56 protein-coding genes and 1 tRNA gene (2 of these 57 cut by a window edge) are annotated in these 55,493 nt (G+C 68.6%); 25 read left to right on the top strand and 32 right to left on the bottom strand.

Features of this window, described 5'->3' with window-relative positions; genetic code table 11:
* Nucleotides 1–872: the 5' portion of a recombinase family protein gene (locus tag BWI15_RS39885; protein ID WP_237771641.1), read on the bottom strand. 145 nt of this gene lie to the left of the window's left edge; 872 of the gene's 1,017 nt are visible here — the first part of the coding sequence; its start codon is at nucleotides 870–872; its stop codon lies off the left edge, out of view.
* Between the two features lie 587 nt (nucleotides 873–1,459).
* Here BWI15_RS39885 and BWI15_RS31025 point away from each other — a divergent pair.
* Together BWI15_RS31025 and BWI15_RS31015 are read left to right on the top strand one after the other, a co-directional pair.
* Entirely contained in the window at nucleotides 1,460–2,413 is a 954-nt protein-coding gene (locus BWI15_RS31025; protein ID WP_168197404.1) for an NACHT domain-containing protein, read from the top strand.
* 1,044 nt (nucleotides 2,414–3,457) lie between these two features.
* Nucleotides 3,458–3,715, top strand: coding sequence for a histone-like nucleoid-structuring protein Lsr2 (locus BWI15_RS31015; RefSeq protein WP_237771536.1), 258 nt, complete (start codon nucleotides 3,458–3,460; stop codon nucleotides 3,713–3,715).
* A 368-nt stretch (nucleotides 3,716–4,083) separates the two neighbouring features.
* Here BWI15_RS31015 and BWI15_RS31010 read toward each other — a convergent pair whose 3' ends face one another.
* From BWI15_RS31010 to BWI15_RS30990, 5 genes are all read right to left on the bottom strand, one after another.
* Complete coding sequence (locus tag BWI15_RS31010; RefSeq protein WP_077018075.1) at nucleotides 4,084–4,449, bottom strand: hypothetical protein; 366 nt, start codon at nucleotides 4,447–4,449, stop codon at nucleotides 4,084–4,086.
* Nucleotides 4,450–4,479: 30 nt separating this feature from the next.
* Nucleotides 4,480–5,916, bottom strand: a complete 1,437-nt coding sequence (locus BWI15_RS31005) for a sugar transferase (RefSeq protein WP_237771535.1) — start codon at nucleotides 5,914–5,916, stop codon at nucleotides 4,480–4,482.
* Between the two features lie 328 nt (nucleotides 5,917–6,244).
* On the bottom strand, nucleotides 6,245–7,003 hold the full coding sequence (locus BWI15_RS39065; protein ID WP_143466013.1) for a hypothetical protein: 759 nt from the start codon (nucleotides 7,001–7,003) through the stop codon (nucleotides 6,245–6,247).
* Nucleotides 7,004–7,268: 265 nt separating this feature from the next.
* Entirely contained in the window at nucleotides 7,269–8,438 is a 1,170-nt protein-coding gene (locus BWI15_RS30995; RefSeq protein WP_077018073.1) for a hypothetical protein, read from the bottom strand.
* Nucleotides 8,439–9,742: 1,304 nt separating this feature from the next.
* Nucleotides 9,743–10,153: a DUF4259 domain-containing protein gene (locus BWI15_RS30990; RefSeq protein ID WP_077018072.1), complete on the bottom strand. Its 411-nt coding sequence runs from the start codon at nucleotides 10,151–10,153 to the stop codon at nucleotides 9,743–9,745.
* A 98-nt stretch (nucleotides 10,154–10,251) separates the two neighbouring features.
* Between BWI15_RS30990 and BWI15_RS39060 the strand changes: the two genes are divergently transcribed.
* The 3 genes from BWI15_RS39060 to BWI15_RS30980 all read left to right on the top strand — a co-directional run bounded on the left by BWI15_RS39060 (nucleotide 10,252) and on the right by BWI15_RS30980 (nucleotide 14,636).
* The gene (locus BWI15_RS39060) at nucleotides 10,252–10,638 is read left to right on the top strand and encodes a hypothetical protein (protein ID WP_143466011.1); all 387 of its coding nucleotides are present in this window, start codon (nucleotides 10,252–10,254) and stop codon (nucleotides 10,636–10,638) included.
* Nucleotides 10,639–11,636: 998 nt separating this feature from the next.
* Nucleotides 11,637–12,314, top strand: coding sequence for a hypothetical protein (locus BWI15_RS39055; RefSeq protein ID WP_143466009.1), 678 nt, complete (start codon nucleotides 11,637–11,639; stop codon nucleotides 12,312–12,314).
* Nucleotides 12,315–13,145: 831 nt separating this feature from the next.
* The gene (locus tag BWI15_RS30980; RefSeq protein ID WP_168197403.1) at nucleotides 13,146–14,636 is read left to right on the top strand and encodes a tetratricopeptide repeat protein; all 1,491 of its coding nucleotides are present in this window, start codon (nucleotides 13,146–13,148) and stop codon (nucleotides 14,634–14,636) included.
* A 215-nt stretch (nucleotides 14,637–14,851) separates the two neighbouring features.
* On the opposite strand, the gene BWI15_RS39050 is transcribed toward BWI15_RS30980, so the two are convergent.
* The 4 genes from BWI15_RS39050 to BWI15_RS40640 all read right to left on the bottom strand — a co-directional run bounded on the left by BWI15_RS39050 (nucleotide 14,852) and on the right by BWI15_RS40640 (nucleotide 16,416).
* Complete coding sequence (locus BWI15_RS39050) at nucleotides 14,852–15,391, bottom strand: hypothetical protein (protein ID WP_143466007.1); 540 nt, start codon at nucleotides 15,389–15,391, stop codon at nucleotides 14,852–14,854.
* A 154-nt stretch (nucleotides 15,392–15,545) separates the two neighbouring features.
* Nucleotides 15,546–16,013 (bottom strand): GNAT family N-acetyltransferase, encoded by a 468-nt coding sequence (locus tag BWI15_RS39045; protein ID WP_143466005.1) that lies wholly within the window; start codon nucleotides 16,011–16,013, stop codon nucleotides 15,546–15,548.
* 49 nt (nucleotides 16,014–16,062) lie between these two features.
* Complete coding sequence (locus BWI15_RS40645) at nucleotides 16,063–16,278, bottom strand: hypothetical protein (RefSeq protein ID WP_077018068.1); 216 nt, start codon at nucleotides 16,276–16,278, stop codon at nucleotides 16,063–16,065.
* 3 nt (nucleotides 16,279–16,281) lie between these two features.
* Nucleotides 16,282–16,416 carry a hypothetical protein gene (locus BWI15_RS40640; RefSeq protein WP_330359543.1) on the bottom strand — a complete coding sequence of 45 codons (135 nt, stop codon included), beginning with the start codon at nucleotides 16,414–16,416 and terminating at the stop codon, nucleotides 16,282–16,284.
* Between the two features lie 73 nt (nucleotides 16,417–16,489).
* Here BWI15_RS40640 and BWI15_RS30960 point away from each other — a divergent pair, with 73 nt between their 5' ends.
* Nucleotides 16,490–16,879 carry a hypothetical protein gene (locus BWI15_RS30960; RefSeq protein WP_237771534.1) on the top strand — a complete coding sequence of 130 codons (390 nt, stop codon included), beginning with the start codon at nucleotides 16,490–16,492 and terminating at the stop codon, nucleotides 16,877–16,879.
* Nucleotides 16,880–16,964: 85 nt separating this feature from the next.
* On the opposite strand, the gene BWI15_RS30955 is transcribed toward BWI15_RS30960, so the two are convergent.
* Nucleotides 16,965–17,040, bottom strand: a tRNA-Arg gene (locus tag BWI15_RS30955).
* A 117-nt stretch (nucleotides 17,041–17,157) separates the two neighbouring features.
* On the opposite strand from BWI15_RS30955, the gene BWI15_RS30950 reads away from it, so the two are divergent.
* The 6 genes from BWI15_RS30950 (at nucleotide 17,158) to BWI15_RS30925 (ending at nucleotide 22,097) form a co-directional block, all read left to right on the top strand.
* On the top strand, nucleotides 17,158–17,712 hold the full coding sequence (locus BWI15_RS30950) for a hypothetical protein (protein WP_077018065.1): 555 nt from the start codon (nucleotides 17,158–17,160) through the stop codon (nucleotides 17,710–17,712).
* 105 nt (nucleotides 17,713–17,817) lie between these two features.
* Complete coding sequence (locus BWI15_RS30945) at nucleotides 17,818–18,414, top strand: hypothetical protein (protein WP_237771533.1); 597 nt, start codon at nucleotides 17,818–17,820, stop codon at nucleotides 18,412–18,414.
* Nucleotides 18,411–19,685 carry a hypothetical protein gene (locus BWI15_RS30940; RefSeq protein WP_077018064.1) on the top strand — a complete coding sequence of 425 codons (1,275 nt, stop codon included), beginning with the start codon at nucleotides 18,411–18,413 and terminating at the stop codon, nucleotides 19,683–19,685. Before BWI15_RS30945 ends, BWI15_RS30940 begins: the two co-directional genes overlap by 4 nt.
* Before the next feature lie 136 nt (nucleotides 19,686–19,821).
* Nucleotides 19,822–20,826, top strand: a complete 1,005-nt coding sequence (gene fgd / locus BWI15_RS30935; RefSeq protein WP_077018063.1) for a glucose-6-phosphate dehydrogenase (coenzyme-F420) — start codon at nucleotides 19,822–19,824, stop codon at nucleotides 20,824–20,826.
* Nucleotides 20,827–20,868: 42 nt separating this feature from the next.
* On the top strand, nucleotides 20,869–21,756 hold the full coding sequence (locus BWI15_RS30930; protein ID WP_077018062.1) for a DUF72 domain-containing protein: 888 nt from the start codon (nucleotides 20,869–20,871) through the stop codon (nucleotides 21,754–21,756).
* A 137-nt stretch (nucleotides 21,757–21,893) separates the two neighbouring features.
* The gene (locus tag BWI15_RS30925) at nucleotides 21,894–22,097 is read left to right on the top strand and encodes a hypothetical protein (RefSeq protein WP_143466001.1); all 204 of its coding nucleotides are present in this window, start codon (nucleotides 21,894–21,896) and stop codon (nucleotides 22,095–22,097) included.
* A gap of 1 nt (nucleotide 22,098) precedes the next feature.
* Here BWI15_RS30925 and BWI15_RS30920 read toward each other — a convergent pair whose 3' ends face one another.
* On the bottom strand, nucleotides 22,099–22,473 hold the full coding sequence (locus BWI15_RS30920; protein WP_077018060.1) for a hypothetical protein: 375 nt from the start codon (nucleotides 22,471–22,473) through the stop codon (nucleotides 22,099–22,101).
* A gap of 81 nt (nucleotides 22,474–22,554) precedes the next feature.
* Here BWI15_RS30920 and BWI15_RS30915 point away from each other — a divergent pair, with 81 nt between their 5' ends.
* Nucleotides 22,555–22,950, top strand: coding sequence for a hypothetical protein (locus BWI15_RS30915; RefSeq protein WP_143465999.1), 396 nt, complete (start codon nucleotides 22,555–22,557; stop codon nucleotides 22,948–22,950).
* 3 nt (nucleotides 22,951–22,953) lie between these two features.
* On the opposite strand, the gene BWI15_RS30910 is transcribed toward BWI15_RS30915, so the two are convergent.
* The gene (locus BWI15_RS30910) at nucleotides 22,954–23,493 is read right to left on the bottom strand and encodes a GNAT family N-acetyltransferase (RefSeq protein ID WP_077018058.1); all 540 of its coding nucleotides are present in this window, start codon (nucleotides 23,491–23,493) and stop codon (nucleotides 22,954–22,956) included.
* 307 nt (nucleotides 23,494–23,800) lie between these two features.
* Here BWI15_RS30910 and BWI15_RS30905 point away from each other — a divergent pair, with 307 nt between their 5' ends.
* Both BWI15_RS30905 and BWI15_RS30900 read left to right on the top strand, forming a co-directional pair.
* On the top strand, nucleotides 23,801–24,568 hold the full coding sequence (locus BWI15_RS30905; protein WP_077018057.1) for an SDR family NAD(P)-dependent oxidoreductase: 768 nt from the start codon (nucleotides 23,801–23,803) through the stop codon (nucleotides 24,566–24,568).
* Nucleotides 24,565–24,849 carry a hypothetical protein gene (locus BWI15_RS30900; protein WP_077018056.1) on the top strand — a complete coding sequence of 95 codons (285 nt, stop codon included), beginning with the start codon at nucleotides 24,565–24,567 and terminating at the stop codon, nucleotides 24,847–24,849. The genes BWI15_RS30905 and BWI15_RS30900 overlap by 4 nt, the downstream gene beginning before the upstream one ends.
* Here BWI15_RS30900 and BWI15_RS40510 read toward each other — a convergent pair.
* The 4 genes from BWI15_RS40510 to BWI15_RS30880 form a co-directional block, all read right to left on the bottom strand.
* Nucleotides 24,834–25,775 (bottom strand): FkbM family methyltransferase, encoded by a 942-nt coding sequence (locus BWI15_RS40510; protein WP_077018055.1) that lies wholly within the window; start codon nucleotides 25,773–25,775, stop codon nucleotides 24,834–24,836. The two genes, BWI15_RS30900 and BWI15_RS40510, sit on opposite strands and share 16 nt — an antisense overlap.
* A 33-nt stretch (nucleotides 25,776–25,808) precedes the next feature.
* Nucleotides 25,809–26,195 (bottom strand): YciI family protein, encoded by a 387-nt coding sequence (locus tag BWI15_RS30890; protein WP_077018054.1) that lies wholly within the window; start codon nucleotides 26,193–26,195, stop codon nucleotides 25,809–25,811.
* Nucleotides 26,196–26,273: 78 nt separating this feature from the next.
* Complete coding sequence (locus BWI15_RS30885; protein WP_077018053.1) at nucleotides 26,274–26,888, bottom strand: FMN reductase; 615 nt, start codon at nucleotides 26,886–26,888, stop codon at nucleotides 26,274–26,276.
* Entirely contained in the window at nucleotides 26,885–28,018 is a 1,134-nt protein-coding gene (locus BWI15_RS30880) for an LLM class flavin-dependent oxidoreductase (protein WP_077018052.1), read from the bottom strand. Before BWI15_RS30880 ends, BWI15_RS30885 begins: the two co-directional genes overlap by 4 nt.
* Before the next feature lie 160 nt (nucleotides 28,019–28,178).
* On the opposite strand from BWI15_RS30880, the gene BWI15_RS30875 reads away from it, so the two are divergent.
* On the top strand, nucleotides 28,179–29,831 hold the full coding sequence (locus BWI15_RS30875) for a glycosyl hydrolase family 28-related protein (protein ID WP_077018051.1): 1,653 nt from the start codon (nucleotides 28,179–28,181) through the stop codon (nucleotides 29,829–29,831).
* A gap of 52 nt (nucleotides 29,832–29,883) precedes the next feature.
* On the opposite strand, the gene BWI15_RS30870 is transcribed toward BWI15_RS30875, so the two are convergent.
* The 3 genes from BWI15_RS30870 to BWI15_RS30860 all read right to left on the bottom strand — a co-directional run bounded on the left by BWI15_RS30870 (nucleotide 29,884) and on the right by BWI15_RS30860 (nucleotide 32,860).
* Nucleotides 29,884–30,228: a tetratricopeptide repeat protein gene (locus BWI15_RS30870; protein ID WP_077018050.1), complete on the bottom strand. Its 345-nt coding sequence runs from the start codon at nucleotides 30,226–30,228 to the stop codon at nucleotides 29,884–29,886.
* Nucleotides 30,229–30,291: 63 nt separating this feature from the next.
* Nucleotides 30,292–31,164 carry an aldo/keto reductase gene (locus BWI15_RS30865; RefSeq protein WP_077018049.1) on the bottom strand — a complete coding sequence of 291 codons (873 nt, stop codon included), beginning with the start codon at nucleotides 31,162–31,164 and terminating at the stop codon, nucleotides 30,292–30,294.
* Between the two features lie 115 nt (nucleotides 31,165–31,279).
* Nucleotides 31,280–32,860, bottom strand: coding sequence for an alkaline phosphatase D family protein (locus BWI15_RS30860; protein WP_077018048.1), 1,581 nt, complete (start codon nucleotides 32,858–32,860; stop codon nucleotides 31,280–31,282).
* 155 nt (nucleotides 32,861–33,015) lie between these two features.
* Here BWI15_RS30860 and BWI15_RS30855 point away from each other — a divergent pair, with 155 nt between their 5' ends.
* Entirely contained in the window at nucleotides 33,016–33,498 is a 483-nt protein-coding gene (locus tag BWI15_RS30855; protein ID WP_077018047.1) for a GNAT family N-acetyltransferase, read from the top strand.
* A gap of 3 nt (nucleotides 33,499–33,501) precedes the next feature.
* Here the strand turns inward: BWI15_RS30855 and BWI15_RS30850 are convergent, their stop codons facing one another.
* The 5 genes from BWI15_RS30850 to BWI15_RS30830 form a co-directional block, all read right to left on the bottom strand.
* Nucleotides 33,502–34,911: a diguanylate cyclase domain-containing protein gene (locus BWI15_RS30850; protein WP_237771532.1), complete on the bottom strand. Its 1,410-nt coding sequence runs from the start codon at nucleotides 34,909–34,911 to the stop codon at nucleotides 33,502–33,504.
* 216 nt (nucleotides 34,912–35,127) lie between these two features.
* Entirely contained in the window at nucleotides 35,128–35,886 is a 759-nt protein-coding gene (locus BWI15_RS30845; protein WP_077018046.1) for a sugar phosphate isomerase/epimerase family protein, read from the bottom strand.
* A 29-nt stretch (nucleotides 35,887–35,915) separates the two neighbouring features.
* Entirely contained in the window at nucleotides 35,916–36,731 is an 816-nt protein-coding gene (locus BWI15_RS30840) for a sugar phosphate isomerase/epimerase family protein (RefSeq protein WP_077018045.1), read from the bottom strand.
* Complete coding sequence (locus BWI15_RS30835) at nucleotides 36,728–38,020, bottom strand: dihydrodipicolinate synthase family protein (protein WP_083751115.1); 1,293 nt, start codon at nucleotides 38,018–38,020, stop codon at nucleotides 36,728–36,730. Before BWI15_RS30835 ends, BWI15_RS30840 begins: the two co-directional genes overlap by 4 nt.
* On the bottom strand, nucleotides 38,017–39,180 hold the full coding sequence (locus BWI15_RS30830; RefSeq protein ID WP_083751114.1) for a Gfo/Idh/MocA family protein: 1,164 nt from the start codon (nucleotides 39,178–39,180) through the stop codon (nucleotides 38,017–38,019). Before BWI15_RS30830 ends, BWI15_RS30835 begins: the two co-directional genes overlap by 4 nt.
* A gap of 1,665 nt (nucleotides 39,181–40,845) precedes the next feature.
* Here BWI15_RS30830 and BWI15_RS30825 point away from each other — a divergent pair.
* Complete coding sequence (locus BWI15_RS30825) at nucleotides 40,846–42,414, top strand: threonine/serine ThrE exporter family protein (protein ID WP_237771531.1); 1,569 nt, start codon at nucleotides 40,846–40,848, stop codon at nucleotides 42,412–42,414.
* A gap of 52 nt (nucleotides 42,415–42,466) precedes the next feature.
* On the opposite strand, the gene BWI15_RS30820 is transcribed toward BWI15_RS30825, so the two are convergent.
* Together BWI15_RS30820 and BWI15_RS30815 are read right to left on the bottom strand one after the other, a co-directional pair.
* Entirely contained in the window at nucleotides 42,467–43,993 is a 1,527-nt protein-coding gene (locus BWI15_RS30820) for a DUF4185 domain-containing protein (RefSeq protein ID WP_077018044.1), read from the bottom strand.
* Nucleotides 43,994–44,102: 109 nt separating this feature from the next.
* Nucleotides 44,103–45,353 carry a glycosyltransferase gene (locus tag BWI15_RS30815; protein ID WP_077018043.1) on the bottom strand — a complete coding sequence of 417 codons (1,251 nt, stop codon included), beginning with the start codon at nucleotides 45,351–45,353 and terminating at the stop codon, nucleotides 44,103–44,105.
* 287 nt (nucleotides 45,354–45,640) lie between these two features.
* Between BWI15_RS30815 and BWI15_RS30810 the strand changes: the two genes are divergently transcribed.
* Together BWI15_RS30810 and BWI15_RS30805 are read left to right on the top strand one after the other, a co-directional pair.
* On the top strand, nucleotides 45,641–46,849 hold the full coding sequence (locus BWI15_RS30810; RefSeq protein ID WP_077018042.1) for a 3,4-dihydroxy-2-butanone-4-phosphate synthase: 1,209 nt from the start codon (nucleotides 45,641–45,643) through the stop codon (nucleotides 46,847–46,849).
* Nucleotides 46,849–47,556: a class I SAM-dependent methyltransferase gene (locus tag BWI15_RS30805; protein ID WP_077018041.1), complete on the top strand. Its 708-nt coding sequence runs from the start codon at nucleotides 46,849–46,851 to the stop codon at nucleotides 47,554–47,556. Before BWI15_RS30810 ends, BWI15_RS30805 begins: the two co-directional genes overlap by 1 nt.
* Here BWI15_RS30805 and BWI15_RS30800 read toward each other — a convergent pair.
* On the bottom strand, nucleotides 47,539–48,201 hold the full coding sequence (locus BWI15_RS30800; RefSeq protein ID WP_202817772.1) for a hemerythrin domain-containing protein: 663 nt from the start codon (nucleotides 48,199–48,201) through the stop codon (nucleotides 47,539–47,541). The genes BWI15_RS30805 and BWI15_RS30800 overlap by 18 nt on opposite strands.
* A gap of 59 nt (nucleotides 48,202–48,260) precedes the next feature.
* Here BWI15_RS30800 and BWI15_RS30795 point away from each other — a divergent pair, with 59 nt between their 5' ends.
* The 4 genes from BWI15_RS30795 (at nucleotide 48,261) to BWI15_RS30780 (ending at nucleotide 51,177) form a co-directional block, all read left to right on the top strand.
* Complete coding sequence (locus tag BWI15_RS30795) at nucleotides 48,261–48,878, top strand: TetR/AcrR family transcriptional regulator (protein ID WP_077018039.1); 618 nt, start codon at nucleotides 48,261–48,263, stop codon at nucleotides 48,876–48,878.
* 86 nt (nucleotides 48,879–48,964) lie between these two features.
* On the top strand, nucleotides 48,965–49,372 hold the full coding sequence (locus tag BWI15_RS30790) for a cyclic nucleotide-binding domain-containing protein (protein WP_077018038.1): 408 nt from the start codon (nucleotides 48,965–48,967) through the stop codon (nucleotides 49,370–49,372).
* Entirely contained in the window at nucleotides 49,350–50,417 is a 1,068-nt protein-coding gene (locus BWI15_RS30785) for an adenylate/guanylate cyclase domain-containing protein (protein ID WP_077018037.1), read from the top strand. Before BWI15_RS30790 ends, BWI15_RS30785 begins: the two co-directional genes overlap by 23 nt.
* A gap of 34 nt (nucleotides 50,418–50,451) precedes the next feature.
* Nucleotides 50,452–51,177, top strand: coding sequence for a GNAT family N-acetyltransferase (locus BWI15_RS30780; RefSeq protein ID WP_077018036.1), 726 nt, complete (start codon nucleotides 50,452–50,454; stop codon nucleotides 51,175–51,177).
* A 10-nt stretch (nucleotides 51,178–51,187) separates the two neighbouring features.
* Here BWI15_RS30780 and BWI15_RS30775 read toward each other — a convergent pair whose 3' ends face one another.
* Nucleotides 51,188–52,456 carry a DUF1700 domain-containing protein gene (locus tag BWI15_RS30775; protein ID WP_077018035.1) on the bottom strand — a complete coding sequence of 423 codons (1,269 nt, stop codon included), beginning with the start codon at nucleotides 52,454–52,456 and terminating at the stop codon, nucleotides 51,188–51,190.
* Nucleotides 52,453–52,785 (bottom strand): PadR family transcriptional regulator, encoded by a 333-nt coding sequence (locus tag BWI15_RS30770; RefSeq protein WP_077018034.1) that lies wholly within the window; start codon nucleotides 52,783–52,785, stop codon nucleotides 52,453–52,455. Before BWI15_RS30770 ends, BWI15_RS30775 begins: the two co-directional genes overlap by 4 nt.
* A gap of 180 nt (nucleotides 52,786–52,965) precedes the next feature.
* On the opposite strand from BWI15_RS30770, the gene BWI15_RS30765 reads away from it, so the two are divergent.
* Nucleotides 52,966–53,886, top strand: a complete 921-nt coding sequence (locus tag BWI15_RS30765) for a helix-turn-helix domain-containing protein (RefSeq protein WP_077018033.1) — start codon at nucleotides 52,966–52,968, stop codon at nucleotides 53,884–53,886.
* A gap of 13 nt (nucleotides 53,887–53,899) precedes the next feature.
* On the opposite strand, the gene BWI15_RS30760 is transcribed toward BWI15_RS30765, so the two are convergent.
* Nucleotides 53,900–54,451: a hypothetical protein gene (locus BWI15_RS30760; protein WP_077018032.1), complete on the bottom strand. Its 552-nt coding sequence runs from the start codon at nucleotides 54,449–54,451 to the stop codon at nucleotides 53,900–53,902.
* A gap of 27 nt (nucleotides 54,452–54,478) precedes the next feature.
* Nucleotides 54,479–55,493, bottom strand: the 3' end of a protein-coding gene (locus tag BWI15_RS30755) for a glycoside hydrolase family 95 protein (RefSeq protein ID WP_143465995.1). 1,307 nt of this gene lie beyond the right edge of the window; 1,015 of the gene's 2,322 nt are visible here — the last part of the coding sequence; its start codon lies beyond the right edge, outside the window; it ends in the stop codon at nucleotides 54,479–54,481.

Genomic DNA, 55,493 nt, shown 5'->3' with positions numbered 1-55,493 from the left:
GTGCTGATGTCGACGTGGCCGGCCAGTTCGGCGCTGGTCATCACGCTGTCGCCGCCGCAGGGGCACATGACCATGTCGGCACCGTGCGGTTGGCAGTGATCGCAGTGCCAGTGCTCAATAATTTCGCCCGGCCGGTCGGGGTCAGGAAGGAGCCAGACGGTTCCGAGTGCGTCGCGGAGCAACCGGTGGTCGCGCTGACTGTTCGGCCGGTGGCCGCAGCCGGGACAGGACGACGTCGTCGGCGGTGCGGGCATCGGCAGCGGGGCACAGCCCACTTGCTTCTCGCCGGGCTCAGCGGTACTCAGCTCCAGTTGGGCCTCGTGCTCTGTGACGACGCGGTGAACGACGGCCAGGCTGACGCCGACGCCCTTGGAGATGGTCCGGAGCGATTCGCGTTCGGCCCGGCGCGCGAGGATCGCTCGGCGCTTGTCGGCTTCGACCACGGTGGGCCGGCCACCGACGCGGCCGCGGGCCCGGGCGGAGTCGAGACCGTTCTTGGTCTTCCTGGCGATGTCGCGACGCCGGTCTTCGGCCAGCGCGAGGGCCAGATCGAGAATCAGGGACCGCTCGACGTGCTCGCCAGCAGCGATGCCCTCGAGCACCTTGACTGCCACGCCGCGCTGGAACAGATCGTTGAGCACGATCAGTCCCTCGAGCAGGTTGCGACCGAGCCGGTCAACCTCCTGCACGGTCAGCATGTCGCCCTCGCGCAGGTAGCCCAACGCCTCGGTCAGCTCGGGCCGGTCCTCGGTGCGCAACGTGCCCGACAGCTTCTCCTCGAAAACCTTCACGCAGATCGGGTCGAGCGCATCGTGCTGCCGGGCGGTCTCCTGAGCTCTGGTGCTGACGCGAACCAGTCCGACGAGAGCCATGCACACTCCTTGCGTTCGGCAAACGTGTTCGTTTAGCGGTTCGGACGCTAGCTGTTTCCGAACGGGTTTCCGAACACCATCGCCAGCGTGGCGCGTCCGAGCCGGGCCAGGCCGCGAGCGGTGTTCGGGAATCGATCGTTTACCGAACACGTGTGCGCTCCTAAGTCCCCCTCCCCATAACGAACTTGCCCCAACTCTTCGCGGCGGTGTACTCGCGCATCGGCGATTCGACATGATGGGCCAGGTGAGGGGATTTCGGTATGTCGCAATAGGAGTTGCTGTCGCGCTCGCGGTGACGACGGTATGGGCAGTTCGCCAGATAGACTTCGGCGATGTCGATCCACTGAGCGCAGCGATTGGCTCGGTCGGAGTGCTGCTTGGGATCGTGACGCTGATCATCGAGAAGCCGTGGCAGCAAGTGGACACCGGCATACTTACCGAGCGACAACGCGGTCCGCGTTACCGAGGACCGAGCTCGTGCGCAGTTACTGGGAGGGCCGAGGCACACCATTGATGTGCAGTTTAACTTCCGCCCGGCGCCCGCTCGTGAGGCCAGAGGAGCATCGCGCCGCGGTCGTCTTAGCGACGTGGCTGACTATTACAAGCGACTTCGCCCTCGTCGACTTGTGATTACAGGTGCGCCGGGTGCAGGCAAGACCGTACTGGCGGTCGAGTTGATCATGGCTTTGCTGGAAGACCGGGCGCTAGGAGATCCAGTGCCGGTACGAATTTCGGCGTCGTCACTGGACCTTGACGAAGACATCTCGGGACCGGGCGCCGCCACAGAGCGGGTGGAGATGTGGCTGGTTGCCCATGTGATGAAGGTTCACCGGTTCTCGCAGCGAGCGGCACGGGCATTGGTTTCCGCGGGTCAAGTGGTACCGGTAGTGGACGGACTCGACGAGCTGGACGCTACCGATCAGCCGGGCTACGCATCTCGCGCCGGGCAGGCCCTGCGAATATTGAATGGCTACCAGCGATACCGCAGCAAAGCGGAGCTGATGGTGACCTGCCGGACCGAGCATTACCAGGCCCTAACCAATGACCTCACCTGGGTCGAGGGCTCCGCCCGGGTGGAAATTCGTCAAGTGAGCGACGCGCAGGCCAGCAAGTTCATCATGGACGCGACCATAGACCGCGAGCGGTGGAAAACCGTCTTGGACACCATCTCAAGCGCGTCCGGCGGCCCGCTCGCGCTCGCACTCAGCACGCCATGGCGCCTGACCCTAGCGGTCACCGTCTATGAACAACGCGGCAATGCCGGTTTCCTGCGAGATCCAGACCAATTGACTGCGGACGAATTGGGCACCCCGGACGCAATTCGTGATCACCTACTAAGTCTATTTATTCCGGCAGTGCTATATAACTCAGGCGGGCCATACGACCCGGGGCGAACGCATCGCTGGCTTGCGACACTCGCCGGCCACTTGAACCAAAACGCCAGTACAGGCCGTCGCTTTGGATCCCGGAGACTTTCAAGCACCGACATCATATGCATGAGTTGTGGCCAATTGCTGGTGACCGAAGACCGCGAATCGTGATACCTGCTCTAGTCACTGCGATTTATCTCGCGGCTTTTGTCGTTAGCTTGACTCGCATACCCTCGTCTCTTCTGACATACATAATGCTCGGCTGCGCAGCGACTTGTGTTGGCTTCCTGGCCTACGGCTCATACGCGATGCGTTGGGTGCACCCGTTATGGTCGAGCACCAGCTCATTGCGACTCAGTCGCACAAATGCACTTGTAATAGCTCTGGTCATCGCGATGATGACTGCGGCTGAGTATTCATACACCGCCAGATACAACAGCAGACTTGCGATTGTAGGTGTACTAATCGGGATGGTTTTTGCGATATCCGTGCTCCTAGTCGGGTCCGATATGAACTACTGGATGTCGGGTCCACGATCGATAATCCGTCGCGACCTCGCCGTATCGCTCGCGATGGGGATGATCTGCGGTGTCGCTTTAGGGGCATATGCTGGATAGAGTACGGGGTTGTCGCCGGACTCCAAGTGGGAGTTTTGATGAGTCTTGCATGCCTTTATCCCGCGATAATCAGTGGGCGCTACTTTTCACTACTGCTGTGCACCCGCGTTGGCAGAAATCGGCTGTCCTGGTCGCTCGCCCACTTCCTCGACGCCTGCTACCGCGCCGGGCTTGTTCGCGTAGCCGGCACGGGGTATCAGTTTCGACACCGGGAACTGCAGGACTACCTCGCCAACCATGATCGACCCTAGTGAGGTCCGTTTGAGCGAAGAAGGCTGAACGCTGACACGGCGTCGGACCAGCAAGGCGTCGCAGTACGGTTCAAGCTGCGCTCGGCTCTTGCGGGGTGACCAACCCGATGTTGGTGAACCCGGCCTGACCGGCTGTGGCAGTTCAGCGGCCGGCCACAACCTTTCTTGGAAGGGTTCGTCGTCCGCGGCGGCGCGGGATCGGTGTCGGTTCACGTGCGCAGCGCTTCGGTGCACCATGCTGTGCAAAGTTCACCGCTCACCAGGAGGCGACCAGTGGTTCAGAAAGTGGAAGTTCTGCTCACGGACGATCTGGACGGCGGCGATCTCCCTGCTGGCAAGGGGAGACTGTGACCTTTGCGCTCGACGGCAACTCGTACGAGATCGATCTCCGCAACAAGAACGCCATCGCGCTCCGCAGGGTCCTGGCGGTCTACATCGAGGCGGGGCGGCCGATCACGAACAGGCGGGGCAAGAAGGTCACGCAGACGACAGTCGGCGCTGACGCGCGCACGGTGAAGGAGTGGGCCCGTGCCAACGGCTACCAGGTCAAGGATCGGGGTCGAGTCCCGGCCGATATCAGGAAGGCCTTCGACGCGGTCAACTAGTTGGCTCGTGGCGACGGTGATCGCGTCGGCCGGCTCGCTCCGGGGCGTCCAGGGTCATCGCGTCATAGCCCGACTCGTGCGCCGGCAGGTGGAAGCCCATGCCGCGAGCGGTCTCGATGCAAGTCCGCGATCGAGCCCTCAGTCACGGGCTGCGGCCTCTCGGGCCAGGCCTCGCAGAAGAAGACCAGACCAAGGAACTTGCGCGGCGAAACACGATCGTTCGACACTCCATCGCGCTGGTGACTGGGGGCCGATGCGTAGCCACGCCATGTGTCGAGAACGATCGTTTAGCGAACGCGCCGCGCCACAACCTGGTCTCTCCCGAGAGGGACGCCGATTGTCAGGTTTGCTGCCTGCGCTGTACTGGACTAATCAGGCAGAAGGTCATCGTCGGTCACGATGAGCCAATCGGGATGACGTTCTCGGAGGGCAGCCTCTATAGCCGCCAGGTCTGCGAACGCATAGGGCGGAGCGAAGACCCAGCGTGTCCATCGCCTCCGCGGGATGTCGCGCTTGACTGGATGGTTCGCAGTGGTGACCCCACCCCAGGTTTCAATCCTGTTCCTCCGGCAGACGCTGTTGACGAAATCGATCAGCTCGTTCAGCTCTTCGTGCTGCTCGTGCGTTAGCCCGTGCATGACAATCATGCGGCGGCGGCCGGCGGCGGCATGTTCGGCTTCGTCGATCACGGCTTGCTCGGCGAGTTCACGTACGAGTCTGTCGTACTCGCGCACAGGCTCAACTCCTCGTGCTTGAGGGAGTCATCAGTAAGCGCCGGTGCCCGAGAAGACAGCTCGGAACGTTTTCAACAGGATCAGGAGATCGAGTTGGAGCGACCAGTTGTCCACGTACCGCAGGTCGAGCAATACCGATTCATCCCAGGACAGGTCGTACCGTCCGCTCACTTGCCACAGTCCAGTAAGACCTGGCTTTACTAGCAGACGCCGTGCGTCGTTGCTGGTGTAATGGGTGACTTCTGTAGGCAGCGCGGGCCTCGGTCCGACGAGTGACATCTCGCCACGGAGGACGTTCAAGAGCTGTGGCAGATCATCGAGCGAGTACCGCCGTAGGGATTTGCCAACTCTGGTGACGCGCGGATCGTCGCGGAGCTTGAACAGCACCCCGCTGCCATCGCTTACTGGAGCCAAGTCGATCAGCCGGCGATCCGGGTCAAGCACCATGGTCCGGAACTTGAGCATCTTGAACTGTTCACCGTTGCGGCCCACGCGGGGTTGCCGGAACAGCACCGGCCCAGAGCTGGTGAGCTTGACCATCACCGCGATCACAAGCAAGAGAGGTGAAAGGCCGAGCAGAAGCAGGAACCCGATCACACGATCGAACGTGCCCTTGATTAGGTACGGCCCGGCACTAACAGACGGCCGTTCCACGTGCAGCAGCAAGAGCCCGTCGACCGGGCGGACCGAGATCCGCGAGCCAGACACCTCGGTGATGCCAGGCGAGACGATCAGCTCGACACCTCGCTGCTCCAGCGCCCAGGACAATCGGCGCAACAACTCGCCGGATAAGTCTGGGTCGGCAGCGATCGCGACCACATCGACTGAGTACAGGTCGACTGCCGCCAAGATGTCAGGCTCGTCCATGCGCTCGGACGCCGCGGCCCCGGGCAGAGCCTCACCGCCCGGCCGACACACCGCAACCACGAGGTACCCGTCCGCGGGACGGTTTTCGAGGTGCTGACGCAACGTTTCCGCCTGGCGGTCGCGGCCGACGACCAAGACACGGCGCATATTGCGGCCGCGGTACCGGCCGCGTGCGAGTTGCCGACTCGTCCTGTACTGCAGTACCAGCGAGAGCCCGATCGTGCTCGCGAGTGCGACGATCACAGGCCAACGAGGCAGAAAGAGCTCCCCTGCAAATGAGGCAATGCCAGCGAGCCCGAAGATGGACAGTCCGCTCCGCAAGATCGATCCGAACCTCCGCGAGCCGAACTCAAGGTTCCGGTCGGAGTATCCCCGCAACGCCCCTACAGATCCCAGCCAAGCCCCCGGCAGCAGCAGGCTCCAGATTCCTGACATGAGAAACTCGCCGGACGCATTGAGGTGCATCACCAAACCGACTGCAGCGCCCACGAGACCCGCGAATAGATCGTTCACGATGATTCGTTGACGAAGGACCGTCAGCCAGCGGGCTTCCGTCGAGCGCTTCGACCGAGGGACGACCGCGGGGATGTGGTCTGGCACGACCCAAAGAGGACCTCGCCGACCCGAGAACTGTGTGTTGCCTCGATCAGGATCATGGATGTGATCGGACTCATCGTCAGGGCCAAGCCGGGTAGCAAGGCTGACGCCACCGATTGCCCGACGTGTCTCACGGACGGCATACCTGGCAGCTTCCAGCGCCTCCTCAACCGCCTCTTCTTTCGCCGCCTCTTGAGCCCGGCTTGGTGCCGTTACATCGCGGAGCTTCCGAAGCAGTCGAGGTGACGCTCCGTAACGAGCGACGCGGTCGGTGAACTCTGGGGATACCGTGGTGGGCCGCACGCCTGGCTGCCTGCTGCTGAGGCGACGCTCAGCGTTCATGTGCACTCCACCATCCTCGAGGCGGGGGGCCGATCTGTTCCAATGCGCTCGCTAACTCTCCCAGTATGCGCCGTGTTCCTTCACTCTCAAGGTCTGGAAGCTTGAGCGCTCCACTGATCAAAACACAGCCATATGGTTCACCGTCAGCGCCGGCGAATGTTGGGTTTGCGATCATGCCTTCGGGCGGAGCGGTGTGCGATTGCAACTGCCCCCAGCTCATGTTGAATCGCTCGTGAGCCGGGCGTGTCTCCCAAGCGGCGCGCTTGTTGAAGGTCGCCTCGCGAACGAACTCGGCCCACTCTATGGCGATGGCCTCCTGAGTCTCGAATGCTGTTCCGACGAGCCCTATCCCTGGCTTGATCGAGTGGTGTGACTCTTCTACGTCTGCTCCAGCCATCATCGCTTTCACTGGTGCGAGACGTCGGCGGTGTAGCCAGCTGCGCTGGCGGTAGTACCTGATCGCGACTTGATCCCAGGACACTCCGAAGAGAGTCATCATGCTGCCGGCGGCGCCGCTGAGCGCTGACCGGAGATCCTTGTCGTACTCGCGGATCTGATGTGCCCTCAGGTAGAGATCCACCTCTTTGGCGGTGTCGACCAGGACGAGTAGTGCGAGGACCGACACGCTGGTCCATAGCGTTCCGCTGTGATGGTTCCAGAAGTCCTTCGGCAAGTTCAGTTGCGCGAGCGCGATGACTGCGCCCGATGCTGCCAGGAGCAGCGAACGCAGGATCCGGAGAGCAATCACGCTGTGATTGTTGCGTCACCGGGTCCCGGTGAGAAGCCTTCGTTTGGCACCGTCGCGTCACAGTTGGGAATGGACGTCGACAGATGGGCGCAGCTCCAGGATCAGGTCGATGGAAACAGCCTTGAGCTGCCGGCGCGAGCGGTCGTGAGATTTGCGCGAACGGATAGGGCAGCTCGGGTCTGCGGGCTCGATGCCCGTGGGTCCGACTCCCGCGCGGAGCGCAGCGCAGGGGCGCGGCCTGTGTTGGCCGCGCTCCCGGAAACGGTCAGATCGCGGCGGCGAGTTCCATCGCTCGGATGCCTTGGGCTTCGATGTTAGCGGCGACGTCGGCGTCGGCGATGACTTGCGCGTAGGCGGTGACGGCCTGGAGGACTCCGCCGGCGGTGCGCTGGCCGCCGCTGATGAAGTGGTCGAGTACACCGTCAATGTGGGTCTCGGAGAAGGTGAGTTTCTTGCCGACGGTCCGGACCACGTCGGCGGCGCCGTCGAGCGGCTTGCCTGCGATCTGCTCCAGCTTGGTGATCTGGCGGGTGACGTAGCCGACGTCGAGGAAGGTGCGCAGGGCGTCGCGGGTGCGGGACCGGATGAGGTTGATCTCTTGCTCGCGGGTCTCGTCGGACCATTGGATGAGGCCTTCGTCCATGCGGCTGCCGACGTGCACGGCGCGGCGTACGTCCTTGGTGATGGTCATCCCGTTGTCGCAGACCTGGACCACCAGTTGCGGGGTGAGGGTGAACGCTCCGGCTCCGACCTCGCTGTTGGAGATGACGAATCCGGCGAACACGGTGGGGTTGTCGTCGCCGCTGGCACCGCTGAACGGAGACCGGTAGCCCTTGAGCAGGGTGGGGGCGTAGGCCTTGATCTCTTCGGCCTGGATCCGCACGTACATGCGGGACTCGGTCAGGTCGCAGCCGCGGATGTCGACCGGGACGCCTGCGGCGCGGACGCCGTCGAGGGTCGCGGTCAGCGCGTCGAGGTTGTCGATCAGCTTGAACTTGTCCGACAGCAGCGCGCGGCCCAGACCGGGCCCGTGGTCGCCTCGGAAGGTCCGCACGAGGAACGACCGGTCGTCGCCGGGTACACCCGCGTGGTTGCCGTGCAGCCAGCCGTTGACGTTGGCGTCGAACAGGTCGGGGCGGTCGCGGTGGGTCTTCTTCAGGTAGCCGACCGGTACGCCGAGCTTGGCGGGGAGTCCGTCGATCATGACGGAGGTGGGTCGGTAGCTGCCGTCGACCTGGGTGACGCCGTGCTCGGTGAGCTTGGCTTCGGCCCCGTTGATGACGACCAGGCCGTTGTCGGCGCGGATCTGCTGGGCCGGCGCGACGAAGTCGACCTTCTCGGCCTGCTGGGTCTTGAGCATCTGGGCCAGGGCGCTCAGGTCCTGGTTGCGCAGGTTGGTCCCGCCGGCGGCGTTGAAGGTGTTTTCGATGGTCATGACAGGACTCCTGTTCCTGCCAGGTGACGGGGCCGTCAGCCTTGGTTTGGCCGACTGTTTTCCGCCCCCTCCTGGCGCGGGAATCACCACCCGTAAAGCGGCCGGGGTGCAGCGCTGAAACCACGAAGTGGCCGCCGTCAGGTGGGCGTTGCGTCCCGGACGTGTCGGGTGATGATGGAGAGCCAGGAGGGGAGGAAACGACGTTCTTGGCAGCGCCGACGAAGTCGGCTCCTTCGTGCGGCTCCTGGGCCGGCTGGATCATGTCGGTCAGCTCAGCGCGCCCGCCCAGTTGAGGAACAGTGCGGCCAGCCGTGGCCGGCGGGCTCGATGCCCGAGGCCACGAACCACGGCTCGCGCCGCGGCCCGGCCGATTCTGTCGCTGCCCGGCCGGGCACTCGGGGCGAAGGTGTCTATCGATCGTGGACGTAGTGGGTCTCGTGGGCGCTTGTCCGACACCGAATGGGAACAACCATCGGATGATGCCCGCGCGATCGCCGATGCGCTGGTCGACCGGGTCGCTCGATCCGTCTGCGCCCGGGCGCCAAGACCGAGTTCGTCGAGGGTCCCGGAAAGCGGGCGTTGATGATACGCAACGGAAAGGTCGGCGCCGATTTCACCTGCAGTTGCGCTTCAAAGGGTGGCGGCGGTTGCGACTTGACGATCACCGCCACCAGTCTGGCTGTGAGCGAGGGTCATGTCCGCGTTGTGCGCTGGTCATCACTTTCCCCGGGCTGCAACAGCTCGCGCCCACATAGAGCTGCTCTCACCGATCGCAACAGTTCGACGAACTCAGCGAGGCTCACCGAGCTGGGCGGTCCGACTTGACGCCAGCCCCTACCGAAGATCCGATTGGCTGCACGAGCGGGAATGGCGAGTGCAGCACCCCGGCCTCCATCTTCCGCTCGGCAGCGTGGTCGCGGTCATCGCCGGCCAGCCCGACTGGCGGCCTTGGGGTGTCGTCCAGCGACCCACCGGTCGGATGGTGGATCCCACTATGGGCGGCGGGGTCGATCCGTCGTTCCGCAACGCCATCCCCGAGGTTCTGCCGTACACCGAGCTTCCCCTACTCCGGGCGACCGTTCAGAAGTGGTAGTGGGACGTCCGGCCCGGAACAGTCGTGCAGCGACCAATTGACGCGATCTGACGGGCGTCCGCCCCAGCTTCGAACGCGTACACCAGCGATCGCTCTGCTGGCGACCGCTTCGTCATCATGGCGGTGTCCGCCGATCGACCTGGTGTCGCCGGGTGTTTAATACCGGGGAGTCGCAGCTGGCGAGCCGGCCACCTCCGGCCGCAATCCAGCCTTAGCCCCTGCTCCGTAGCCGTTCCCGCAGATCGTCGATCGCCTTCAACCAAGTCAAATCGCCTGCCTCAGCCCACAGCTCGGCCAGCTCGGATTCGTCCGCGACCACCCGGTCGACCGCCCCGATCGCGACCGGGATCAACTTCACCAGCCCGGCGCGACCAGACGCCCACGCGAGCGCTCGCTCGTTATAGGGATTCGAATCGGTTGGGACTCCGGCTGCGGCTGCCACGACCTCAGCCGCAGCCAGGGCCTCCGCCCCCCGGGGGGCCTCCAAGTACTCGGCACCGGCCGGCCCCACCGCACGCTCCAGCGCATCAGCAACCAACTGCTCCTGATCGGCGTCGACCAGTTCTCCGGCCCAGTCGGCTGCATCGTCGTTTCCGAACACTGTTGCGTCCCAAGCACCCATGCCCGACACCGTACGACAGCCGGGATGTAACTCCCGATCGCCGCCAATTTCAGCGCCTATGGCATGGAGTCCGGGCGTTTGAAGCTCTAACCTGCCGCATGGCGAACGCGTGGGGCTGGAACCCAGATTCCTTTGAGGCGATCGGAACGGTCGCCGCCTTCGCAGTTGGCTTCGTGGCGCTGGCGGTCACGCTCAACCAGCAGCGCAGACTCCAAGATGAGCACCAGCTACGTCACGCACGCCTGGTCGACGTTCAACTCGTACAGACCGAGCCGCGGCAAACCTCGTCGCACCTCCGCGACACGATCATCATCACCAACGCCGGCGCGCTCCCAATCCACATGCTCAAACCCGTGATCGGCGGCGTCTGGATCCACCCCCGACACCTCGGAAGGACCTGTTCGGGCCAGGAGTCGCGGCTGCCGGTTCAAACACGCAGCAGGCACTGCCCTTTCTGTCGTGGCTGTGGCGGTCTACATCGATGACTGAGCTCGGCTGGGGCAGCTTGGCACCAGGGCAACAGACGACGGTGTCGATGCTTCTCGACGTTTCCTCGATGCGCTGGCGGAGGGACCACCTCAGAGTGACGTTCACAGACTCGGATGGTCGATGTTGGACCAAGCGTCTTGATGGCACGCTGCGAGGCGGAACCATGATCTTCGGACCCCGCCGATAAGCTGTCTTATGCCGCCGGTCGGGGGCCGGGCCGGATACGCAGCAGCCGCGGATCAGCTGGCGTACCGAACCGGCGCGCCCTGCGCGTTCTGCCAAGGTAGATCTGGGCCACGGCGTACGTTCCGCAGCCAGGGCAGGTCGTGAGCGTTTCGTGTTTTGTGCTGGCGCACGGCAGATGGTGCGGCAGCGGCGGAAGCAGCGCAGAACCGGCAGCCGGTGAGCAGCTAGGCAGATCATCTCGACGACGTCGGTCGACGAGTCGTCGAGGTCGATTTCGTCGCCCTGGATGCGCGGGCTGAGCGTGTCGCACGCTCGGCAGCGGTATTCCGGCGGCATCGGTGCCTTTGGTTCCGAGACAGGCGTGGGGGACGCTGGTTTGCTGGATCTCATCGGTTGGATCGCGGCCTGAGCGTTGCGGCCCGCCTTGGAGGTGAGCGCGGGTGAGGATCGGTGCTGTGACGAGTCGGAAGGCAGCGCGCCGAAGGCGCAGGAGCAAGGCGGTAATCCGGTCGGCAAGGTCGGGTGTGAGGTCTGCGGCCGGATGACCAAGCGGCTGCTCGGGGTCTGCGCGTCCGTCGCGGATCCCGAGCACGGTACGTCGTCGACGCGGACGACCGCGCTGGCCTACTGCCCCGTTCACGACTTCGGATGGAGGACGCGGGTTTACTGGCGCCAACCTAACGACCGACCTGGGACGGACCACACAGCCGGCGAGTTCGCAGATTCGTGCGGCACCATTTCCACCATCAGACATGATCAGCAACATGAGCTTGGCTGTCGGTAACCCTCCGGGATCTACCCTCGAGTGGTGAGTTTCAGTGCGTTCTCCAATCACGTGCGTAACCCGGCGCTGCCGTACCAGCGTCGGGTTACTGCGATGCGGTCCTGTGTGCAGCTCTATCGGCCGATCGGCTTCAATGCAACGCTCAGCTTTCTTGAGGAGCTGGCTGGACCGTTCCAACGAGACGAACAAGCGCTGTTACGTGCCCATGGGCAGCTCGCGACCAGCCGCGCCCTGTGGCACGAGCACCTCGGCAGCTACGCCAGCCAGCGCCGTACGGCGAAACGTCTCGGGTACCGGAAGCCCCGGAAGACTGAAGTGAACCCAAATCAGGGTCCATCGATCTGGTACGGCGCTCCACAGCAGGCTGCGCTGCATGCACTGAGTTACTGGCGCCGTGGCCGACTTCCTGAGCTGCTCCTCTGGAAGGACCCGGGCGCGCAGGAGATTGACTCAGCTGTGTCAGCCTGCCTGACGTCTGGCGGCGCGTTCTCCCGCCGACAGCTTCAACAGCTAGAAGCTGCCGTCCAGCAGATCGAGAGCCGCATCAAAGACGATCTTTACGCTCGGGACACCGCGGCGTACCTCCGCGGAAGGGATCTTCTCCACCTCGCTGCCCTTGTCTCGACAGCCTCCATGAACCAGAACGACTGGTACGGCCGGGCGGATGCCGGGATCGCTGAAGAGCAGGAGTTCTTGCATTAGATGCAACTCCCGTGAGTTGGTCGCGGATAACAGATCTTATGACGTGAGGTCTTCCACCGGTCGTGGAGCACCGTCAGGCCGCATACACGCTCGGTGCACCAAAGCTGAGATGGGCGAGACAGCAAGGCCGGCCATCGCTGTGGTACCCAGGCCGGCCTGGCTGTCGTTTTCGTCCTAGCTCCGTACCTCGGTGCACCTTGTGAACGCGGGGGGCTGCGCGGTCCGGCAACCAGGTGCGACCACAGGACTTACCAGGTCTGAGGGCAACAGCCCCCACTGGGAGCTGAGCCAAAGCCCTCCGGCTCCGAGGCTGAGCCACACCATCCCTCCAAGTGCTTGCCTAACCTTCCGGCCGTCAGGCTTCCACTTCCCCGAAATCGTGACATCGAACTTGACGTTAGGCATTTGCACTCCTGGGGTTCCTCGCCGAGCGGATGAATGAATGCTTCAACCCTGCTCGTGTCGAGAGGCGACAAGAGCCTCTGCGACGGATCCCTGCAACCCACTGACAACACTCAGCTAGCGCGCCGACGATCGCCACCACCCAGCGACTACGCGGCTGATCACAATTGCTCCACGTTGGACAGGAACTGACAGTTCTAGGGCTTCCTCCGGGCAGGCGCTCGCGGCCCCTATCGAGGGGCTTACGTGTGGGCGCGCAGGCTGCGATACTGCGGAATCCGACGAGATCTGACAGCAACTGACAGGGTGCCAGTGACACAGCGCGTACAAATGCCGCCGGAAGATGTGCTCCGCGAAGGACCGAAGCGGGCCCTAGTACTCGCCCTCCACGAGCTGTACGCCGCTGCCGGGTACCCCACGCTCCGCACTATGGAAAAAGGGATCAGAGACGACAAAGAAGTAACTGGCACCCTGAGCTACGACACCATCCACGGTGTCTTGCGAGGGCAGCGCGTCCCTAGATGGGACAACTTCCAAGCACTGGTTCATTACCTCGCCGCCGCGCAAGTCGACCGTCGGAAAGACGTTGAGGGCGCGAAGGAACGGCTCCATCAACTCTGGCTTCCGGCATTCACCCCCTCAGAAGACCTCCAGCTATCTGGCGACCCTCTGCCCCTCCAGAACCGCGAAGAGGAGTCCGAAGGCACGGAAGAGCATGGCGCCGAGCTGCATAGCGATCCCGACCTGCGGGCCGCGCACCGCTGGTATACGCAGCAGATCGAGGCGGGCGACACCGAGGCCTTAGTCCAGCTGGGCACATTGCTGGAATGCCGGCTGAATCCACCGAGCATCGAGGCCGCCCGTCGCTTGTACCTACGTGCAGCCGAGGCCGGATCCCTCGACGCCATGAACAGGCTCGCCGACCTCGTCACCCGCAAAGTCGAACCGCCCGAGCCGACCGACGCCGCGCTCTGGTATGAACGCGCGGCAGACGCCGGATCCCTCGCCGCCATGATCAAGCTCGCCGATCTCCTCGAAAACGGTTTGCCGCCCGTCGATACTGCCGCTGCTGAGATCTGGCTAGAGAAGGCCGCCAAGGCAGGGAACACGGAAGCTATGCGCCTCCTCGGCGAGCACATCCACAAGTACGATCCAGCACGCAAAGACGAGGCAAGGCAATGGTCTGAGCAGGCAGCGCTCGCGGGAAGTCCAGCTGCGATGAGGAGCTTTGGGCTTCTGCTACGGCACCAAACCCCGCCTGACTACCCGGGCTCACGGTGGTGGCTTGAGAGGTCCGCTGCGGCGGGAGATTCCGTAGGAATGATCCAGCTTGCTCTCATCCTGGATCCTGGAGCGGAGCGCAATCTCTATGACCGGTTCAAGGGTTGGAACGAGCCCGAGGACAGCGATGGGTCCCGAGCCTGGCTCGAGCTAGCTGCCGGCGCCGGCAACTCTGATGCGATGCTTCTTCTCGCCCGACGTCTTCTCCGCCGGAGGCCTATCGGCCGACGCCACATCGGCGCTGCGACGATGTGGCTTCAGATGGCTGCCACCAACGGTCGCCACGACGCGATGTTCGAGCTGGCCCATTTACTGGAAGTTCAGGGCGACGCCTTTGAAGCCAAGCGCTGGTACGACGAGTACTTCGCGTCCACGAACAGATCCTGGGACCGAGAGGAGCTCACCAAATTCTTGGGTCGGAACCCTCAGATCCACGGGGCGAGAGAGAGTCTCCAGGCGGCCGCTGAGGACGGAGATGCCTTAGCGATGAGGGAGCTGTCCGTTCACCTGAAATGGCGGTCTCCCAGAGACGAGGCCGAGGCGTTGAAGTGGCACCATACAGCGCTCAGGACCGGTCCGCCTGGCCTGGTGTACTGGCTCAGATGGTGGGGTTGGTTCGAGCCGAGGGCACCCCGATAGCAGCCACTGCTCGCGGAGTGCCAGGCAATTGGCCGCGCCCGATAACCGTCGTTATGTAAGGTACAACTACCCATAACGCTACTTAACACGCCGTGAGTCTGAGCTCAGCGGCCCGCGAGCTTGCAGCGTCGGCGTGCGAATCGGTGGCCGGCGCCAACCGATCGTCCGTCCGATGACAAAAAGGATCCTCGCGGGCCCGGCCGGGGGTCTGCCAGTCAAAGAACGGAGAGAACTTCCGCATGGTCAAGCCGCCAACTCGGAGAGGCATGGATAGCAGCGGCCACCGTGACCACTTGTTCAAGCTTGTTTTCAACGAGTGCCCGACTACGGGTCACGACCCCGCCGATCGGTTCGCCAAGGGCGGTCGAAAGCAGGCTCAGATTCTCGCTCTCCATCAAGCCGTCGGTGAGTCCGGTGCCTAGCCGCCACACGGCGATATCGCCGTCGAACCCCCTGCGGAGGTGGTGACCAAGCAGGGCGTCCTCAGCCGCCATCCCTGCAGCGAGCACCTCGAGCGCCCGAGCAGGGCTTTCTGGAACCCACTCTCGTACCGCACGTCCCATGTCGAGACCGCCGGCAAGGGTTCCTCCAAAAGCCGGATCAGGCTCGCCGAGTACACGGGCGACAGACACCGAATCGAATGAGATCCCGTGGTGGGCTGCGATGACGGCGTGGCCCGCCTCGTGAACGAACGCGTGGAGCGCGAGTCCGTGGCGCGCACAGGCATGGTCTGGGTTGGCTGGCGGCAATCGCATCAGTTCGAAGCACCCCTCAGGTCCGACCAGCCGATGGTCCCGTCGCCCGCTGGGGCACCGCGATGGCCCCAGGCCTCGGGCCAGGCAGTCCACTTTCCAGACGAGTGCCCCGCCCGTTCCAGCAAGTCGGTCAGTCGGCCGTGTAGTACGCCGTTCAAATCCGTCCGGCTTTCGTGGATCGCGGAGGAAGGCGCTGCCCGCTTCGAGCCCGGGCGAGCAGCGCCTGACCGACTTCCTCTGCCTTCTCCTCACTCAGTACCTCGTCGGCCGCGGCGGTCTCCCGCTGACCGCTGCCCCGGCGACGTCTATGCGGCGATTGAGGCAGCGGCGGGATCCCGTGGCGCTCCGCGAAGCGCCGGCCGGCCAAGCTCAGGACACTGGTGTGGCTCAGTCCAGGGAACAACTCCTTCAGGTGGTTCACCAGCAGGGTGGCTGGTCCTTTGGTGCAGCGGCACTCCCGGACGACGTAGATCATCTCGAGGGTGGCCGGCCGAGGATCGTCAAGATTTGTCCAAGGCGGGTGCACCTCCGCGGCGCCGGCAATCAGTCCATTTCGTTCCGCTGCAAAGATCAAGCTATCCATCGTCGAGACCACCTCGACGATGTTCCAGTCATCACTCATAGCTCACCTCGGCATTGCCGCGTAGACGGTCGGTTCCGGCTGTCGGAGGTTATCGAGCATCCGTCTCACGGCCGCTCGACCGCTCCCCTCGAGGCGGCTGGGGGTTGCTCATGGCGAGCAATTCGGCGCTCTCGATCGCTTCCGGCTCGAGTTCGGCGTGCGGGTGCGTCTCGATGTACTGGCGAGTCTCGACGTACAGCCGCTGGATGTACTGCTCGAGCTTGTCGCGTTCGACGCGCCATTGGCCGCGGCCGCCGATCTTCACGCCTTAGAGGTCGCCTCGACGAACCAGGGCGTAGATCTGGTTCTCTCTGAACTTGAGCTCCTCAGCGACCTCGGCCAGGGTCAGGAAGCGGCCCCTTCTCGGTGCGTCCGGGTCGGGCTGCGGGGTGGTGTCGGTCATCGTTCCGTTCCGAGTTCGCGGGCGGGTCCGTCGGTGCCGCGGCTCTTGCGGGCCCCGGGGGTGGTTGCCGGTGGTGACGGCGGCTTCGGCCGGGTGGGCGTTGCTGACGTCGGTCAGCATCTTGGACTCGATGCCTTCGGGGTCGGCGACGGCCAGTTCGAGCGCGGATTGGGTGGCTCGGCGCCGGTCGCCGGTTGTCCTGCAGCTCGGCCAGTCGCAGGTCGCGCTCGAGGTGCTGGACGCTGGCTCTCACGACGCCGAGGGCCTCGTCACGCAACTCTTCGACGATTCGGTTGTGCCGGGCTCCGGCAGCCTGCCACGAGATCGCCGCGACGCGCTCGTCGACCTGGCGGCGCAACAGCTCGTCGCGCGCGGCAGCTTCACTTGGCGCCGTTCCTCTTCGGCCTGGTCGACGCCGTCCGCGACCGCGACCAGATCCCGGCCAGCCTCGGCTCAGCGCTAACGCCGTGTCAGCAGAACTGTTGGCAAGTCAGGCGCCGGGAATGACAAAACCCCAGGTCATCCACCTGGTGACCTGGGGTTTTGCTTGGCGCGCTCGGAGGGATTCGAACCCCCAACCTTCTGATCCGTAGTCAGATGCTCTATCCGTTGAGCTACGAGCGCGGGCAACGACGAGTAACGATACATGGAGTCGGGCTCGGGGTGGTAATCGGGTGGAGGCAGGCGGTGGGCGGCGCGGGAGCGGGGTTGGGTCGAGGGGCGGGCACTACATTTCCGGGCATGGACATCGGTGATCTGCTCGGTGGGCGGGACCTGAACGACGTGAAGAAGGCCGTCGGGTTCGTGCTGGAGAACTCCGACGACTTCGAGAAGGTGCTGAAGCTGGTCAAGGACCTGCCGGACGACGCGCTGGAGTTCATCGGCAAGCTGCCGCAGCTGCTGACGACGATCGGTGGTGGGCTGGCCGAGGCCGGGGAGCAGGCGGCGAAGGCGGCTGGGGCGCTGGTCGGGGACGACGGCGAGGGTGGCGCGCGGAAGGCGCTGGCCGGGAGTGCGACCACGATGCACGCGGCCAAGGATCGACTGAAGGACGCGGCGGGGATGCTGTTGGGGCTGGCCGGCGAGCTGGACAAGATTCCGGGCATCGGCGACGCGGCGGCGAAGCGGCTGAACGACGGCAGCGGGCAGGTCAGCGGGGTGGCGACCGAGGTCGAGAGCCTGGCGGGCAACCTGCAGGATCTGTCCGGCATCCTGGCGTCGGTCGGCGAGGCGCTGTCCGGGCTGGGCAGCAAGCTGAGCGAGTCGGGCGGCACGGTCAAGACGCTGCTCGGCTGAGAAGCCGAAGAACACTCCGAAATCGATGGGAACCGGACCGTGACCGCGGTCGTCTAAGACGCGTTGTCGGGCGGCGGAAACGTGATCGGTAAGGGAGAGCTCCGCGTGGCTGGGGTCTGGGGCAGGGCTGGTGGAGTGGTGCGCGGGACGCTGATCGCGTCCGCGATCGCGCTGGTCGCGGGACTCGGGATCGGGTTCGCGGCCGGTGAGCCGGTGCGGGCCGACGACGTCGTTCCGGCGCGCAAGCTGCCGGCCGATCTGTGCGAGCGGCTCGGGGACATCTCCGCGATGCTGCCGGAGAACGCGTCGCCGGTGTTCGCGCAGACCGGGACCGGTGAGGTGCGCTGCCGTGCGCTCGCCGAGGAGTCGAGCCAGAAGACATACACCGCCGCGGCCGTCTCCGTCCGCATCACCCCGTACGGCGGGAAGATCGCCGGCGAGGGCGAGCCGCCGTTCCGGCCGGACCAGGTGGCGCGCAAGGCGTTCGACCGGGAGAAGGGCGCGCTCGTGCGCGACCGCCCGTACCCGACCAGGATCGACCGCCAGGGCCGGACCGGCGGGGAGGACTGGAAGATCTCGGTGGTCGTGCTGCGCGACGACCTCGTCGTCCAGGTGGACTACGAGGCGCATCCGGTGACGCGGGAGAAGGCCGAGGGCGCCGCGCTGGTGCTGGCGGACCGGGCGATCTGGGAGGCGAAGTGAACAGCGCACCGGTCATCTCCGGGTACGAACTGGGGCAGCGGCTGCTGGAGCATCCGCTCGCCGAGATCTGGCGTGGGCGGTCGTTCACCGGGATGGAGGTCGTCGTGCTCGTGCTGAGCGAGGCCGGCGCCGCCGATCCCGCCGTCCGCGAACGCCTCGGCGAAGCCAGTCGCACCGCCGCGCTCGGTCCCGGCCGCGAGGAGGTCCCACTCTGGGCGGCGAACCTGACCGCCACCAGGCCGTACGCCGTGACCCAGCTCGTCCCGGGCCAGTCCGGCGCCGAGCGCCTGATCGACCCGCTGGACGGCCTGCTCGGCAACGACCAGGAATCGCTGGCCGCGGTCCGCAACCAGCTGGCCCAGTACGGCGCCGCGCCGATTCCCGTCGACGGGCAGGCGCCTGGGGCAGCCGGTACGCCGGGGCAGCCGGGTGCGCCGATCGCCGCCGGGCAGCCCTCCGGCGCAAACGCCCCGCACGCATTCGGCGTACCCGCGGCGCACACCGACGGCGCAACCGCCGCGCACAACGACGCAACCGCCGCGCACACCAACGGCCAACCCCCCGCGCAGCCCGCCAAGTCCAAGCCCAAAACCTGGCTCTACCTCGTCGCGATCGTCCTCGTGCTCGCGGTCTTCAGCATCACGTACTCGATCGGCGCCGCCGTCCGCAGCGCCACCGCCAAGACCGACCCCGTCGTCCCACCCCCGGCCCCGGTCAGCCCCAGCCCGATGCCCACCGGCGTCCTCGTCCCCGGCATCGACAAGGTGACCGCCGTGCCGTGGTCCAGGGCCACCCCGTTCGTCGGCGTGGCCGGCGCGGTGTTCGCCTCCGGCGCCGAACTCGAGGTCGCGCGCGGGCTCGGCCTCCCGTTCGAGTTCGGCTTCCCCGACCGCCCGGTGCTGGACCAGAAGACCTCGGTGGAGTCGTCCTCGACGATCTACCGTCGCGTGCTCACCGGCCCGGGCTCCGCGAACGCCGGGCTCGACCTGCGCATCGCCGTCCAGCCGTGCCGCGACCAGGCGGCCTGCCTGGCCGCCCGGGCGGCGTTCGACCAGGAATGGACCACGGCGTACAAGGCGCCGGTTCCGGCCACGCCCCGCGACGGCCGCACCTGGTACACCGTCGACCCCAAGCCGTACACGTTCGCAATGACCCACGTCTTCTCCTCGCAGGGCCGCTGGTGGCTGGCCGGCGCGGCCGCCGTCGCGGCGCCGGGTCAGGAGCAGTCCGCCCAGAAGGTCGTCAACGACATCTGGCGCCAGACCGGCTGACCCCGAACGCCCAGCGCCCGACTCCTCCCAGGCCACCGCCGGCCCGCGCAGTACGGTGGCGACACGCCGACGCGGCATAGACCGGGCGGTGCGCGGGTTGTCACCCGATGAACGACTACGACGGAGGAGCGAGACGGTGGGCATTCGGATCGGTTACAAGGCCTCGGCGGAGCAGTTCGGCCCGCGGGACCTGGTCGAGTACGCGGTACGCGCGGAGCAGCTCGGGCTGGACAGCGTCACTGTCTCCGACCACTTCCTGCCCTGGCGGCACGAGGGCGGGCACGCGCCGTTCGCGCTGGCCTGGATGGCCGCGGTCGGCGAGCGGACCGAGCGAGTGCTGATCGGTACGTCGGTCCTGACGCCGACGTTCCGCTACAACCCCGCGGTGATCGCGCAGGCGTTCGCGACGCTGGGCGTGCTGTACCCGGGCCGCATCATGCTCGGCGTCGGCAGCGGCGAGGCGCTGAACGAGATCGCCGTGTCGGGCCGCGAGTGGCCGGAGTTCAAGGAGCGGTTCGCCCGGCTGCGCGAGTCGGTCGACCTGATCCGCGCGCTGTGGACCGAGGAGTCGGTCAGCTCCGACGGGCCGTACTACAAGACCGTCGAGGCGTCGATCTACGACCGCCCGGAGACGCCGCTGAAGATCTACGTCGCCGCGGGTGGACCGCTGGTCGCCAAGTACGCCGGCCGCGCGGGTGACGGCTTCATCGCCACCTCGGGCAAGGGCATGGAGCTCTACACCGACAAGCTGATGCCCGCTGTGCGCGAAGGCGCGGAGAAGGCCGGCAAGAAGTTCGAGGACGTCGACCGGATGCTCGAGGTCAAGGTCTCCTACGACCGCGACCCGGAGCACGCGCTGGAGAACACCCGGTTCTGGGCGCCGCTGTCGCTGACGCCGGAGCAGAAGCACAGCGTGGACAGCGCGGTGGAGATGGAGCGGCTGGCCGACGAGCTGCCGATCGAGCAGGTCGCCAAGCGCTGGATCGTCGCCTCGGACCCCGAAGAGGTCGTCAAGCAGTTCCAGCCGTACCTGGACGCCGGCTTCAACCACTTCGTCGTGCACGGCCCGGGCCACGACCAGGAGCGCTTCCTGACCCAGTTCACCGAGGACGTCGTACCGCTGCTGCGCAAGCTGGGCTGACGCCCGGGTTTTCCGGCCTCACCGGGTGGGGACCGGACCGGCATGGACCAGTGGGCTGACGGGCCGTACCGGATCGGGATCTCCGGCTGGCGGTACGCGCCGTGGCGGAAGGTCTTCTATCCCGAGGGCCTTCCGCAGCGCGCCGAGCTGGAGTACGCGTCGCGGCGGCTGAACTCGATCGAGCTGAACGGGTCGTTCTACTCGCTGCAGCGGCCTTCGTCGTACCAGCGCTGGTACGACGAGACGCCGCGCGGGTTCGTCTTCGCGGTCAAGGGGCCGCGGTTCGTCACGCACATGAAGAAGCTGGACGACGTCCAGACGCCGCTGGCGAACTTCTTCGCCTCCGGGGTGCTCGCGCTCGGGGAGAAGCTCGGGCCGATGCTGTGGCAGTTGCCGCCGACCCTCGGGTACGACGCGGACCGGCTCGCCCGGTTCTTCGACTTGTTGCCTCGGACAACAGGTGAGGCGGCGCTGCTCGCCCGCAAGCACGACGACCGGATGACCGACAGGTCGTTGCTGGAGGCATCGGTCGAGCAGCCGATCCGGCACGCGCTGGAGGTGCGGCATGCGTCGTACGAGCAGGCGGCCTTCGTTGATCTTCTGCGCGCGCACGACATCGGGCTGGTGTGCGCGGACACCGCGGGCAAGTGGCCGATGCTGGACGACGTGACGGCGTCCGACTTCGTGTACGTGCGGCTGCACGGGGCCGAGGAGCTGTACGTCAGCGGGTACGACGACGACGCGCTGGACCGATGGGCCGGGCGGATCAGGACCTGGCACGGCGGGCGCACCCCGACGAACGGGCAGCGGGTCGGCTCGGCCGCACCACGCCGGCAGCGGGACGTTTTCGTGTACTTCGACAACGACGTGAAGGTCCGCGCGCCGTTCGACGCCGAGGGCCTGGCGCGGCGACTGGGGATCACCGATTGAGCCGTCGGTGCCGCGGCGACGACAATGGCTGAGATGACGTTCGAGGTGGTCCGCGCCGACGACCCGCGCTGCGCCGTACTGGAGGTCGGAGGGCGTCGTCGTACGGGAGTTGGGGGCCAGCGGTGCTCGAGGTGGAGATGGCGACTGAGCCCGACTACCCGTACACGCCAGCGCCGCATCGGGTGGTCGGGTCGTTGGAGAAGATCCGGGAGCTGTGGATGAAGGGCCGCGTCTTCGGCACCGGTGGGGCGGCGGTCAACGACGCGAGTCTGGGCGCGAACCTTGCCCTCGGTTACGTCGTCGACGAACGCTGGCGAAGCTACGCGCCGCCCGCGCGCTGACTCAGGTCGGGATCCACTCCGGCCACCACGGCGGGACGTTCGCGGGGCAGATCGGAGCGGCCATCGTGGCCGGCGTACCGGCCCAGGAGAACAGGGCCAGGTCGGCGATCGCGATCGCGACCAGCGCGCCGATCAGCGGCATCAGGAACTTGCCGCCGCCGCCCTTTTTCATCACCCGCCAGACCACGCTGAACAGCACGATGTTCACCACCAGCACCACCGGCAGCCCGACGAACAGCAGCGTCGGCCCGTTGCCGACGCCGTTGAGCTTCACCCCGCAGTCGTCCCAGGCCCGCCGGGTGATCCACAGCAACCCGAACCCCGCCGCACCACCGATCACCATCGAGAAGAACGACAACCGGTTGCCTTTGCCCATGCACCAACCGTATTGGCTCCGGCGCCCGGTCGCCTCCCGCAACGCCTGTCAGCGCTGCCGGTGAGCATCTACGATCCCGGCATGACGGCGAAGCGCTGGGTGTTCGTGGTGGTGGCAGTGGTGGGGCTGGCGCCGCTGATCGCCGCGCTGGTCGAGCAGCAGTGGGGGACCGCGGTGTTCCGGACCTTTCCGGTGGTGATCTTCGGCGCGCTGGCTGTCAAGGAGTTCCGCTCGCCGTCGCCGCCACAGGCCTGGACCAAGCGCCAGTTGGTCCTCACGCTGGCGCTCGTGGTGCCGCTCACGGCGGTGACGTACGGCGTGATCATCTGGGTCGTGGTGCGGAGCGGCGAGCCGTACCTGCTGGTCGGGTGTGTCGCCCTCTTGCTGGTCTGTACGGCGATGCTCGGGCTCGGCGCCCGGGTTCTGCGGAAGGAGCACCTGCTGGCGACCGGCGCCGCCGGGTCGACCGACTCCTGATCGTCAGCTTTTGATCGTCACCGGCCGCTGCGGCGGGCTGAGCGGGTCGGTCGCCAGCCGGGCATGACGCTCGACGTCGTACCGGGCGCCGTCGTACGCGAGGCGCTGGCGCTCCAAGCCCTCGTACAGGAAACCCGCGCCCGCCGCGACGCCGCAGGAGGCCGGGTTGTTGGTGCGGTGGCCGAGCTCGAGGCGGTACAGGCCGGCGTCGTGGTGGGCCCAGTCGGCGAGGGCGCGCAGGGCGTCGCGGGCGACTCCCTGGCGGCGGACCTCCGCGATCGTCCAGTACCAGGTCCAGCCGACCTGGTGGCGGTCGATGTTGGTCACCGCGACGCAGCCGACCGGGTGGTCGTCGGCGTCCGCGACGGCGTACACGTGCCCGTTGTCCAGGTCGGCGACCCGGCCGATCCAGTCGACGGCGCTCGCGGTGTCCCGGATGCCGCCCTGGTTGGCCATGTCCGGGTCCGCGTGCGCCGCGGCCAGGCGCAACGCGTCAGCCACTCGCCACCGCCGGAGATCGAGCGTCGCAAGGTCGTAACCCATCTGTTGAGGCTACCGCTGTGCTTTTGGCCTCGCCTTCGGCTCGGCGTGGTCATGGGGCTTTGTCTCCCGCCCTTCCCTCGTCGTTCGGTCGCTTCGCTCCCTCTCTCCTCAGTCCAGGGCGGGAGGCCCCATGACCTTGGGTGGGACTCGGACCGGGTCGTGTACGCCGGGCGTGGGTCGCGTGCGTCGCGTACGACCGGGCGTGCGGCGGCGAGACCCGCCGGGGCGGGGGAAAGGCCCGCCACGTCGGCCGGGAGGCCCGCCGGGTCGGTGGGTGGTGCTCGGCCGGGTCCTGCAGGATGGGCGCATGCGATTTCTCGACTTCTCCGACCAGGTCGTGCTCGTCACCGGCGCCAGCAGCGGAATCGGGGCGGCCGCGGCCGTCGGGTTCGCGGAGGCGGGGGCGACCGTCGCGCTGCACTACAACGCCAACGAGGCCGGCGCTCGGCACACGGTCAGCGCGGTGAACACGGCCGGCGGCGTCGCATCGATGCACCAGGCGGACCTCGCGGATCCGGACTCGGCCGGGGAGCTGATCGACGCGGTGCTGGCCAAGCACGGGCGGATCGACGTACTGGTGAACAACGCCGGTGACCTGGTTCGGCGGACGGCCGTGACCGACGTACCGGACGAGGAGTTCCGCCGGATCCTGGACGTCAACCTGACGTCGGTGTTCGCGATGAGCCGGCGGATCGTGCCGGTGTTCCGCGCGCAGGGCGGCGGCGCGATCGTCAACGTCACCTCGATTGCCGGCCGCAACGGTGGAGGCGGCGGCTCGGTCCTGTACGCGACGAGCAAGGGTGCCGTCAGCACCTTCACCCGCGGCCTGGCCAAGGAGCTCGCGCCCGACAACATCCGCGTCAACGCGATCTCGCCCGGCGTCATCAGCACCCCGTTCCACGACCGCCACACCGGCGAGCAGCAGCTGAAGACCATGCTCGCCACGATCCCGATGGGCCGCACCGGTACGCCGCACGAGTGCGTCGGCACGATCCTCTACCTGGCCTCGGACGCGATGAGCTCCTACGTCACCGGCCAGATCGTCGAGGTCAACGGCGGCCAACTGATGCCGTGAGCGATCCCGAAGTGCGCACGTCCGTCGAACGCACCGGCTTCTTCGACGTGGACGTCGGGGTCGACGGCGACGGGAACGGCTGCCTCCTGATGCCGATCTTCGTGCTCGTCGGCCTCGTCATCCACCTGTTCTATCGCTTCGTCCGCCACGCCGGCTGGACCCTGCACGTCCGCGTCGGCGACGACTACTACCAGAAAACCCGCTACCGCACGAAGCTCCAAGCCCTCGCCGACGAACCGAACCAGCGAGCCCGCGCACTGGCCGCCTACCCGCCGGCGTGACCCTGCGGTGTCGGCTCGGGGGAGCGGTCGCGACGGAACAGCCGGTTGTGGTCGAGCAGTTGCCCGTGCGGCCGATACCCGAGCCGATCCAGTACGGCGTACAGCTCGCGCCGCTGGTCCTCCCGCTTGTCCTCCACCAGTACGGCGCGCGGCCGCAGCCGGGTCATCGTGTGCGCGGCGCCCCGCAGGACGGCGAGTTCCGAGCCCTCGACGTCGAGCTTCATCACGTCGAGCCGGGTCAAGTCATGCGCCCGGCTCCAGTCGTCGAGGCGCACGACCGGGACTTGCTGGACGACCTCGCCGTCGCCGACCAGCGAGCGTACGCCGGTGTCCGCGACGTCGTACCGGCTGTCGGCGCGCAAGACGGCGTCCCGAGTGGAATCACCGAGCGCGGCCTGCACGGTCTCGATCAGCTCGCCCAGGCCGTTGCGTTCGGCGGCTTGCTGGAGCTTGGCGAGCGCGTCGTCGGCCGGTTCGAACGCGATGACCCGGCCGGAGCTCAGGTCGCGCATCCGCAGCGCCGCGCCGAGCGTGTGAACCCCGATGTTGGCGCCGACGTCCAGGAACACGTCTCCCGCCCGCAACTCGCCGGCAAGAAACCGAGCAGTCGCCGGTTCGTATCGGCCCGCGTAGTACAGCACCGCCTGCAGGTTGTCCCGCAGATCGAGCCGGAGCCGCACGCCCTGCCGCCGTACGTCGACCTCGTCGACCGCCCAGTCCGGCGAGATCTTCGTCAGCCCGGGATTCTGCTGGGCCAGCCGCGGTGAAACCCGCAGCGCCACCCGCTGCACCCCACCCGGCCGAGCCCCTTCGACCCGCCCGACGAGATGCGCGACCCGGCGCGCGGCGCCGTCCCCGACCCGCTCGGCCAGGTACGGCAACCGCCACGCCAGACGCCCGATGCGCCCGTCCCGCACATCCACCATCCGCAGGTACCCGCCGTCAATCCCCGCGAAGGCTCAGGCGTTGTCGAAGACGTGGATCGGCCGCACCTCGACGGTCTCGCCGGGCCCCGCGAACGTCCGGCCCACGAGGTCGGCCCGTTCCTGCGTCTCGACGTCGATCATGAAGAGCCCGGCGAGGTGTTCCTTGGACTCCGAGTACGGCCCGTCGGTGACGACCGGGCGGCCGGAGGTCCAGCGGTAGAGCCGCGACTTGGCGGGATCGCCGAGTGCCTCGCCGCCGACCAGTTCGCCGTTGGCCTGCAGCTCGCCGAGCAAATCCTCGAACGCCGAGTTCAGGCGCTTGCGCTCGGCCGGCGGCAGCGCCTGGTGCTCGGGTACGTAGTCGCCGGTCGGGTGTCCCCACGGCTGCGGGCTGGAGTAGATCAGTACGACGTACTTCATCTTCGGTTCCCAACGTCCGAGGGCCGCCGTTCGGCCCTCCCGACGCTACATCGAGGCCGGTCCCCGGCTCTCGACATTTCAGCCGTTCAGCAGGTTCTCGAACGGCGTGGGGTTCTCGAAGGGATCCACCGCGGCCCTGGCCGGCTGGTTGGTCAGCAGATCGACGAGCTCGGTCGCGGCCCGCTCCACCCGGGTGCGCAGCGCGTTCGCGTGCGGTCCCCAGTCCGACGACGCGGCGTACACGGCCGTCGGTACGACGACCGCCTGCAGGTAGGCGAACAGCGGGCGCATCGCGTACTCGAGCACGAGCGAGTGCCGCTCGGTCCCACCGGTCGCCGCGATCAGCACCGGCTTGCCGACCAGCGCCTTGTCGTCGAGCACGTCGAAGAACATCTTGAACAGCCCGTTGTACGACGCGCTGAACGTCGGCGTGACCGCGATCAACGCGTCGGCGGAAACCACGGTCTCCAGCACCTCACGCAGCGCCTCGGACGGAAACCCGGTGAGCAGGTTGTTGGTCAGGTCGTGCGCGTGGTCGCGCAGCTCGACGACCACGATCCGGCGCGGCACGCCGCGACCGTCCAGGGTGTCCCGGACGGCGGCGGCGAGCTGGTCGGCGAGCAGCCGGGTGGACGACGGCGTGGTCAGACCGGCCGTCACCACCGCGATCGTGCGCTCTGGGGTCGAAGTCATCGCTTGACCTCCTCGACAACCGACTCCGGCGTGCTCAGGGACTCCATCGACTGCGCCCGCTCGGCCGCGGCCTTCAGCGACTCGTGCGTCGGGGCGTCCGGCACGTGGGCCGGCTTCAGCGCCGCGAACTCCTTGCGCAGGACCGGAACGACCTCCTCGCCCAGGATGTCCAGCTGCTCCAGCACCGTCTTCAACGGCAGACCGGCGTGGTCCATCAGGAACAGCTGCCGCTGGTAGTCGCCGAACTGCTCCCGGAAGCCCAGCGTCCGCTCGATCACTTCCTGCGGGCTGCCGACGGTCAGCGGCGTCTCGCGGGTGAAGTCCTCCAGCGAGGGCCCGTGCCCGTAGACCGGCGCGTTGTCGAAGTACGGCCGGAACTCGCGCACCGCGTCCTGCGAGTTCTTCCGCATGAAGACCTGGCCGCCGAGCCCGACGATCGCCTGGTCCGCGGCGCCGTGCCCGTAGTGCTCGAACCGACGCCGGTACAGGTCGATCATCTGCTTGGTGTGCGAGGCCGGCCAGAAGATGTTGTTGTGGAAGAAGCCGTCACCGTAGTACGCCGCCTGCTCCGCGATCTCCGGCGAGCGGATCGAGCCGTGCCAGACGAACGGCGGTACGCCGTCCAGCGGCCGCGGGGTCGCGGTGAAGCCCTGCAGCGGCGTCCGGAAGTTGCCCTCCCAGTCGACCACGTCCTCGCGCCACAACCGGCGCAGCAGGGCGTAGTTCTCGACCGCGAGCTGGATGCCGTTACGGATGTCCTGGCCGAACCACGGGTAGACCGGTCCGGTGTTGCCGCGACCCATCATCAGGTCCACCCGGCCGTCGGCCAGGTGCTGCAGCATCGCGTAGTCCTCGGCAATCTTCACCGGGTCGTTGGTGGTGATCAGCGTGGTCGAGGTGGACAGGATCAGCTTCGACGTCCGCGCCGCGATGTACCCGAGCATGGTGGTCGGTGACGAGGCCACGAACGGCGGGTTGTGGTGCTCACCACTGGCGAACACGTCCAGCCCGACCTCCTCGGCCTTCAACGCGATCGTCACCATCGCCTTGATCCGCTCGGCCTCGGAGACGGTGTGCCCGGTGGTCGGGTCCTGCGTCACGTCGCTGACACTGAAGATGCCGAACTGCATCTGCCCTCCTCAGGGATTGGTAGTTCATTATTAAACTATCTCGGCGGGCATAACGCCAGTTCCGGAACCAGCATTCCATCTCGACCTCTTGTGTGGCTCGGTCCGCCCGGTGAAACTGAGTCCCGCCCTGCGAAACCTCACCGCCCCGAGGAGTCCGCCCATGCCGCTTTCCCGTCGCCTCCTGCTCGGCAGCGCCGCCGCGATCCCCGCCGCTGGTCTGATCAGCGCCGCTCCCGCTCGGGCCGTCCAGAGCGCGGGACCCCGCGACGCCTCGACCGACCTGATCGCCGAGTGGGCCGAAGCCCCCGGCGCGCACCCACTGATCCCCGACATCTCCCACGCCGGCTACCGCGGAGGCGAACGCCCCCGAGCACCACGCACGATCGCTCGCGTCACGGACTTCGGCGTCCGCCCCGGCAGCGCCACCGACGCGGCCCCCGCCTTCAACGCCGCCGTCCAGTACGCCGGTACGCACGGTGGCGGCACCGTCCTCGTCCCGCCGGGCGTCTACCGCCTCGACTCGCCCGTCTGGATGCACTGGTCGAACGTCGTCCTGAAGGGCTCCGGCCGGGACCGCACGATCCTGCACTTCACCCGGCCGCTGGAGCAGAGCTACCGGCCGAACCTCCAGCCGAGTCTGCAGAGCCGCTGGTCCTGGACCGGCGGCCAGATCTGGGTGATCGCGCCGGAACGCAAGGCCAAGTCGGAGGCCGAGGACTTCGCCGCCTCCGAGGGCTGGCTGCTCGGCGACACTTTGGCCGAGGTCGGAGCGGCGTCTCGCGGTCAGCGCACGCTGCTCGTTTCCGACACCAGCAACCTGCGCGCGGGCGACCTCGTCGTACTGGAGACCGACAACCCGGCCGACGCCGGCGTACTGCGGCATCTGGCGGGCGACGTTCCCGGGACACGGGACTACGACTGGCCGGTGAAGGCTCCGCAGCTCACCACCGGCTCGTCCGGTCAGTACATCCAGTACGCGACGCTGCAGTGGCCGGTCCGCATCGAAGCCGTGCTCGGCGAGCGCCTGGTCCGCCTGGCCCAGCCGCTGCGGTACGACCTGCGCCCGAGCTGGCCGTCACGGCTGCGGGAGATCGGGCCGACCGTGCACGACGTCGGCGTCGAGTCGTTGACGATCCGCAACGAGCTGAAGCCGATGACCATCCACAACCGGCATCCCGGCGCGAACGGCCTGTGCTTCCAGGCCGTGCACGACTGCTGGGCCGACGACGTCCGGGTGGAGAACTGCGACCTGGGCTTCGGCTTCACCACGACGAAGGCGGTGACGCTGACCGATGTCGTGGTCGGCGGCCGGTCGGCGCACCACAGCTTCGCCTGCCGGATGCAGTCGCACGACAACCTGGTCGACGGGTTCGAGATCGAGGCGTTCACCGTGCCGCTGCCGGCCGGCGCGTTGCATCACGGGCTCAACCTCGAAGGGCTCTCGGCGGGCAACGTGTGGCGCCGGGGGCGGATGGCCGAGGGCACGTTCGACACCCACCGGGCGATGCCGTTCGAGAACGCGCGGACCGACATCACGCTGGTGAACAACGGCCGCGTCGGCGGATCGGCGGCCTCCGGCCCGCTGTTCGGCGCCCGGATCGCGCACTGGAACGTCCGGGTCACCAGCGGCAACCCGTACGCGATCCAGCTCGCCGACGTCGGCCCGCGCAGCATCGCCGTCGGGCTGCAAGGACTCACGTCGGACCCGAGCGGCCTGCCCCGCGACTTCCAGGGCGACCTGGAAAACGGCACGTTCCTGCTCGGCCGGCGCCCCGCCGTACCGGATCTGTACGCCGCGCAACGCCGCCGCTGAGCAACGCGAAGGCGGCCCGGACTCCGAGGAGTCCGGGCCGCCTGGCGCGCGGTCAGATCCGGTGCGGTTCGAGGTGACTCTCGTCGCCTGTCAGCGCCGCCGCGATCCGGCGGTGCTTGACGGCTTCCTCGGCCCGCGACTGCCGTTCGAGCGTGCGCGCCATCATCAGGTGCGCGTAGTAATCGGTCGGTTGGCGGGTCAGGACCTCGCTCAGGTGCTCCTCGGCCGGCTTGAGCAGAGCGGAGTGGTAGTAGGCCCGCGCGAGCAGCAGCCGCGTCCCCACGTCCTCCGGCGTCTCCTCGACGACCGGCTTGAGAGCCTTGATCGCGCTGCGGTAGTCCTTCTCGTCGAAGTACTGCCGTCCCAGCCCGTAGCTCAGGGCCCGCATGTCCTCCATCTGGTCACCTCCGGCATCGGTTGTGCCAGCCGCAACGCCCCGCCGTAAGGCGGTATTCCGGGCTCAGGCCGCGTCGAGCGCGGCCACCTGCTCGGCGGTCAGCTCCAGCTCGACCGCGGCGTAGGAGTCGCGGATCGTCTCCGGACGGCTCGACCCCGGAATCGGGATCACCTGCTCGGACTTCGCCAGCATCCACGCCAGCGTCACCTGCTGCGGGCTCACCCCGAGCTCGCCGGCGATCCGGTGGAACGCCGGGTGCTTCTCGCCGAGATCCGACGCGTTCGAGATGCCGCCGAGCGGCGACCACGGCAGGAACGCGATGCCGAGCTCGTCGCACAGCTCGAGCTCCGGCTCGCTGGACCGGAACGCCGGCGAGAACTGGTTCTGCACCGAGACCAGCCGGCCGCCGAGGATCTGTCCTGCCAGCTTGATCTGCTCGGGGTTCGCGTTCGAGATACCGGCCATCCGGATCTTGCCGGCATCCAGCAGATCGCGGATCGCGCCGACCGAGTCCTCGTACGGCGTCTTCGGGTCCGGCCGGTGGAACTGGTAGAGCCCGATCGCCTCGACCCCGAGCCGCTTCAGCGACGCGTCGGCGGCCTGCTTCAGGTACTCCGGGGAGCCGTTCAGCGTCCAGGACCCGTCGCCCGGGCGCAGGTGGCCGCCCTTGGTCGCGACCAGCACGTTCGACGTGTCACCGCCGTACGACGCGAGCGCCTTGGCGATCAGGGACTCGTTGTGCCCGACGTCGTTCGCGGTCAGATGGTAGGCGTCGGCGGTGTCGATCAGCGTGACACCGGCGTCGAGCGCGGCGTGAATGGTCGCGACGGACCGGCTCTCGTCGTCGGGGCGTCCCTCGATCGACATCGGCATCGCGCCGAGCCCGATCGCGCTGACCTCGACGTCACCGATCCGGCGGTTCTTGGAAGTAGACATGCCTCCAAGTTCCCCTGTCCACGCGCCGAAATCCAACAGCAGAATCCGAATGCAGTGACCACTCCAGCTGCTGAATCGTCCGGCTGGGCGCAGCGCCCAGCCGGACGAGGCGAACTCAGCCCGCGTGCACGTGCGGGGTGCGGTCCTCGACGACGTACGTCGCGCGGGTGCTGATCGGGGCGCCCGGCGTGGTGACGTAGGGGACGACGCGGAAGTCCGAACGCCAGCGGTCCCGGTCGACGCTGACCCGGACATAGCCGCGCTGGGAGTTGAAGAACTTCAGGTGCGGGTTCGCGGCCAGGAACTGGTTGCCCTGGTCGGTGGTGTCGGAACCGTCGCCGCCGCTGGTGATCGACGTCCCGACGAACTCCGTGCCGACCGTGGCCGAGCCGGGGTCGGCGTAGTCGCGCTTCAGCTCGAGCGCGTAGTTCTGGTGCCGGTCACCGGTGATCACCACCAGGTTCCGGACGCCGGCGTCCTGGGCCGCGCCGAGGACCTCGTTGCGCTCGGCAACGTAACCGTCCCACGGGTCCAGCCAGACGTGCGTCTCCGGGCCGGGGGTCCAGTCGGTCTGGCCCATCGGGGCCTGGTTGCCGAGTACCTGCCAGCGGGCGTTCGAGCGGCGGAACCCGTCCAGCAGCCAGGCCTTCTGCTTGCCGCCCAGCATGGTGTTGTCCGGGTCGAACCGATCGTCGCAGGTCGCCGAGGCGCCGTCGCCGCACGGCTGGTCGGAGCGGTACTGCCGGGTGTCCAGCATGGTGATGTCGGCCAGGCGCCCGTACGGCAGCCGTCGGTGCAGCCGCACGTCCGGTCCGGAGGGCATCTGGTCGTGCCGCAGCGGCATGTTCTCGTACATCGCCTGGAACGCCTGCGCGCGACGGGCCCGGAACACCGCGGGGTCCTGGTCCGGCTCGGTGTCGGCCTGGGACAGGTCGCCGGCCCAGTTGTTCTCCACCTCGTGGTCGTCGATGGTGTGGATCCACGGGTGCGCGGCGTGCGCGGCCTGCAGCGGCGCCTCGGACTTGTACAGCGAGTACTGCAGCCGGTAGCGGGCCAGGTCGAACGTCTCGGTGTGGAACCGCGGATCGGTCACCACGCCGCGCCGGTTCGTCCGGACGCCCGACTCGTAGAGGTAGTCGCCCAGGTGCACGACCAGGTCGAGGTCCTCGGCGGCCAGATGGTCGTACGCCGTGAAGAACCCGTCCTGCCACGCGTTGCAGGACGCGAACGCGAACCGCAGCTCACGGGGCGAGGAGAACGGGTGCGGCGTGGTCCGGGTCCGGCCGGTCGCCGAGATCTCCTGACCGGTGCGGAACCGGAAGTAGTACTCGTGGTCCGGCTGCAGCCCGTGGACCTCGGGGTGCACCGAGTGGCCCAGCTCCGGCGTGGCCAGCACGCTGGAGCGGCGGACGACGTGCCGGAACTGCGCGTCCCGGGCGACCTCGTACTCCACCCGGATCGGCTTGGCGGGCATCCCGCCGCGGCCGTCGACGGCGAACGGGTCCAGGGCGAGCCGGGTCCACAGCACCACGCTGTCGTACCGCGGGTCGCCGGAGGCCACGCCGAGCGTGAACGGGTTGCCGGCCCGGCCCGGTACGGCGTACGTGGTCGAGGCGTCCCAGGCGCCGGTGCCGAGCAGCACCGCGGCGGTACCAGCACCGCCGTACCCGAGAAAACGACGACGAGACACAGACATACGGATCCTCCTGAGCGGGGAGAGGGGGTCCCGGTCAGCCTCCAGTTGTCAGATGACTCCCGCCGGACCGCGAAACGACCCGCAGGTGAACGAAAGTGCTCGAAGGGTGGGGCGTGACCGAGCGGCAGGTCCGAATTCCCGGGCAGGATGGCCCCATGCACACCGACGACCGGATCCGCCGGGCCCGCGCGGCCGACATCCCCGCCATCGTGGACCTCGTCTACGCGCTGGCCGAGTACGAACGTGAGCCCGCCGCCTGCCGGCTGACCGCCGAGCAGCTGGAGACCGCCCTGTTCGGCCCGTCACCCGCGGTCTTCTGCCACGTCGCCGAACTCGACGGCGAGGTGGTCGGCTGCGCCCTGTGGTTCCTCAACTTCTCCACCTGGCGCGGCGTGCACGGCATCTACCTGGAGGACCTCTTCGTCCGCCCCGAACACCGCGGCTCCGGCCTCGGCAAGTCCCTGCTCACCGCCCTCGCCCAGGAATGCGTCCAGAACGGCTACGAACGCCTCGAGTGGTCGGTCCTCGACTGGAACACACCCGCCATCGACTTCTACCGGGCCCTCGGCGCCACCCCGCAGTCCGAGTGGACGACCTTCCGCCTCACCGACGCCGGCCTGAAGGCACTCGGTTCGTGAACCTCAGCTCCGGCTGCGCTGCTTGGCCTGGTACATCTCCTGGTCGGCAATACGCAGCAGCTCGTCGAGGTCCGCGGTGTAGGGGCTGACGACCGCCGTACCGATGCTGGTGGTGACCGGCACGTCGATGCCCTCCAGCGGGCGGTTGACCGACTCCTCGATCCGCCGCATCAGCGTGGCCAGGTCGGCGCCGTCGATCTCCTCGGCCAGTACGGCGAACTCGTCGCCACCCAGGCGAGCGACCGTGTCACCGCTGCGGACGGCGGACAGCAGCCGGTCGGCGATCTCGCGCAGGGCCTGGTCGCCGGCTTCGTGGCCGTACTTGTCGTTGACCTGCTTGAAGTGGTTCAGGTCGCAGAACAGCAGCACCCCGCGGCGACCGCTCTGCCGGGACCGTTGCAGCGCGGCCGCGAACCGGTGCTGCAGCAACCGGCGGTTCGGCAGGCCGGTCAGCGCGTCGTGTGCGGCGTGGTGCTGCAGCTCGCGCTCGGTCTCCTTGCGGGCGGTCACGTCGTCGATCTGGATCAGGATGATCCGCGGCTGGTCCTTGCCCTGGTCAACGATCGCCGCCGTCCCGCCGAGCCAGATGTCGTGGCCGTCGGCCCGCCGGAAGGTCCGCTCGAACCGGTACGGCTTGTGCTCGGCGGTCAGCAGGTCCAGCTCCCGCTCGGTCTGCCCGGCGTTCTCTTCCTCCAGGTAGTCCATCAGCATCGAGCCGACCAGCTGCTCGGGCGTGTACCCGGTGATCCGGCAGAACGCGTCGTTGACCCGCAGCACCCGGCCGGCGTCGCGCCCGTCGAGCGCGATCGTGGCCATCCCGTTCCCGGCGCCTTCGAAGACCAGCCGGAACGTCGTCTCGCTCGCCTCCAGCCGCGCCTTCTCGGCCAGCAGCTGGTCGGTCAGCCGGGCCTTGTCGATCGCCAGGCCGGCCTGGGTCGCGAAGATCTCCAGCAGCTCGCGGTGGATCGGTCCCGGCCGGCGTTGGTCCTCCGGCAGATCCACCGACAGCATCCCGACCAGCGCGCCGTCCGACGAGTGCAGCGGCGCGAACAACGCGTCCAGCGGGTGCCACGCGTCGGGGTCCGTCGAGATCGGTACGTCCGGCACCCACCCGACCACCTCACCCTCCGGCAGCCGCTCGTGCGGCACGAACCGCAGTCCGCCCCAGACGTCCGCGATCTCGAACTCGGCGTCGAAGATGTCCGCCGCGCTGACCGTGCCGAGCAGCGCCTCGCGCGCCTCCGGCGAGCCCGACACGGCGATCACCTCGAACTTGCCGTCCGGCTGCCGCAGGTTCAGTACGGCGATGCCGAAGCCGAGCCCGTCGACCACCCCGTCGACGACGGCCTGCAGGGTCTCGGCCAGACTCCGCCCGGCACCCATCCGGGCGCTCACCTCGTAAAGACGGCGCACAGCCGTCAACCGTACGGTGGGCTCGTTCTGCACTGCGCTTCTCCGGCGTCACGGCGTCGGCGGCCTCACGGGAACCCCGCCGTGGTGAGGGCCCCCTCACAGAGTGACAGATCACGCCCGCAGAGCAACGGCTCCGGGCATGCCGGTGCCCGATCGTGCTGACTGCGGGCGGTGATCGGTCACATACTGCCGGTGAAGACTGTACGCCGTCCGCGCTCAGTACCGCATGTTCGCCAGTGCTTGGTAGCTCGTCGTCGCGGAGACCCACGGATCGGCCGGCGCGTCGTGCTCGACCAGCCACTGCTCGACCCCGCCGCTCTCGGCGTGCGCGAACATCGCCGGGAAGTCCAGCGTGCCGGCCCCGACGTCCTCCCAGGACCCGTCGGCCGCCATGTCCTTGACGTGCAACGCGGGGAACCGGCCGGGGTGCCCGCGGAAGTAGTCGGCCGGGTCCTTGCCGCCGTTCACCACCCAGTACAGGTCCAGCTCGAAGCCGAGCAGGTCCGGTTCGACCTCGTCCAGCAGGATGTCGAACAGCACCTGACCGTCCACCTCGTCGAAGTCGTGCCCGTGGTTGTGGAACAGCAGCTTCAGCCCGGCCTGCCGCGCGGTCTCACCGGCCTTGTTGAACGCGGCCGCCGCCTCGCGGAAACCGTCCGGCGTACGGAGCTCGGCAGGCAGCGACGGTACGACGATCCACTGCCCGCCAAGGGTCCGTACGTCGTCCAGCGCGCCGTCCCAGTCGTCGGTCAGTCGCGGGTAGCCGACGTGCTCCAGCACGATCCTCAGCCCGGCGTCGTCGGCGAAGCGCCGGATGTCGGCCGCGGAGTGACCGAACCGGCCGCTCACCCCGACGGTCCGGTAGCCGATGCCGGCCAGCCTGTGCAGTGTCCCGGGGTAGTCCTCGGTGAGTACGTCGCGCATCGTGTACAGATGCATGCCGATGCCGTCGGCGGGAATGGTCCGGTCGGTCACGAGGCGGTGCTCCTTCGGAGTTAGGGGCTTCAAGCAACGTGTTCCTGGTAGCGGGCGAGAGCGAGGTCGAAGACGTCCTGGCCGGGTGCGTCCCACAAGTCCTGGTTGAAGATCTCCACCTCGACCGGCCCGGTGTACCCGGCCGCGTCGCAGGCCTCGCGCAACCGGCGCAGCTCGATCGAGCCGTCGCCCATCATGCCGCGCCCGAGCAGGGTGTCGGCCGGCAGTGGAACCACCCAGTCGCTCACCTGGTACGACGCGATGCGCGCGCCGGCCCGCTCGATCTGGCGGTACACGTCGGCGTCCCACCACAGGTGGTAGGCGTCGACGATCACCCCGACCTGCTCGACCGGGAACTGCTCGGCGAGGTCCAGCGCGCCGCCGAGCGACGACACCACGCAGCGGTCCGAGCAGAACATCGGGTGCAGCGGCTCGATCGCGAGCCGCACACCACGCTCAGCGGCGTACGGCGCGAGCTCGGCGAGGCCGTCGCGGATCATGCCGCGCGCGCCGTCGAGGTCGCGGGAGCCGGGTGGGAGACCGCCGCTGACCAGCACGAGCGTGTCGGTGCCGAGCGTGGCGGCCTCGTCGATCGCGCGGCGGTTGTCCTCCAGCTTCGCGCGGCGTTCGGTCGCGTCGGTGGCGGTGAAGAACCCGCCGCGGCACAACGAAGAGACCCGCAGACCGGCGTCGGCGACGAGCTTGGCGGCGCGCTCGACGCCGTACTCCTGGATCGGTTCGCGCCACAGGCCGATCCAGTGCAGCTCGGCCTTGGCGCTCGCCGCGACGACGTCCTCGAGGGGCCAGTATTTGGTAGTTGCCTGGTTCAGGCTGTAGCGGTTCACGCGTCGACTCCGTGCACGGCGAGCAGCTGCCGGAACCGGTCGACCGCCAGGTCCGGCTGCGTCAGTACGCCGGCCTGGTCGGCCAGGCGGAACGTCTCGGCCAGGTGGGGGATCGAGCGGCCGGTCTGCAGCCCGCCCACCATGCCGAAGCCGGGCTGGTGCCCGTTCAGCCAGGCCAGGAAGGCGATGCCGGTCTTGTAGTACGGCGTCGGCGCGGAGAAGATGTGCCGGGCCAGCGGGACGGTCGGCGCGAAGATCTCGTCGTACCGGGCGAGGTCGCCGTCGTCGAGCGCCTTGAGCGCGGCCGCGGCGGCGGGCGCGATCGCGGCGAAGATGCCCAGCAGTGCGTCGCTGTGCCCGTGCTCGTCGCCACGGATCAGTTCGGGGTAGTTGAAGTCGTCGCCGGTGTAGAGCCGGACTGCCTCGGGCAGTCGGTCGCGCAGGGCAACTTCCTTGGCGGCGTCCAGCAGGGAGACCTTGATGCCGTTGACCTTGGCCGAGTTCTCGGCGATCAGGTCGACCACGACGTCGGCCGCGGCGCCGAGGTCGCCGGCACCCCAGTAGCCGTCGAGCGCCGGGTCGAACATCGAGCCGAGCCAGTGCAGGATCACCGGCTTCGTCGACTGCGCCAGGAGGCGGTCGTACACCTTGCGGTAGTCGTCCGGCGAGCTCGCCGCCGCGCACAACGCCCGGCTGGCCATCAGAATCGGCTGCGCGCCGACGTCTTCGGCCACCGCGAGCTGCTCCTCGTACGCCGCGATCACGGTTTCCAGCGAGTGGTTTCCCGGGGGCAACTGGTCGGTGCCCACACCCACCGCGATCCGCCCGTCCGGCGCCTCAGCCGCGGACCGCCGGATCAGCTCCTGCGTGGCGATCCAGTCCAGCCCCATCCCACGCTGAGCCGTGTCCATCGCCTCGGCCACGGAAAGCCCGAGCGACCACAGGTGCCGCCGGAACTCCAGCGTGTGCTCCCAGTCGACGACGGCCGGAGCGCCGGGAGCGTTGTCGCCGAGCGGGTCCGCGACGACATGAGCAGCCGCGAAGGCCAACCGGCTGGTCGAAGGGGAGTAGTTGCCGTGGGCGACGGGTTCGCCGGTCAACCTGTACTCGACGAGCTCACGCCGAGCACCACCCGTCTGCGCTCCGCCGGCGCCGCCCGCGGCACCTCCGGCGGAGACGGATCCCGCGCCCAGCGCCCCGCCTCCGGCGGGCGCACTCCGGGCGGCCCCGCTCTCCCCATCACTCTTCTCCTCCCCGCCGAAGGCGGGGAGCTTCAGCGCGAGCGTCATGCGCGGGCCTCAAGGTCGAGCGCCGGGACCTCCAGCTTGCGGCCTTCCTTCCACGACTGCAGACCGAGCTCCGCCAGCTGCACGCCCTTGGCCCCCTCGACGAAGTCCCAGGTGAACGGCGCGTCGTCGACCACGTGCCGCAGGAACATCTCCCACTGCACCTTGAACCCGTTGTCGAACACCTCGTTGTCCGGCACCTCGGCCCACTGGTCGCGGAACGAGTACTCGGCCGGCAGATCCGGGTTCCACACCGGCTTCGGCGTCGCCGACCGGTGCTGAGCGCGGCAGTTCCGCAGCCCCGCGACCGCCGACCCCTCGGTCCCGTCGACCTGGAACTCGACGAGCTCGTCGCGGAACACCCGCGTGGCCCAGGAGGAGTTCAGCTGCGCGACGATCCCGCCCTCCAGCTCGAACACGCCGTACGCCGCGTCCTCGGCGGTGGCGGCGTACTCGTTGCCCTGCTCGTCCCAGCGGGTCGGGATGTGCACCGCGCCCTGGCAGTAGACCGACGTGACCGGCGCGAAGATCTGGTCGAGCACGTACCGCCAGTGGCAGAACATGTCGACGACGATGCCGCCGCCCTCCTCGGACTTGTAGTTCCAGGCCGGCCGCTGCGCCTCCTGCCAGTCGCCCTCGAACACCCAGTAACCGAACTCGCCTCGCACCGAGAGGATCTGGCCGAAGAAGCCGCCGTCCACCAGCCGCTTGAGCTTGCGCAGACCCGGCAGCGAGAGCTTGTCCTGCACCACGCCGTTCTTCAGCCCCGAGTCCCGCACCAGCCGCGCCAGGTCGACCGCCGCCTCCAGCCCCTCGGCGATCGGCTTCTCGCAGTAGATCGCCTTGCCCGCCTCGACCGCGGCCCGGACGCCCTTCTCGCGCAGCTGGGTGAGCTGGGAGTCGAAGTAGATCTCGACATCCGGCTCGGACAGCGCAGCGGACAGGTCGGTGGTCCAGCGGGTCAGCCCGTACTGCTCGGCGATCCGGCGCAGCTTCAGCTCGTTGCGCCCGACCAGGATCGGCTCGGGAATGATCATCGACCCGTCGGCGGCCGGAATCCCGCCCTGCTCACGGATCGCCACGATGGAACGCTCCAGGTGCTGGCGCAGGCCCATCCGGCCGGTGACGCCGTTCATCACGATGCCGACGCGTCGCTCGTTCACTGTTGCTGCCTTTCTTCGGCGCGGTGCTGCGCTGGTTCGGTCGGGGCGGGGTGCTGCGCTGGTTCGGTCGGGGCGGTCGCGGAAACGCCGTTGAGGTCAGCCGAGCGCGCCGCCCGGCCCGCGGAGCCCCCCGATCCCGCCGGACCGGTCGGCGGCGGGGTCACCGTCGTGCGCGAACATGCTCAGCTCCTGTCCACAAGCCTTGGAAAGGGCTTTCCAAGCGCGTGATCGCAACCTTAGGTGGGCCGTCACGACGAGTCAACCGCTTGCCGATTTCGGCCGGAAAGCGATTGCTCGGTGGGGTGGTGGTGCGGCGCGCCGGGAGGCTTTCGCCGGACGCCGGACGCCGGACACCGGACGCCGATCGCCGGGCCGGGCGCGCCGATCGCCAGGCGCCACCGATCCACGGTCGCCGGTCGCCGGTCGTGGATGCGGATCCCCTTGCGGATTCTTCGAGCTTTCCAACCCGAGCCGCCGCTCCCTCGGCCTGGATCACCCGCCGCCTCGAGGAGACGGCTGCCGCGACCTGCGACCGGTTCCTGACCAGGTGCTCGGCAGGATCAGCGGATGACCACTCGCCTCGGGGCGCCCCGTTGAATCCACCAACGTCCAGCACCCGCCGAACCTGACCTCAGTCACCGCCCAACCCAGTCTGATCCGAAGCCGCCACCGCTGCCCGGTGCTGACGGCCCGCCGCCCTCCACATCACAGGCCGCTCGCACTGCGTACTCCCACCACTCACCAACCTCGGAGTCGATCCCCGATCACCGCCTGGCTGAGCGTGAGCCAGAGCAGGAGCGACGGCTTGGTGAGTGCTGGCCGTCCATGGCCTCGCCGGGTAGCGGACCGTCGGGTTTGCCGACCTCCACCACCCACCGACCTCCCGATCGAGCCTCAATTGGTGTCGGGCCGAGCGTGAGCCGGATCGGCTACCGGGCTAGGTCGGTGCTGCAGGTCGGCCGTGGCGTACGCGAAGGACTACCCGGCACCGGCGCAGCGCGGGAGGGGCGGACCCGGCTCATCCCGCACGGGGACCCCACCGGGGACCGGGCCGCTGAGCCCCAACGGGTCCCCGAGTCCCAGCGCTCACCGACTCGGCGGGCCCGCGGCTTCGCAGCGGGTAGCGAGCAACTCGTTGATCCGTTTCCGGGGAAGCGGGCCGATCAGGTCCCCGCGACCTTGCACCACCCCTTGCCTCGCGGACGTCCACCTCACCAACCCCGCACTTCGGCCTCGGGCACGCTCTGCCCAAGCATGAGCCCGAGGGGCAGCGGCTCGTTGGTGAGTGCTGGCGGTCCGCGACCGCCCCGACCACCCGTTCGCGGCGACGCCCCCGGTCGCCCCGGTCGGTGCGACCGACCTGCACCCCCCACCAACCTCCGGATCGGGCCCCTCCGCGTGTGCCGCCGAGGCATGAGCTGAACGGTTGCAGCCGGTTGGTCGGTGCTGGCGGTCGGTCAGCCTCTAGGGAGACCAGGCAAGCAACTCCCCGCAAAGGGACCAAGCAACCGCCCACCCGCCGACCATCTGACCCGCGGTGACCGATCGGTTGCAGATCTCCCCAACCGCCCCCTCGCCAGGCCGAACGCGCGATGGAGTGCTGGCGGTTCGTTTCGGTACGGCCCTGGGATGGGCGTTAGCGTCGCAGGAGACGAGAGGAGCAGGGTGGCCAAGGGCAAGCGGACCCGCAGCATCGAACCGGACGTGGGGCAGATCCACGAGGTCGGGCAGGACATCCACGGCGTCACGCCGCCCGAAGCCGACCACGACGATCCTGCGGGGACGCGGCCCGGCGTACAGGATCGGACGGAGGCTTTCGTCGAGCGCCGCAAAGGCGGGCGACGAGCCGAGGACCGCTCGGCCTCCGAGGAACAGCAGGCGCGGGACGAGCAGCGTGAGCTCTACAGCACGCTCGACCTGGCGCTCCGGGTCGGCGAGGTGCTGCTGTCCAGCGGCGCCGGTACGGCGGACGCCACCGCGACGATTCTCGGCGTGACCGCGGCCGGCGGGCTGCGGGGGTGTGAGGTGGACATCACGTTCACCTCGATCGCGATCTCCTACCAGGCGGCGCCGGACGTCGCGCCGGAGACGCACATGCGAGTCGTGCGCTACCGGAGCCAGGACTTCTCCCGCCTGACGGACGTCGACCGGCTGGTCCGCCGGTTCGCCCGCGGCGAGGTCACCCGGGAAGAGGCGAGTCGCGAGCTGGCCCGGATCGTGTCCGCCGGGCCGCCGTTCCCGCGGTGGAGTTCGGTGCTCGCGTGGGGCGTGATGGCGGGTGGGGCGACGCTGCTGCTCGGTGGTGGTTGGCTGATCACCTTGGTCGCGGTCTTCACCGCGGTGCTGATCGAGCTGAACAACCGGTGGTTCAGCCGGCAACGGCTGCCCGCGTTCTACCAGCAGGTCGCGGGAGCGTTCCTGGCGACCGCCGTCGCGCTGATCCTGTACGCCGTACACGCGCCGGTGAAACCGTCCCTGGTCGTGGCCGCCGGCATCATCATGTTGCTGGCGGGGATCGCCCTCACCGGTGCCGTTCAGGACGCGATCACCGGGTACTACGTGACCGCATCGGCCCGGCTGCTGGAGGCGATGCTGCTCACCGGCGGCATCATCGCGGGCGTCAGTCTCGGACTCACGCTCGGCCTCAAACTCGGTCTGCCGGTAGCGATCGAGGCGCAGACGATTCAGCTCGCCCGACTCCCGGTGATGGTGGGCGCCGGAGCGTTGATGGCCGTCGCGTTCTGCTACGCGTCGTACGCGCCGCTGCGCTCGCTGCTCCCGGTCGCGCTGGTCGGTGCGGCCGGCTCTCTGGCGTACACCTTGATGGCCAGGGCCGAGTTCGGCCCCGCCTGGTCGACCGCGGCGGCCGCTTTCGTCGTCGGCCTCGCCGGCTACTCACTGGGCCGTCGGACCGGCGTCCCGCCGCTGGTGGTCGTTGTCTCCGGCACGATTCCGCTGCTCCCCGGCCTCACCATCTACAAGGGCCTGCTGGAACTGATGGCCCAAGGCAACCTGATCGGCATCGTCAGCCTCACCACCGCGGTAGCCATCGGCGTCGCCCTCGCCTCGGGCGTCATCCTCGGCGAGTACGTCGCCCAACCCATCCGCCGAGAAGCCCGCCGCCTCGAAGACCGCCTCGCCGGCCCCCGCCTGGTCGGTCCGAGACGCCCGGTCCGCCCCCGCCAGCCCCGCCCCCGCAGAACCACCAGCCGCCGCTCCCGCCGCACTCAGTAGCCGGTGGGCCCTCCTCCGGATACGTCGAGGCACAGATGCTGTTCTGACCGGATCACCGGATCTCCTCGAGCACCACGTCGTCGAGCTGGAACCACACGTCCTGCCCATGCCCCACGAAGCCGGCGTACACCTGCACCAGCGATTCCCGCCCCGAGTCGAACTCCACACTCACCTTCGTGTACGCCGGATGCGCCCCGCCAGGAGAAGCCTTGATCGTCCGGCCCGCCAGCGTCCGTACGCCGATCGCCGTGTCCCGGTTGTTCTCCGCCGTCCGGACCCACGCCGACAACCGGTACCTGTGCCCCGGCTGCACCGCCACGTTCTGCTGCAGCGAGTGCGCGCCGATCGAGTCGCGCAGATAGCCGTTGTTCTTCTCCGTGTGGCCCAGATCAGTGCTGTCGATCCCGCCCCGCCCGTTCAACTGCCAAGGCGCCGACGGCGTCGTACCGGTCTGCTCCTCGAACCCCGGATCGGTGACGAGGTTGGTGGGCGAGCCGTCGTCCGAAAGCTTCGTCCGCATCAGGAACACGTTGTACGGATCCCACTGCGACATCGTGAAGTACAGATCCGGGCCGGACGACCAAGGATGCATGTACGTCCCGTAGAGCCCGGGGAAATCAGTGCCCTTGGCAACAATCCTCTCGCCGCCCCACGGTCCGGTCAGCGACGTCGCCGACCGCAGGACGACCGACGCCCGCTGCTCGTCCAGGTACATCATCAGCCACTTGCCGAGATACGCGTTCCACTGCACCGACACCTCGCTGATCGGCCCGATCGCGATCGGTACGGCGGTACTCTCGCGGGCCGACCATCCCCGCCCGTCCCAGTAGCGCCAGGCCTTCTTGGTCAGCACCTGCTGCTCCGGAACGCGGGCGAGCTGGGCGTTGCCGAAGCGGCCGTTCGGCGTACCGATCAGGTAGACGTAGCCCCGGTCGCGGACCAGCGCGGTCATCTGGAAGTTGTTGTCCCACTGCGCGGTGTTCTGCCAGCGGGCGTTGGGGTCCTTGGTCCACGTCTCGCCGTTGTCGTCGGAGTACGCGAAGCCGGAGTAGTTGGTGAACCAGCTGCCGGCCGGTCCCCAGTAGTTGACCGACATGTAGTGCACGTACTGGCGCTTGCCGACCGCGATGCCCGCGGTCGGGATCACCGTGTGTTCGTCGCGGTCGACCTTCTTGCAGTCCAGGAACTGCTTGGCGTGCCCGGGCCGGTCCTCGGCGGCGCTGTCGAGCGTCATCCCGTCGGCCAGCGTGCGGTCCTTGCTGCGGAACAGCAGGTTGCAGCGCCAGTCGATGGTCGCCGGATCGCCGACGCCGCCGCCCGGGCCGGTCCAGCCGCTGCCGTAGCTGTCGCCGAACGCGGTCAGGATCTCGCCGGATCCGTTGTCCCACAGGATTCCGAGGTCGGTCGCCTTCAATGCGAATCGGTTCTCGGTGTCGTTGATCGAGCCGGGACCGGTCAGCTTGGCGACCTGTACGGCGGGCGCCGGCACCGGCGCGGCCTGAGCCTGCGGCGGGGCCGAGTCCGGCAGTAGGGCGGCGCCGAGCAGGGCGGCCAGGACCAGGGCGAAACGCTTCTGCATGCGTGTCTCCTAGCGGGGGCGGACGGAGGCGGTACGCGGGAAATCGATTTCTCACGCCAACGTAACCGCCGATCCGTACGAGGTCAACGGCTGGACAACAGGCGGAAGCTCAGCAGCGTTCGATCGCCGTCGCCGCTCGATCGGCAGCCGGCTCGGACAGCAACCGCTCGGAGAGGTCCGCGGCCCGACGGCGGTACGGATCGGTGAGCACCGGTTCGCATGCGTCGAGCAGAGCCGGCTCGGAGAGGTCGGTGAACCTCATGGTCCTGCCCACCCCAAGGCGGACCAGCTGCGTACCCCAGAAAGGCTGATCGGCGAAGACCGAGCACACAACAGTCGGCAGCCCCGCGCGCAGCGAACTGGCCGTCGTACCAGCTCCGCCATGGTGAACGGCGGCGCGACACAGCGGCAGCACCGCCTCGTGGTCGAGCTCGGCGACCACCCTGACCTGGCCGTCGTCCCAAAGGCCCGTCGCGAAGCCCGACCCGGCCCCGACCAGCGCCCGCACCCCCAGCGCGCTGCTCACCTTGCCGATCAGCGCCAACGCCGCCTCCGGATCGAGCACCGGCATGCTCCCGAAGCCGAAGTACACCGGCGCGTCACCAGCCGCGATCCACTCCAGCAATCCGTCGTCCGACGACCCGTGCAGAGCAGCCCGTTGCGCCGGCGTCGGAGTCAGAAATCCGGTCAACGGCCGCCGGGCATCCCACCCAGCCAACTCCGGTACGACGTACTGGCTGTACGCCTGCAACTCCAGCGCCCCGATCCGCGCGAGCCGCTGCGCGCTGGTCTCCTCCGTGCTCGGCAGTCCGAGCTTGGCCCGCAACGAGTTCGCGAACGGCGCGAAGACTGGCCAGCTGTTCCGCTCCACCTCGTCGTACGTCGCCAAGTTCTGCTCGGGCGTCAGCACCTCGGTCGACACCAGCAGATGCGGGAACGCCGCGTTCCGCCGCAGCGGCGCATGGTGCACCGCGACGTACCGCAGCCCTCGGCTCTCCGCGATCACCACACCTTCGAGCTCGGCCGCAGTCCCGGACACCAACACGTCGACGTCGGCAACGAGCTCGAGCAACGCCGCATGCAACTGATCCGTGATCCGGTGCTTGTAGTCGATCAGCCAACCCACGTACGACGCGACGTCGCCCGCCGCCAGCCAGCGCCGCCCTTGCTCGGAGTCGAGAAACTCCCGCGCACTCACCCCCAAATCGACACTCCGTACGCCGAACGCCGTACCGATCCACACCAGATCGGACGACGTCGCCAGCACCACGTCGTGTCCGCGGCTCTGCAGCTCCGCCGCCAGCACCGCCATCGGCTGCGCGTCGCCCCGGCTGCCCATCCCCAGCAAAGCCATTCGCATGAGCCCACCCCTGAGCTTGCAGCGCCGCACGCACGGCACCCGGAGCTCAGATGCTAGAGGTCTGGACCGGTTCAGCTCAGCCCGTTGTCCAGGCCTGGGACCCAGTGCGTGGTTTACTGCAACCGGTGCGATTCCAAGGTGTGACGGCTGGGAGGTGATCCCTGGCCCGTCGGCTCCGCACGGCGTGCGGAGTGACCCGGTGCGGCCGGGGCCACGCGGTGATACCCCGCTCACGTGCTCGGACTCCGTCGGGGTCCCTGGTCATCTCTGGACGCGGGAGTTGACGCATGTTCACAGGAAGAATCGAGCGGACCGCGGTCGTCGCGGACGTGCGCGCCGAGGCGCTCAGGGTCACCGTCGACCCGGAGGTCCCGCTGGCCGCGGGCGGCGCGGTCTGCCTCGACGGCGTACGGATGACGATGCAGACGGTGGAGCCGGGCGCGCTCGTCGCCACGCTCACCGACGAGACCCGCCGGCGCAGCACCTTCGACCGGGTTGTCGCCGGCGCCCGGGTGCACTTCGAACTACCGCTGGCGGCCGGTGACCGGATCGACGGGCACCTGGTCCAGGGCCACGTCGACGGCGTCGGCAAAGTGCTGCGGATCGACGACGAGCCCGCCGGCCGGCGAGTCTGGATCAAGCCGGCCGACCGGTTGCTGGCCCGGCTGGTCGCCAAGTCCTCGGTCGCGCTGAACGGCGTCAGCCTGACCGTCGCCGAAGTGCTGAAGGACCGCTTTTCCGTCGTACTCGTACCGAACACGCTACGCCGTACGACGCTCGGCGCGCTGGCCGTCGGCGACCGCGTGAACCTGGAAAGCGACCTGCTCACCCGGATGGCCCGCGCCGGCCACGGGCCCGAGCTGCTCCGAGCCGTCTCCTCGCTGCCGTGGGCGGGGCAGCTGAGCGGCGAGGTCGGCGTCCAGAAGGTGGTGGCGCAACTCGCGGCCGGAGGTGGGGTCGTGGTGTGGGACCCGACGCTCGAAGGTGAAGGGGACGTCGTGTTCGCCGGTGAGCGGTTCCGGCCGGAGGCGATGATGTTCCTGCTGACGCAGGTCTGTGGGCACACGACGATCCCGTGCGCGGCCGACGTCCTGGCGCGGTTGGAGATTCCGCCGATGCCCGGTGAGGGCGACCGGCAGGGCACGGCGATGCACGTGCCGGTCGATCTCGCGTCGTTGCCGGGCACGGGAGTGAGCGCGGCGGACCGCGCGGCGACGATCCGCCGGCTGGCCTCACCGGATGCCGTGGCCGAGGACTTCCTGCGGCCGGGACACGTGTTCCCGCTGGCCGCGCGACCCGGGTTGCTGGCCGAGCGGAAGGGCCACACCGAGGCGACGGTCGCGTTGTGCGTGGCGGCCGGTCTGGCGCCGGTCGGCGTGTGCTGCGAGGTGATGCGGCCGGACGGCGTGATGGCGGACGCGACCGACCTGGAACAGTTCGCGCTGCGCTGGCAGCTGCCGATGATCGACGTCGACGACCTGGCCCGGTGGTTGTGATGGCCCTGTACGACGACCCGGCGTTCCTGGCCGGGTACCGCGAACTGCGCTGGACCGGGCTCGGCCTGAACGACGAGCTGGAGATCCCGGCGATGGCGGCGTTGCTGCCCGCCACGCCAGGCGGCCTTCGGGTCGCCGATCTCGGCTGCGGCGAAGGCGACCTCGCCGTACGGCTTGCTTCGGCCGGTGCTTCGGTGGTCGCGGTGGATGCGTCGGCCGCGATGCTGAGCCGGACTGTGCACCATCCCCAAATCCGTTACCAGCAAGCGGATCTGGCGCGGCTCGACCTGCCGGAGTCGTCGCTCGACCTGGTGGTGAGCAGTCTCGCGTTGCACTACGTCGAGGACTTCACCGGCCTGGTCGGCCGCATCGGGCGCTGGCTGGTCCCGGGCGGACAGTTCGTCTTCTCGGTCGAGCATCCGGTGGTCACGGCACCGGTCGAAGCCGCCGACTGCGTCGTGGACGACTACGCCGATGAGGGCCTCAGGCAACGCACCTGGTTCGTCGACGGCGTGGTCAAGTACCACCGGACCATCGGCTCGACGGTCGAGGCCTTGCTGACCAGCGGGTTCGTCCTCGAAGCGTTGCGCGAACCTCAGCCCTCGCTCGGCCAGGTGGAACGCAACCCCCACCTGGCCATCCATCGCCGCCGGCCGCCGGTGCTGCTGATCTCGGCGCGGCTGGGCCGATCAGTCGACCGCGAGTGATCCGCGAACCTTCGCGTATCGGCGCAGCAGCAGCGGACGCAGCCACCGGACCGGCGGCGGGAAGTTCGCCATCATGATGTCGTAGCCCTGAGCGCGGGACGGGTTCTCCATCAGGCCGAGCACCCATTCCGGTCCCGCCTTCGGGGCGCCGGCCACGATCGCCTTGCGCAGCGTGATGATCTCGCCGGCCGGAACCTCGGGGAAGAGCCGGACGAGCACCGGCTCCTCGGTGTCCAGGTGGCCGGCCAGGACGTCGCGGACCTCGAGCGCCGCGGGCAGCAGCGACACAGCCCGGGCGGACGCCTGCTCCGCCGGTACGCCGCGCAGCGCGGCCGCTTCGGTGGACAGCTGGCCGAGGGCGCCGTCGAGCTTGTCGTGCTCGACCGAGAGCGCGTCCAGCTGCGCGACCACCTCGGGGAAGCGGTCGCGCAGGACCGGCCAGAACAGCTCGTCCTCGCTCTCGTGATGGTGGTGGACGAACGCGGCCTGCCAGTCGATCAGCTTGATCAGCGTCGCGACCCGGACCGGCCGCCCGTCGATCAGCGCCTGCAGCGCGTCGACGACGAGCGCGGTGCTGCGCCGCATGATCGTGTGCACCGCGATCAGTTCGTCGTACAGCCGCAGGCCCTCGGTGCGGTCGGTCACGGTGACTCCAATTCAGGTGAAGGTATGTCTAATGATTTCCTTCAGCGTAGCCTGAACGGATGACGCCTCGGTCCTACTACTCCCCACGGCGGCAAGAAGATGCCGCCGGCACCCGGCGCGACATCGTGGCCGCGGCCCGGCGGTTGTTCGCGACGCAGGGGTACGCGCGCGTGCCGGTCACAGAGATCGCCGCGGCGGCTGGGGTTTCGGTGAAAACCGTCTACGCGAGCGTGGGCAGCAAGGCCGAGATCCTGACCGAGCTCATCAGCGGCAGCGTGCTGGAGTCGGACGCCGCCGCGTCGCTGGAGCGTGTCCGGGCGAGCCGCGATCTGGACGGAGTGGTCGCCGAGCTGGCCGCCTCGACGCGGCAAGCCAACGAGGCACTGCAAGACGTTGTCGACATCATCTACTCCGCGCTGGGCGCGCACGAGGTGGCCGAGCGGGCCCGGGACGTCAGTACGACGGCGTACCGGGCGGCGCTGCGGGAAGCGGCCGATCACGTGGTCGCGCTCGGCCTGGCCAGGGACGGTCTGAGCGTGGACCGGATCGGTGACGTGCTGTGGCTGTCGTTCGGGTTCGGGGCGTGGCGCACGCTGGTGCGTGACTGCGGGTGGTCGTGGGACGCGGCGGAGGACTGGCTGCGGCAGCAGACCTGCGCGGCGCTGACTCCCCGGTGACCCGGCGGGGGTTCGGACGTTAGAGTTACCGACGGGAAACATCGACTGCGGCGCCGGGCTGAGCCCGGCGGGCTCGGAGGATCGACGTGGCGTTTGGTAGGACGTCCCCCAGGGACCTGCCGTTGTTCGCGGACCTGTCCGGCCGGGAGATCAAGGACATCTTCCGGGCCGGCGAAGAGGTTTCGGTGCCGGCCGGGTGGTCGCTGATCCTGGAGCAGACGCCGCCGGACGCGGCGTACCTGATCCTGTCCGGGACGGCGTCGGTCCGGGTCAAGGGCGAGGAGATCGCCGAGCTCGGTCCCGGTGACATCGCCGGCGAGGTCGCGGTCCGGCAGAACCGGTTGCGGACGGCAACGGTGACGGCGAAGTCCCGGCTGCAGCTGCTGCACTTCACCCGGGAGAAGTTCGACGACCTGACCACCCGGCTGCCGAACTTCCGCGACGCCATCGACGCCACCATCGCCGAACGCCGTGGCCCCCAGCCCAACGCCTGACCCGGCCGCCGAACTGGGGGAGGACCAAGCCCCCGAATCGAGGGACGGACGGGCCTTCGATCGCGGCGCCTCCGGTCCGTCACCTGACCTGGCGGGGCTGGCGAAGGAGTTCGAGCGGGCGCTGCTGGGCGGGAAGCGCGAGTTCACCCGGGTCCAGGTGTCGGAGCGGGCCGGGATCTCGCACGACCGGGCCGAGCGGATGTGGCGGGCCCTCGGGTTCGCGACCGTGCCGGACGACGAGGTCGCCTTCACCGCGGACGACGTGGAGGCGCTCCGGCTGGTGGCGGCGCTCGAGGACGACGGGTTCATCGACCCGGCGGTCGAGTCCTCACTGGCGCGCAAGCTCGGGCAGACGCAGTCGCGGCTGGCGTCGTGGCAGTCCGCGATGTTCCTCGACTTCCTCGCGCAGGCGAAGCTGCCCGCGGACGAGGCGATCGAGGTCGCCGGGATGCTGCTGCCCGCCATGGAACGGCTGCAGACCTACGTCTGGCGCCGGCATCTGGCAGCCGCTGCCGGTCGCGCGGTCGCGGGCTCCGACGAGTTGGCCCGCGGCGTCCGCGCGGTCGGGTTCGCCGACATCGTCAGCTACACGCGCCTGACCCGCCGCCTGAGCGAAGCCGCCCTGGGCGAACTGATCGAGCGATTCGAGGGCATGACCGCCGACGTCGTCGCGCAGCATGGCGGCCGGGTGATCAAGTCGATCGGTGACGAGGTCCTGTTCGTCACCGACACCGCCGCCCAGGGCGCCGAGATCGCGCTCGCGTTGCAGGACCAGGTCGCCACGGCGGGCGACCTGCCCGAGCTCAGGATCGGCCTCGCGTACGGCGGCATCCTGATCCGCCTCGGCGACGTCTACGGCGAGACCGTCAACCTCGCCGCCCGGCTGACGTCGGAGTGCAAACCTGGACGCGTCCTGGCCGACCGTGAACTGGCGGCCGCCCTCGACGGCCACCCGGCGTACCGGGTGCGCCGGCTCCGCCGGGTCTCGGTGCGCGGCTACCACCACCTCACGCCGTACGCACTCCAGCGCGGCATGGACCGCTGACCCGGGCGACAGGGGCTGCGGCGACAATAATTGAGTGCGCGAAATCTTGATCCCGGCAGACCTGACCAAGGCCGCCGACGGGGACGTGAAGGTGTTGTGGGCCGGACAGGGACTGACCAACGGCAGCCGCGCCTGGTACGCCGGGGACGCCGTCGCGGTGGTCGCCCCGGACCTGAACCGGCACGACCGGATCGTGGTGGGCGGGCCGCTCGACGACGCGGCCGCGCTGGTTCGGGACGTGCTGGCCCTGGTCGGTCCGGCGTACCGGCCGTTCGGGGACGAGGAGCTGGTGCGTGGGCTGGTCGAGCGGATCCCGGAGCTGAACCTGCGGGCGACGTTCGGCTGGATGCAGACCGAGGAGTCGCCGGTCGAGACGGTCACGGCCCGATGGCTCGCGGACGACACGGGTGTGGCCGAGCTGCTCGAGGAGGCGTCGCCGACGTCGTACGCCTGGCCGGGTGGGCGCGGCGTGCTGCGCTGGGCGGGAATCTCTGACGCGGACACGGAGTCCGGGAGGCTGCTGAGTGTCGCGGCGGACGCGTGCAGCGCGCCGGAGGTCGGGTTCCTGGCCGGCGTCGCGACGCTGCCGGCGGCGCGCGGACGAGGGCTGTCGCGCCAGGTGTGCGCGTTCGTGACGGCCGAGCTGGTCAAGCGGCACGGGCGCGCTGCGCTGATGGTTGACAAGAGCAACGACGCGGCGATCGGGCTGTACCGCAAGCTGGGCTACAGCTACCACCCGGTGGGGGCGGCGCAGCTGTAGCCCGTCGCGGTCAGCGGGTCGGGGTGACGGTCAGCGTCACGCCCGGCGTCGTCGGCTTGCTGGACGGCGTCGCCGACGGGGTAACCGACGGTACCGGTGTGGGCGTCGTCGACGGCGCCGGAGTGGTTCCGGCCGTCGGGTGGGTCGGCGTGGCCGGGACCGGCGGCGGGACGAACGGTGCCCTGGTGGTGTCGCGGCACTGCTCCGGCCGCGAGGTCTCCGTGGCCGGGTCCGGCTCGGCGACTCCGGGGTCGTGCGACTCGATCACCGCCTGGGGGAACAGGTTGCTGACCGTTGGTCCCCCTTGGCCGTAGGTGGCGTTGCAGTCGTTCAGCGGCTGGTTGAGCGGCTTGCCGTTCTCCGTGTACAGCCGGACGCTGACCTGCCGTCCCTGCTCGTCGAACGGGTACAGGTTCTGGATCGGCTCGCCGTCCAGCGCGAGACCCGTCGTGTAGGGCGGGATGCCCGAGCGGCTGTCGTAGTTGCTGAACGAGAACAGTCCGTTCGACGTTCCGACGAAGCCGGCCGCGAGCGCCGCCGGGACGGCCAGGATCGCGACCACGTTCAGCGGTACGACGTACCAGAGCCAGCGCCTGTCCTGCTGGCTGCGCCGTCCGATCCAGACCGACACCCCGGCGCCGGCGATCGCGCCGACCACCGCGACGGCTCCGGCGCCGAACAGCGCGAAGAACCCGCCGCCGCCGAGCATGCCGCGAGCGACCCACCAGACCGGCTGGCCGATGCTGACCAGTTCGCTGCGCACGTTCGGCGGGATCTGCGCGATCAGCCCGCGGACGAACTCAGCCCCCTGGGCGCCGCGCGGGGTGTCCAGCACGATCCGCGGGCTCCGGTCGCCGAGGGCGCGCACGCCGAGCAGCGCCGCGCCGAACAGCACGCCCGCGCCGATCAGCAGGAAGAAGCCGGCCGGTTCGCTGGATCCGCTGAACAAGCCGATCAGCATGAAGAACGGTCCCACCGTTCCGGCGATGATTGCCCACCGCAACGACCGTTCGGCGGCGTCGCGATCCTGCGCCGGTGGCCGCGGCGACGTGGGGTAGCCGGCCGCGGTGCGCAGCTCGTCGGCGTACTGGCGTGGGGTGCCGAGCCGCTCCCGGAGCTGGGCCTCGGTCGGCTCCTGCTCGAACTCGGCCGCGACCTCGGTGAGGTGACTCGCGACGTCGTCGAGCACGTCCTCCAGCTCACCCGGTGGCAGGTCGGCCAGCTCCGCCTTGACCTGCGCCAGATAGGTCGCGATCGTTCCGGTCAGGGTGCTGTTCACGCCGCCTCCTCCTTCTTGGTCAGCAGGCCCGCCATGGTGCCGGCGAAGTGGTTCCAGGTCTTGGTGGACTCGGCCAGCAGGTCCAGTCCGGTCTGGTTCAGTCCGTAGTACTTGCGGTGCGGCCCTTCCTCGCTGGGCTGCACGTACGACGTCAGCGCGCCGGCCGCGAACAGCCGCCGCAGCGTCCCGTAGACCGAGGCGTCCGCGACGTCCTCGAGCCCGGCGGCCCGCAGCCGCCGCAGCACGTCGTACCCGTATCCGTCGGCGTCGCGCAGGACGGCGAGCACCGCCAGGTCCAGCACGCCCTTGAGCAACTGGCTCGGATCCATCGACCTCTCCCGCTGTCGGCCACACCTTCGGCGCACCGCCGCCCCGGGCCCCTCAGACCGGACCGGCGGTGCTCTGCCGTTCACACTACTACACATCCCGCAGTAGTCCGCATCGCCCACACCGACGGGTCCGCAAGTTCGATCAAGTCCGGCCGCCCGTGCAGGCGGCACAGTGGGGACATGAAGGATGTGTACGCCGAGTTCGTGGCGGCTGTGGCGGAGAGCCTGGACGGCTCCGGGGAGGTGGTGAGCGCAGACGCGCTCGCTCGCCGGGCGTACCTGTCCCGGTTCCACTTCGACCGGGTGATCAGTGCGGCGGCCGGGGAGCCGCCCGGCGCGTTCCGGCGCCGGCTGCTGCTCGAGCGAGCGGCGTACCGGCTGCTGGCCGAGGACGTCGGCGTGCTGCCGATCGCGGTCGACGCGGGCTACGGCTCGCACGAGGCGTTCACCCGGGCCTTCGCGCGGGCGTACGGGATGTCGCCGCGTGCCTGGCGGTGCGAGCCGTCCCGGGTGTTCTTCCTGGCCGCGCCGAGCGGCGTGCACTTCCAGCCACCAGCGGGGTTGCGGCTGCCCGCGCGGAGAAAGGTGTCAGGGATGGACGTTCTGGTCCGGATGGTCGAGCACCACGTGTGGCTCACCGGCGAACTGATCGAGCGGGGTGCCCGGCTCGACGCCGCGGCGCTGGACCGGCCGATCGAGCTGTCGGTCGAGGGGATCGACGACGACACGTCGATCCGGTACCTGCTGGACCGCCTGGTCTGGCAGGAGGAGATGTGGCTCGCCTCGGTCGAGGACCGGCCGTTCCAGGTGCCGGAGTGCGGTCGCTCGGTGACGACACCGATCCCGGAGCTGCGCGACCGGCACGCCTCCGCGGGCGCGCGCTTTGTTGCCCTGGTCAACAGGCTGAACGACGAGGGCCGGTTCGACGAGAGCTTCGTCGACACCACCTGCGAACCGCCCAGAGTGTTCACCTACGGCGGCATGGTGGCGCACGTGCTCACTTTCGCGGCGCACCGGCGCTGCGTGCTGGTCGGCGCGTTCCACTCCGCCGGCGTCACCGACCTCGGCTTCGGCGACCCGATGCAGTTCGTCGCGGGTTAGCCCCTGCGCCTGGTCAGTCGCACTGGGAGGGCGTGAACTCGTCGAGCGAGGACACCCGGTACTCGTCGTCGTAGTTCGGTGACACCCCGGGCGTCGACTTCACCGTCCGCGGTACGCCGTACCGGACCTCGCCCGGCTTCAGCGCCTTCAGGTCGTTCGGCGTGAAGGTCGTTAGTCCGCCGAACGATTCGTGGCCCTCACCCCAACTGCGGACCCGGTACGCCGTCCCCGGCCGCAACTCCGGGACCACCGTGACCGGCTCCCAGTCGGCGCTGCCGGTCGCGACCGGGATCTGCTGGACCGACTTGGATCCCTCCCGCGCCGTGTAGACGGCGATCGGAAGCTCCCGGCCGACTCCTGGTGACAGGTGCTCAGTGCGCGACTCGTCGAAGATCTGCAGCTCGACCATGTCACCTTCCTTGCAGTCCTGCAGCACGATCACCGGGCGGCCGGCGTCGTCGACGGTCATGCCGACCTTGGCCGCGGCGGGCCGGGGGCCACAGCCGGTCAGGACAGCGGTCGCACAGAGCACGACCGCTGTCAGACCCATCGACGCGTGGCGCATGCGCTCAGGCTAGAACCCGGTGGGGTCCTACCGGTGGGCGCTGATCCGGGCCGTCTCGCCCGGGCCTAGGTCGAGATCGATCAGCTGGTCGCCCACGCGCACCTGCTGCGGAGCCGAGGTGGCGGCCGCCGTGAGGTCGGCGCTGACCAGCTGTCCGTCCGCCCAGGTGAGGTCGACGGTGTAGCCACCCCGGGCCCGCAACCCGGTGATCGACCCCGTCGGCCAGGCGGCCGGCAGGGCGGGGAGCAGCTCGATCTCCGTACCGGTCGACTGCACGAACAGTTCGGCCATCGCGCCGGTCCCACCGGAGTTGCCGTCGAAGGCGTAGATGTTCTCGTCCACCCCGGCGATGCCGGCGACGGAGTACGAGAGCAGGTTGTCCTCGCTCGCGTCCGCGATCAGCTGGCGGACGTGCTGTACCGCGAGATCCCCCTTCTGCAGGCGTGCGTAGAACGCGATCAGGTTCGCCTCGACCCACTCGGTCTGCTCCCACCCGTCGACGCGCTGCCGGCGCTCGATGATCACCTCGGCCGCGCGGGCCAGCTCGGGCGTCGTCCGCGGGGTGATCTGCCGCTCGGGGTAGAGCGCGATCAGGTGCGAGGTGTGCCGGTGGTTGGGCTCGGCCTCGTCGAAGTCGTGCAGCCACTCCTGCAGCTGCCCGTGCTTGCCGATCTGGAACGGCGGCAGCTTCGCGCGGGCGGCCGCCAGTTGCGCGCGGAAGTCCTCGTCGATCCCGAGCAGCTCCGACGACTCGCTGCAGATCCGGAACAGGGCTTCGATCAGGACCCGGTCGGTGGTGTTGCCGAGCGAGATCGAGCACTTGTCGCCCGACGGCGCGACGTACCAGTTCTCCGGCGAGTCCGACGGCCCGCTGAGCAGGTAGCCGGTGTCGGGGTTTTCGGTCAGGTAGGCCAGGAAGAACTGCGCCGCGTCCTTCAGCACCGGGTACGCGCGGTCGGCCAGGAACGTCAGGTCCCGGTGGTACTCGAAGTGCTCCCACAACTGCAGCGAGATCCAGATCCCGCTGGTGACGTGCAGCCCC

It is taken from the genome of Kribbella sp. ALI-6-A, assembly GCF_001984195.1.
In the GTDB taxonomy this organism is placed as follows: domain Bacteria; phylum Actinomycetota; class Actinomycetes; order Propionibacteriales; family Kribbellaceae; genus Kribbella.
The sequence above is the reverse complement of the archived record's forward strand: the minus strand, read 5'-3'. Positions and strand labels throughout refer to the sequence as shown.

Excerpts from the sequence above, each read along its gene's own strand:
- BWI15_RS30995 (WP_077018073.1), bottom strand. The coding sequence starts at position 8,438 with ATGACCATCGAAAACACCTTCAACGCCGCCGGCGGGACCAACCTGCGC.
- BWI15_RS30990 (WP_077018072.1), bottom strand. The coding sequence starts at position 10,153 with ATGGGTGCTTGGGACGCAACAGTGTTCGGAAACGACGATGCAGCCGAC.
- BWI15_RS39060 (WP_143466011.1), top strand. The coding sequence starts at position 10,252 with ATGGCGAACGCGTGGGGCTGGAACCCAGATTCCTTTGAGGCGATCGGA.
- BWI15_RS30980 (WP_168197403.1), top strand. The coding sequence starts at position 13,146 with ATGGAAAAAGGGATCAGAGACGACAAAGAAGTAACTGGCACCCTGAGC.
- BWI15_RS39050 (WP_143466007.1), bottom strand. The coding sequence starts at position 15,391 with ATGCGATTGCCGCCAGCCAACCCAGACCATGCCTGTGCGCGCCACGGA.
- BWI15_RS39045 (WP_143466005.1), bottom strand. The coding sequence starts at position 16,013 with ATGAGTGATGACTGGAACATCGTCGAGGTGGTCTCGACGATGGATAGC.
- BWI15_RS40640 (WP_330359543.1), bottom strand. The coding sequence starts at position 16,416 with ATGACCGACACCACCCCGCAGCCCGACCCGGACGCACCGAGAAGGGGC.
- BWI15_RS30950 (WP_077018065.1), top strand. The coding sequence starts at position 17,158 with ATGGACATCGGTGATCTGCTCGGTGGGCGGGACCTGAACGACGTGAAG.
- BWI15_RS30930 (WP_077018062.1), top strand. The coding sequence starts at position 20,869 with ATGGACCAGTGGGCTGACGGGCCGTACCGGATCGGGATCTCCGGCTGG.
- BWI15_RS30925 (WP_143466001.1), top strand. The coding sequence starts at position 21,894 with ATGGCGACTGAGCCCGACTACCCGTACACGCCAGCGCCGCATCGGGTG.
- BWI15_RS30920 (WP_077018060.1), bottom strand. The coding sequence starts at position 22,473 with ATGGGCAAAGGCAACCGGTTGTCGTTCTTCTCGATGGTGATCGGTGGT.
- BWI15_RS30915 (WP_143465999.1), top strand. The coding sequence starts at position 22,555 with ATGACGGCGAAGCGCTGGGTGTTCGTGGTGGTGGCAGTGGTGGGGCTG.
- BWI15_RS30910 (WP_077018058.1), bottom strand. The coding sequence starts at position 23,493 with ATGGGTTACGACCTTGCGACGCTCGATCTCCGGCGGTGGCGAGTGGCT.
- BWI15_RS30905 (WP_077018057.1), top strand. The coding sequence starts at position 23,801 with ATGCGATTTCTCGACTTCTCCGACCAGGTCGTGCTCGTCACCGGCGCC.
- BWI15_RS40510 (WP_077018055.1), bottom strand. The coding sequence starts at position 25,775 with ATGGTGGATGTGCGGGACGGGCGCATCGGGCGTCTGGCGTGGCGGTTG.
- BWI15_RS30890 (WP_077018054.1), bottom strand. The coding sequence starts at position 26,195 with ATGAAGTACGTCGTACTGATCTACTCCAGCCCGCAGCCGTGGGGACAC.
- BWI15_RS30885 (WP_077018053.1), bottom strand. The coding sequence starts at position 26,888 with ATGACTTCGACCCCAGAGCGCACGATCGCGGTGGTGACGGCCGGTCTG.
- BWI15_RS30880 (WP_077018052.1), bottom strand. The coding sequence starts at position 28,018 with ATGCAGTTCGGCATCTTCAGTGTCAGCGACGTGACGCAGGACCCGACC.
- BWI15_RS30875 (WP_077018051.1), top strand. The coding sequence starts at position 28,179 with ATGCCGCTTTCCCGTCGCCTCCTGCTCGGCAGCGCCGCCGCGATCCCC.
- BWI15_RS30870 (WP_077018050.1), bottom strand. The coding sequence starts at position 30,228 with ATGGAGGACATGCGGGCCCTGAGCTACGGGCTGGGACGGCAGTACTTC.
- BWI15_RS30865 (WP_077018049.1), bottom strand. The coding sequence starts at position 31,164 with ATGTCTACTTCCAAGAACCGCCGGATCGGTGACGTCGAGGTCAGCGCG.
- BWI15_RS30860 (WP_077018048.1), bottom strand. The coding sequence starts at position 32,860 with ATGTCTGTGTCTCGTCGTCGTTTTCTCGGGTACGGCGGTGCTGGTACC.
- BWI15_RS30855 (WP_077018047.1), top strand. The coding sequence starts at position 33,016 with ATGCACACCGACGACCGGATCCGCCGGGCCCGCGCGGCCGACATCCCC.
- BWI15_RS30835 (WP_083751115.1), bottom strand. The coding sequence starts at position 38,020 with ATGACGCTCGCGCTGAAGCTCCCCGCCTTCGGCGGGGAGGAGAAGAGT.
- BWI15_RS30820 (WP_077018044.1), bottom strand. The coding sequence starts at position 43,993 with ATGCAGAAGCGTTTCGCCCTGGTCCTGGCCGCCCTGCTCGGCGCCGCC.
- BWI15_RS30815 (WP_077018043.1), bottom strand. The coding sequence starts at position 45,353 with ATGCGAATGGCTTTGCTGGGGATGGGCAGCCGGGGCGACGCGCAGCCG.
- BWI15_RS30810 (WP_077018042.1), top strand. The coding sequence starts at position 45,641 with ATGTTCACAGGAAGAATCGAGCGGACCGCGGTCGTCGCGGACGTGCGC.
- BWI15_RS30805 (WP_077018041.1), top strand. The coding sequence starts at position 46,849 with ATGGCCCTGTACGACGACCCGGCGTTCCTGGCCGGGTACCGCGAACTG.
- BWI15_RS30795 (WP_077018039.1), top strand. The coding sequence starts at position 48,261 with ATGACGCCTCGGTCCTACTACTCCCCACGGCGGCAAGAAGATGCCGCC.
- BWI15_RS30770 (WP_077018034.1), bottom strand. The coding sequence starts at position 52,785 with ATGGATCCGAGCCAGTTGCTCAAGGGCGTGCTGGACCTGGCGGTGCTC.
- BWI15_RS30765 (WP_077018033.1), top strand. The coding sequence starts at position 52,966 with ATGAAGGATGTGTACGCCGAGTTCGTGGCGGCTGTGGCGGAGAGCCTG.
- BWI15_RS30760 (WP_077018032.1), bottom strand. The coding sequence starts at position 54,451 with ATGCGCCACGCGTCGATGGGTCTGACAGCGGTCGTGCTCTGTGCGACC.